General features: G+C 36.2%; 64 protein-coding genes and 2 pseudogenes (1 of these 66 cut by a window edge). 57 read left to right on the top strand and 9 right to left on the bottom strand.

The annotated features are described in order from the left end of the window. The 21 genes from KHA88_RS20870 to KHA88_RS05350 all read left to right on the top strand — a co-directional run. Positions 1-451: the 3' portion of an SMC family protein gene (locus KHA88_RS20870; protein ID WP_249312912.1), read on the top strand. It extends 1,637 nt beyond the left edge of the window; 451 of the gene's 2,088 nt are visible here — the last part of the coding sequence; its start codon lies off the left edge, out of view; it ends in the stop codon at positions 449-451. Between the two features lie 766 nt (positions 452-1,217). Next, positions 1,218-1,919, top strand: coding sequence for a helix-turn-helix transcriptional regulator (locus KHA88_RS05445; protein WP_213121518.1), 702 nt, complete (start codon positions 1,218-1,220; stop codon positions 1,917-1,919). 148 nt (positions 1,920-2,067) lie between these two features. Further along, positions 2,068-2,403 carry a hypothetical protein gene (locus KHA88_RS05440; protein ID WP_213121517.1) on the top strand — a complete coding sequence of 112 codons (336 nt, stop codon included), beginning with the start codon at positions 2,068-2,070 and terminating at the stop codon, positions 2,401-2,403. 148 nt (positions 2,404-2,551) lie between these two features. Then, positions 2,552-2,788: a hypothetical protein gene (locus KHA88_RS05435; protein WP_213121516.1), complete on the top strand. Its 237-nt coding sequence runs from the start codon at positions 2,552-2,554 to the stop codon at positions 2,786-2,788. A gap of 50 nt (positions 2,789-2,838) precedes the next feature. Beyond that, positions 2,839-3,099 carry a hypothetical protein gene (locus tag KHA88_RS05430; RefSeq protein ID WP_213121515.1) on the top strand — a complete coding sequence of 87 codons (261 nt, stop codon included), beginning with the start codon at positions 2,839-2,841 and terminating at the stop codon, positions 3,097-3,099. Positions 3,100-3,534: 435 nt separating this feature from the next. Continuing rightward, a complete protein-coding gene (locus KHA88_RS05425) occupies positions 3,535-5,532 on the top strand; it encodes an ATP-dependent nuclease (RefSeq protein WP_213121514.1) in 1,998 nt (665 codons plus the stop codon). 6 nt (positions 5,533-5,538) lie between these two features. After that, positions 5,539-7,488 (top strand): UvrD-helicase domain-containing protein, encoded by a 1,950-nt coding sequence (locus KHA88_RS05420; protein WP_213121513.1) that lies wholly within the window; start codon positions 5,539-5,541, stop codon positions 7,486-7,488. Between the two features lie 34 nt (positions 7,489-7,522). Beyond that, positions 7,523-8,404 carry a DUF2971 domain-containing protein gene (locus KHA88_RS05415; protein ID WP_213121512.1) on the top strand — a complete coding sequence of 294 codons (882 nt, stop codon included), beginning with the start codon at positions 7,523-7,525 and terminating at the stop codon, positions 8,402-8,404. Between the two features lie 493 nt (positions 8,405-8,897). Continuing rightward, the gene (locus KHA88_RS05410; protein ID WP_213121511.1) at positions 8,898-9,407 is read left to right on the top strand and encodes a YfiT family bacillithiol transferase; all 510 of its coding nucleotides are present in this window, start codon (positions 8,898-8,900) and stop codon (positions 9,405-9,407) included. 302 nt (positions 9,408-9,709) lie between these two features. Next, entirely contained in the window at positions 9,710-10,396 is a 687-nt protein-coding gene (locus KHA88_RS05405; RefSeq protein WP_213121510.1) for a hypothetical protein, read from the top strand. 165 nt (positions 10,397-10,561) lie between these two features. Further along, complete coding sequence (locus KHA88_RS05400; protein WP_213121509.1) at positions 10,562-10,954, top strand: hypothetical protein; 393 nt, start codon at positions 10,562-10,564, stop codon at positions 10,952-10,954. Positions 10,955-11,123: 169 nt separating this feature from the next. Beyond that, entirely contained in the window at positions 11,124-11,309 is a 186-nt protein-coding gene (locus KHA88_RS05395; RefSeq protein ID WP_346728952.1) for a hypothetical protein, read from the top strand. A gap of 176 nt (positions 11,310-11,485) precedes the next feature. After that, positions 11,486-12,013, top strand: a complete 528-nt coding sequence (gene lepB / locus KHA88_RS05390; protein WP_213121508.1) for a signal peptidase I — start codon at positions 11,486-11,488, stop codon at positions 12,011-12,013. Between the two features lie 196 nt (positions 12,014-12,209). Continuing rightward, the gene (locus KHA88_RS05385) at positions 12,210-12,578 is read left to right on the top strand and encodes a hypothetical protein (RefSeq protein WP_213107113.1); all 369 of its coding nucleotides are present in this window, start codon (positions 12,210-12,212) and stop codon (positions 12,576-12,578) included. 447 nt (positions 12,579-13,025) lie between these two features. Next, complete coding sequence (locus tag KHA88_RS05380; protein WP_213121507.1) at positions 13,026-13,298, top strand: hypothetical protein; 273 nt, start codon at positions 13,026-13,028, stop codon at positions 13,296-13,298. A gap of 172 nt (positions 13,299-13,470) precedes the next feature. Beyond that, entirely contained in the window at positions 13,471-13,938 is a 468-nt protein-coding gene (locus tag KHA88_RS05375) for an NUDIX hydrolase (protein ID WP_213121506.1), read from the top strand. A 170-nt stretch (positions 13,939-14,108) separates the two neighbouring features. Next, entirely contained in the window at positions 14,109-14,345 is a 237-nt protein-coding gene (locus KHA88_RS20865; RefSeq protein ID WP_249312911.1) for a hypothetical protein, read from the top strand. 398 nt (positions 14,346-14,743) lie between these two features. Further along, complete coding sequence (locus KHA88_RS05365) at positions 14,744-15,100, top strand: nuclear transport factor 2 family protein (protein WP_213121505.1); 357 nt, start codon at positions 14,744-14,746, stop codon at positions 15,098-15,100. 187 nt (positions 15,101-15,287) lie between these two features. Further along, positions 15,288-15,425 carry an SAM-dependent methyltransferase gene (locus tag KHA88_RS05360; protein ID WP_213121504.1) on the top strand — a complete coding sequence of 46 codons (138 nt, stop codon included), beginning with the start codon at positions 15,288-15,290 and terminating at the stop codon, positions 15,423-15,425. A 126-nt stretch (positions 15,426-15,551) separates the two neighbouring features. Continuing rightward, positions 15,552-15,902: a YciI family protein gene (locus tag KHA88_RS05355; RefSeq protein ID WP_213121503.1), complete on the top strand. Its 351-nt coding sequence runs from the start codon at positions 15,552-15,554 to the stop codon at positions 15,900-15,902. A gap of 119 nt (positions 15,903-16,021) precedes the next feature. Next, complete coding sequence (locus KHA88_RS05350; RefSeq protein ID WP_213121502.1) at positions 16,022-16,234, top strand: hypothetical protein; 213 nt, start codon at positions 16,022-16,024, stop codon at positions 16,232-16,234. A gap of 601 nt (positions 16,235-16,835) precedes the next feature. Here KHA88_RS05350 and KHA88_RS05345 read toward each other — a convergent pair. Further along, positions 16,836-16,997 (bottom strand): Spo0E family sporulation regulatory protein-aspartic acid phosphatase, encoded by a 162-nt coding sequence (locus KHA88_RS05345; RefSeq protein WP_213096812.1) that lies wholly within the window; start codon positions 16,995-16,997, stop codon positions 16,836-16,838. A 188-nt stretch (positions 16,998-17,185) separates the two neighbouring features. Here KHA88_RS05345 and KHA88_RS05340 point away from each other — a divergent pair, with 188 nt between their 5' ends. Continuing rightward, a complete protein-coding gene (locus tag KHA88_RS05340) occupies positions 17,186-17,896 on the top strand; it encodes a cytochrome c biogenesis CcdA family protein (protein ID WP_213107107.1) in 711 nt (236 codons plus the stop codon). 91 nt (positions 17,897-17,987) lie between these two features. Beyond that, a complete protein-coding gene (locus KHA88_RS05335) occupies positions 17,988-18,458 on the top strand; it encodes a CcdC family protein (protein ID WP_213107106.1) in 471 nt (156 codons plus the stop codon). A 57-nt stretch (positions 18,459-18,515) separates the two neighbouring features. Here KHA88_RS05335 and KHA88_RS05330 read toward each other — a convergent pair whose 3' ends face one another. From KHA88_RS05330 to KHA88_RS05320, 3 genes are read right to left on the bottom strand one after another with little or no spacing between them, the layout of a single operon-like run. Then, the gene (locus tag KHA88_RS05330) at positions 18,516-18,863 is read right to left on the bottom strand and encodes a fluoride efflux transporter FluC (RefSeq protein WP_213121501.1); all 348 of its coding nucleotides are present in this window, start codon (positions 18,861-18,863) and stop codon (positions 18,516-18,518) included. Next, positions 18,860-19,255, bottom strand: coding sequence for a fluoride efflux transporter CrcB (gene crcB / locus KHA88_RS05325; protein WP_213121500.1), 396 nt, complete (start codon positions 19,253-19,255; stop codon positions 18,860-18,862). The genes KHA88_RS05330 and crcB overlap by 4 nt, the downstream gene beginning before the upstream one ends. Before the next feature lie 59 nt (positions 19,256-19,314). Further along, complete coding sequence (locus KHA88_RS05320; RefSeq protein ID WP_213097833.1) at positions 19,315-19,740, bottom strand: DUF2621 domain-containing protein; 426 nt, start codon at positions 19,738-19,740, stop codon at positions 19,315-19,317. A gap of 160 nt (positions 19,741-19,900) precedes the next feature. On the opposite strand from KHA88_RS05320, the gene KHA88_RS05315 reads away from it, so the two are divergent. The 6 genes from KHA88_RS05315 (at position 19,901) to KHA88_RS05290 (ending at position 25,204) form a co-directional block, all read left to right on the top strand. Continuing rightward, complete coding sequence (locus KHA88_RS05315) at positions 19,901-20,119, top strand: DUF1659 domain-containing protein (RefSeq protein ID WP_213096818.1); 219 nt, start codon at positions 19,901-19,903, stop codon at positions 20,117-20,119. 34 nt (positions 20,120-20,153) lie between these two features. Continuing rightward, a complete protein-coding gene (locus KHA88_RS05310; RefSeq protein WP_213096819.1) occupies positions 20,154-20,372 on the top strand; it encodes a DUF2922 domain-containing protein in 219 nt (72 codons plus the stop codon). Between the two features lie 65 nt (positions 20,373-20,437). Then, positions 20,438-20,578, top strand: a complete 141-nt coding sequence (locus KHA88_RS05305; RefSeq protein WP_213096820.1) for a YvrJ family protein — start codon at positions 20,438-20,440, stop codon at positions 20,576-20,578. Between the two features lie 117 nt (positions 20,579-20,695). Continuing rightward, the gene (locus tag KHA88_RS05300; protein ID WP_213121499.1) at positions 20,696-21,841 is read left to right on the top strand and encodes an exonuclease SbcCD subunit D; all 1,146 of its coding nucleotides are present in this window, start codon (positions 20,696-20,698) and stop codon (positions 21,839-21,841) included. Beyond that, positions 21,838-24,972, top strand: coding sequence for an AAA family ATPase (locus KHA88_RS05295; protein ID WP_213121498.1), 3,135 nt, complete (start codon positions 21,838-21,840; stop codon positions 24,970-24,972). Before KHA88_RS05300 ends, KHA88_RS05295 begins: the two co-directional genes overlap by 4 nt. Before the next feature lie 46 nt (positions 24,973-25,018). Next, positions 25,019-25,204: a hypothetical protein gene (locus KHA88_RS05290; RefSeq protein WP_213121497.1), complete on the top strand. Its 186-nt coding sequence runs from the start codon at positions 25,019-25,021 to the stop codon at positions 25,202-25,204. A gap of 40 nt (positions 25,205-25,244) precedes the next feature. Here the strand turns inward: KHA88_RS05290 and KHA88_RS21120 are convergent, their stop codons facing one another. Continuing rightward, positions 25,245-25,370 (bottom strand): hypothetical protein, encoded by a 126-nt coding sequence (locus tag KHA88_RS21120; protein WP_283247399.1) that lies wholly within the window; start codon positions 25,368-25,370, stop codon positions 25,245-25,247. Between the two features lie 138 nt (positions 25,371-25,508). Continuing rightward, positions 25,509-25,715: a hypothetical protein gene (locus tag KHA88_RS05285; protein WP_213121496.1), complete on the bottom strand. Its 207-nt coding sequence runs from the start codon at positions 25,713-25,715 to the stop codon at positions 25,509-25,511. A 224-nt stretch (positions 25,716-25,939) separates the two neighbouring features. On the opposite strand from KHA88_RS05285, the gene KHA88_RS05280 reads away from it, so the two are divergent. From KHA88_RS05280 to KHA88_RS05260, 5 genes are all read left to right on the top strand, one after another. Then, positions 25,940-27,097: an MFS transporter gene (locus KHA88_RS05280; RefSeq protein ID WP_213121495.1), complete on the top strand. Its 1,158-nt coding sequence runs from the start codon at positions 25,940-25,942 to the stop codon at positions 27,095-27,097. Between the two features lie 116 nt (positions 27,098-27,213). Then, positions 27,214-27,963 carry a LysM peptidoglycan-binding and 3D domain-containing protein gene (locus KHA88_RS05275; RefSeq protein ID WP_213121494.1) on the top strand — a complete coding sequence of 250 codons (750 nt, stop codon included), beginning with the start codon at positions 27,214-27,216 and terminating at the stop codon, positions 27,961-27,963. Positions 27,964-29,036: 1,073 nt separating this feature from the next. Continuing rightward, positions 29,037-29,456: a general stress protein gene (locus KHA88_RS05270; protein WP_213121493.1), complete on the top strand. Its 420-nt coding sequence runs from the start codon at positions 29,037-29,039 to the stop codon at positions 29,454-29,456. A gap of 139 nt (positions 29,457-29,595) precedes the next feature. Next, positions 29,596-30,444 (top strand): STAS domain-containing protein, encoded by an 849-nt coding sequence (locus KHA88_RS05265; RefSeq protein WP_213121492.1) that lies wholly within the window; start codon positions 29,596-29,598, stop codon positions 30,442-30,444. A 30-nt stretch (positions 30,445-30,474) separates the two neighbouring features. Further along, complete coding sequence (locus KHA88_RS05260) at positions 30,475-31,134, top strand: lytic transglycosylase domain-containing protein (RefSeq protein WP_213107081.1); 660 nt, start codon at positions 30,475-30,477, stop codon at positions 31,132-31,134. A 31-nt stretch (positions 31,135-31,165) separates the two neighbouring features. On the opposite strand, the gene KHA88_RS05255 is transcribed toward KHA88_RS05260, so the two are convergent. Next, positions 31,166-31,429, bottom strand: coding sequence for a GlsB/YeaQ/YmgE family stress response membrane protein (locus KHA88_RS05255; RefSeq protein ID WP_213121491.1), 264 nt, complete (start codon positions 31,427-31,429; stop codon positions 31,166-31,168). A gap of 386 nt (positions 31,430-31,815) precedes the next feature. Here KHA88_RS05255 and acnA point away from each other — a divergent pair, with 386 nt between their 5' ends. The 7 genes from acnA to KHA88_RS05220 all read left to right on the top strand — a co-directional run bounded on the left by acnA (position 31,816) and on the right by KHA88_RS05220 (position 36,471). Next, positions 31,816-34,530 carry an aconitate hydratase AcnA gene (acnA, locus tag KHA88_RS05250; protein WP_213121490.1) on the top strand — a complete coding sequence of 905 codons (2,715 nt, stop codon included), beginning with the start codon at positions 31,816-31,818 and terminating at the stop codon, positions 34,528-34,530. Between the two features lie 159 nt (positions 34,531-34,689). Further along, positions 34,690-34,818, top strand: coding sequence for an FbpB family small basic protein (locus KHA88_RS05245; protein WP_213096834.1), 129 nt, complete (start codon positions 34,690-34,692; stop codon positions 34,816-34,818). Between the two features lie 57 nt (positions 34,819-34,875). Continuing rightward, entirely contained in the window at positions 34,876-35,019 is a 144-nt protein-coding gene (locus KHA88_RS05240; RefSeq protein ID WP_213107079.1) for an acid-soluble spore protein N, read from the top strand. Between the two features lie 40 nt (positions 35,020-35,059). Continuing rightward, positions 35,060-35,293: a small acid-soluble spore protein Tlp gene (gene tlp, locus KHA88_RS05235; RefSeq protein ID WP_213121489.1), complete on the top strand. Its 234-nt coding sequence runs from the start codon at positions 35,060-35,062 to the stop codon at positions 35,291-35,293. A 114-nt stretch (positions 35,294-35,407) separates the two neighbouring features. Continuing rightward, positions 35,408-35,845 (top strand): acyl-CoA thioesterase, encoded by a 438-nt coding sequence (locus KHA88_RS05230; protein ID WP_213121488.1) that lies wholly within the window; start codon positions 35,408-35,410, stop codon positions 35,843-35,845. Between the two features lie 5 nt (positions 35,846-35,850). After that, positions 35,851-36,162: a hypothetical protein gene (locus KHA88_RS05225; RefSeq protein ID WP_213121487.1), complete on the top strand. Its 312-nt coding sequence runs from the start codon at positions 35,851-35,853 to the stop codon at positions 36,160-36,162. An 18-nt stretch (positions 36,163-36,180) separates the two neighbouring features. Then, entirely contained in the window at positions 36,181-36,471 is a 291-nt protein-coding gene (locus KHA88_RS05220) for a HesB/YadR/YfhF family protein (RefSeq protein ID WP_213121486.1), read from the top strand. Positions 36,472-36,517: 46 nt separating this feature from the next. Here the strand turns inward: KHA88_RS05220 and KHA88_RS05215 are convergent, their stop codons facing one another. Both KHA88_RS05215 and plsY read right to left on the bottom strand, forming a co-directional pair. After that, the gene (locus tag KHA88_RS05215; RefSeq protein ID WP_213121485.1) at positions 36,518-37,654 is read right to left on the bottom strand and encodes a CapA family protein; all 1,137 of its coding nucleotides are present in this window, start codon (positions 37,652-37,654) and stop codon (positions 36,518-36,520) included. A gap of 225 nt (positions 37,655-37,879) precedes the next feature. Continuing rightward, positions 37,880-38,461 (bottom strand): glycerol-3-phosphate 1-O-acyltransferase PlsY, encoded by a 582-nt coding sequence (plsY, locus tag KHA88_RS05210; RefSeq protein WP_213121484.1) that lies wholly within the window; start codon positions 38,459-38,461, stop codon positions 37,880-37,882. Positions 38,462-38,630: 169 nt separating this feature from the next. Between plsY and KHA88_RS05205 the strand changes: the two genes are divergently transcribed. From KHA88_RS05205 to KHA88_RS05130, 16 genes and pseudogenes are all read left to right on the top strand, one after another. Then, positions 38,631-39,044, top strand: a complete 414-nt coding sequence (locus tag KHA88_RS05205; protein WP_213096841.1) for a CoA-binding protein — start codon at positions 38,631-38,633, stop codon at positions 39,042-39,044. 201 nt (positions 39,045-39,245) lie between these two features. Further along, entirely contained in the window at positions 39,246-41,225 is a 1,980-nt protein-coding gene (gene parE / locus KHA88_RS05200) for a DNA topoisomerase IV subunit B (protein WP_346729157.1), read from the top strand. After that, positions 41,222-43,666, top strand: a complete 2,445-nt coding sequence (gene parC / locus KHA88_RS05195; protein WP_213121483.1) for a DNA topoisomerase IV subunit A — start codon at positions 41,222-41,224, stop codon at positions 43,664-43,666. Before parE ends, parC begins: the two co-directional genes overlap by 4 nt. 200 nt (positions 43,667-43,866) lie before the next feature. Continuing rightward, on the top strand, positions 43,867-44,901 hold the full coding sequence (argC, locus tag KHA88_RS05190; protein WP_213121482.1) for an N-acetyl-gamma-glutamyl-phosphate reductase: 1,035 nt from the start codon (positions 43,867-43,869) through the stop codon (positions 44,899-44,901). Between the two features lie 22 nt (positions 44,902-44,923). Next, a complete protein-coding gene (gene argJ / locus KHA88_RS05185; RefSeq protein ID WP_213121481.1) occupies positions 44,924-46,153 on the top strand; it encodes a bifunctional glutamate N-acetyltransferase/amino-acid acetyltransferase ArgJ in 1,230 nt (409 codons plus the stop codon). A 14-nt stretch (positions 46,154-46,167) separates the two neighbouring features. Then, positions 46,168-46,947 (top strand): acetylglutamate kinase, encoded by a 780-nt coding sequence (argB, locus tag KHA88_RS05180; protein ID WP_213121480.1) that lies wholly within the window; start codon positions 46,168-46,170, stop codon positions 46,945-46,947. Then, positions 46,947-48,104: an acetylornithine transaminase gene (gene argD, locus KHA88_RS05175; RefSeq protein ID WP_249312908.1), complete on the top strand. Its 1,158-nt coding sequence runs from the start codon at positions 46,947-46,949 to the stop codon at positions 48,102-48,104. Before argB ends, argD begins: the two co-directional genes overlap by 1 nt. A 69-nt stretch (positions 48,105-48,173) precedes the next feature. Beyond that, positions 48,174-49,226: a carbamoyl phosphate synthase small subunit gene (locus KHA88_RS05170; protein ID WP_213107067.1), complete on the top strand. Its 1,053-nt coding sequence runs from the start codon at positions 48,174-48,176 to the stop codon at positions 49,224-49,226. Then, positions 49,219-52,329 carry a carbamoyl-phosphate synthase (glutamine-hydrolyzing) large subunit gene (carB, locus tag KHA88_RS05165; protein ID WP_213121479.1) on the top strand — a complete coding sequence of 1,037 codons (3,111 nt, stop codon included), beginning with the start codon at positions 49,219-49,221 and terminating at the stop codon, positions 52,327-52,329. The genes KHA88_RS05170 and carB overlap by 8 nt, the downstream gene beginning before the upstream one ends. Beyond that, entirely contained in the window at positions 52,329-53,273 is a 945-nt protein-coding gene (gene argF, locus KHA88_RS05160; protein ID WP_213121478.1) for an ornithine carbamoyltransferase, read from the top strand. Before carB ends, argF begins: the two co-directional genes overlap by 1 nt. A 63-nt stretch (positions 53,274-53,336) precedes the next feature. Beyond that, positions 53,337-53,789, top strand: coding sequence for a staygreen family protein (locus tag KHA88_RS05155; protein WP_213121477.1), 453 nt, complete (start codon positions 53,337-53,339; stop codon positions 53,787-53,789). Between the two features lie 301 nt (positions 53,790-54,090). Next, positions 54,091-54,848, top strand: a pseudogene (locus tag KHA88_RS05150) (NAD(P)H-quinone oxidoreductase); the annotation flags it as partial. Positions 54,849-55,147: 299 nt separating this feature from the next. Further along, on the top strand, positions 55,148-55,681 hold the full coding sequence (locus tag KHA88_RS05145; protein WP_213121476.1) for a dihydrofolate reductase family protein: 534 nt from the start codon (positions 55,148-55,150) through the stop codon (positions 55,679-55,681). Positions 55,682-55,849: 168 nt separating this feature from the next. Continuing rightward, positions 55,850-56,086, top strand: a pseudogene (locus KHA88_RS05140) (VOC family protein); the annotation flags it as partial. A 210-nt stretch (positions 56,087-56,296) separates the two neighbouring features. Next, complete coding sequence (locus tag KHA88_RS05135; RefSeq protein ID WP_213096868.1) at positions 56,297-56,653, top strand: VOC family protein; 357 nt, start codon at positions 56,297-56,299, stop codon at positions 56,651-56,653. A 488-nt stretch (positions 56,654-57,141) separates the two neighbouring features. Further along, positions 57,142-57,453, top strand: coding sequence for a hypothetical protein (locus KHA88_RS05130; protein ID WP_213121475.1), 312 nt, complete (start codon positions 57,142-57,144; stop codon positions 57,451-57,453). The last annotated feature ends 218 nt before the right edge of the window (positions 57,454-57,671 follow it).

Below are 57,671 nucleotides of genomic sequence, written 5' to 3'. Positions count from 1 at the left end.
GGATAAAGTCGATAATTTAGATAAGTCAATCAAGGATAAAGGAAAAAAGAACATTTCTGTCATCACTCGGATATACGAACAAATTAAAATCGATAGAGAAGATTATTATCCAAAAATAGAGGGGGTCAACCTATACAATATTACTTCAAGCAGCGGATTGATAAGAATTATTTTATCCTATTATTTAGCATTATTGAAGACATGTTTAATATTTGGGGATTCCACAAATCATCCATACTTTTTAGTATTGGATGAACCGAGACAGCAAAATTTGGACTTGGATACGTTCAATCAATTTTTAGATGAATTATATCAATTAAAAGAAGAATTTCCTAAACAATTACAAATAATTGTAGCTTCCTCAGAAGAAGGAAATATTAAAGATGAAGATATAAGATTATACTTAAACAAAATAAATAATAAATTAATCAAAGAGATTACTGATGCATAAATTAGTAAAAATAGCTAGATCTATGTCAATCCCTAGACACAAAAAAGTTAAGTACGCTTCAGAACGGTATCCATTCATGAGGGGGGCCTGTATCTAGCGTCCGCTTCCTGCAATTTCCTGTTTTTTGGTTCCAAAAACCAATTCATTGTCTGTAATTACTAATACAACTTCATAATGTCATAAACCACTTTTAAGCACTGGAATGGTAACAGTAAAGCGTTCTAAAGTAGTATAACCTACAATAGGCATATAAAAAAGGCGTATCTTCAAATAGAGGACTCCGCCTTTTAGCATTTAAGAGTAAATCATGGTCGCATAATTAAGTCCGACAGGTCTAACCAAGCGTGATTTCCTTGAATAAGGTGGTATCAAAAATTGTATTTGTGATTTGGCTATCTCTATTTTATAGAAAAGTGGACAAAAATGTAATATACTTAATATCGTATAGTACGCATGTTCCCTTTTTCCTGCTTTACATGGAAACGATAGAAAAGGATGATAATTAATGCTACCTTTCTTTACCAACCCATATCCAGACAAGCTGTTGTATTCAGCCATTGTAACCACTTTTATAGTGGCAGTCTTGATTGTAAAGCAAACGTTCTATGATACCGAGCGTGGAGATTGGTAGCCATTTTTCTATTTTGGTAGAAAAGTAAGGTTCTCATTATCCTATCGAAACCCTTTTCGATAATCATACGATTTATTCTTATTTGCAATGGTTAAGTGTTACAGATAAATCAGAGTGAAAAGAGAGAGGTGTACTATGAGTGATACCTTAGATAATAAAAATATAAAAAAGAATATCTTCCAATTAAAATTTCAAATGCAGGAAAACAATATTGTTCATAATTCCTATATGAGAGAAAAAAGAGTACTGGAATGTATATGCAATGGAGATCTGGAAGGAATTGAGAAATGCATAAATGAACCTATGGGCGGGCAGGTAGGAAAACTCTCCAGAGATCCGCTGCGTTCCAGAAAAAATGTTTTCATCTGTGCTATGGCAATTTATGCGAGAGCTGCAATAGATGGGGGGGTTATTTCGGATGATGCTTTTGCCGCAGGAGATTCCTGGGCCATGAAAATAGATGAAGCCAAAAGTATTGAAGAATTAGAACAAGATGCGATAGAAATGCCAATATTTTTTACACAAATGGTACACGAGCACCGGGAGGCGGTAAGGAAATCTGTGAATCAGGGAAATAAATTAATTGATCAGTGCAAAAAGTATATTTTTCAACATTTGCATGAAAAGTTAACAGTAAAGTTGATTGCAGAAAGTTTATTTGTTAATCCTGATTATCTGTCTCATTTATTTTCTCGCAGTGAAGGCATTACCATCAGTAATTATATTCAGAAAGAGAGGATACAGCAGGCAAAGAATCTCCTGATGTATACGCCGTATGATTGTAAATCGATTGCCAAAATGGATTCCGGTTTTTCTTGTGGATTAAGAACCTGTTAAGTAATAATAAAGTTGCTCCATTAAAGGAAAATTTTCCGGAATTTTACAAACGTGGCAGGTTAGTTGAAGAGTGTTGTTTAAGTTCAAAAAACTGGCCAGATTGTTGATCGACAATTTCGGTTTCTATTTTACAAGGGGGATTAAAAAGTTGACTGAACTTCGTGTTGAACCGATTAATACCCGAAAGAAAATGGGATTAGGTTCGAGCTCATTACTGCTAATTATAGTAGGGGTTTTGTTTTCTTCAACATTCAAAAAACACGGTTCTGTAGGGGATAATATATTACGATTTATAGGTGTGAATCCTTGGTCAAATGGTGATGAGGGTATACATTACACAGTATACTATGCGGCTGTTTTCTATATTTTAGCATTTATTGTTGGATATAAGTTTAAAAACGATTGGGGAGCAAAAACGGGAAAAATATTGTCTATCATTATGATAGCACTCGTTTTATTTTCTACACTTTTCATAATCGTTTAATACCGGTAACGGGTGGTGTTTTGTGAAAGATCATCGAATTGCTAATGCAGTTCTTTTTTTTGTTGTAATTTAGCTTAAAACAAGGCTTCCTCAGAAAAGTAACTTAGTCAACTTTGAGGAGACAGTACAAATGGAATGAGCGATAAATGTGAAAATAGTAGAACTGGATCAACAAAAATTAGGTCGCGTATTGATTCAAGCCTCAATTACTGCACTTTATCAAGATGAGGAAACTTTGAGGGATACAATGTTAAGTTTTGAGCCTGAATCAGAGAATAATATGGAATGGATCTTTGTGAAAGATTTATTCATCTTAACAACAGACGAAATAGCCGATAAATGGTTTGGGGGAAAAGACAATATTGGCTTTTATTTAAAAGAATAGTTCATTAGTGTCTATAAAAGACCAATAGGGCTAAAATTAACAAAAATTGAGTGGGAACTGTTCAACAATCAGGTGCGATTGTAATAAGCGTCTCTGTTCTTATTCAACTAACGGGTGCGTTAATCAAAGAAGGATTAGCTAAGCTCCCTCAGTTAGATTCAATTATCTTGCAGTATCATAGCTTCGCTTGTTATACGGGATTCTTGTCCCAACCAGCCTCAATCATGTTTCTACAAGTAGGGGGCGAACAGTTTAGCGGCCGGGATCTAGGTCCCACGGGTGCTTCCGTTTGGATTATTCGATATATGTGAAATAAGTTGAAAAACTTTATGGAATTGTTAAAGGGTGTTCGGAGATTAGTAGATAGAAAGGTGATTTTGAATTGTTTGAAGTATAGGACTTAGAGAAGATTATTAATCTATCTAGAGTTAGATAGAATGGGATTAAGAATCTTTATTTGCACACGTAGTCAAATAAAGATTGTTGGAATAAGTATCACAGTAGTGATTTAATAGAAAATTTTATTAGTAGTATAAGAATGAAAGTAAAAAAGTTATTTGTTTATACTTTTAGAATAACAGTTAAATGTAAGGTTTCTAAGAGTATTAGCAAATTTAAATGAATACATAAAGTTTTTTCAATATTTTTAATGTAATTTGGTAGAGTAATTCTCTGATTAGTAAGATTGAAGTAAAATCGAAGTAGGTATTTTATTATATAATAAGAAATAGAAGGGGGAAATTGGAATGATAATTACTGAGTTATATATAAATAATTTTAGGTCTTTTGGTAAAGATGAGCAGGTTGTTAAGATAGATGATTTAACTGCGTTAATAGGGGCAAATAGTTCAGGGAAAACAAGTCTGATTACAGCCCTATTAAGATTGTTTGGGCAGAAAAATATCGATAGAACGTTAGTGAAAACGGATTTCCATATTCCTAGTAATGCCGCTATTTCATTAATTAAAGAATTGAATCTTTCTATCGAAGCAAAAATAATATTCCCTGAATTAGAAAGTCAATCTCCAAGAGAAATAGAAACAATCCCTGAATTTATTAAACATTTAGTCATTGAGCAAACTGGTAAAGCTCCGTATTTAAGAATTCGTTTAAAAGGGAAATGGCTACAGGGTTCATCCCCTGAAGGTAATATTGAACAAGAATTATATTATATAAAAGTACCCTATGGGGATAATGAAGAAGATGAAGACTTAGTTAAAGTACCTATACATCATAAAAATTTAATTCAAATGATGTATGTACCAGCTATGCGAAATCCAACTAGTCAGCTCAAAAATGCTTCTGGAACACTATTGTGGAGAATTTTTGATGGGATTAAATGGCCAGAAAAACTGGATGAAGAAATTGAGGCTTTAACAGCCCCTATTGAAGATTTATTTATGGGTGTTGAAGGGATAAAGAACGTTCAAGAAATATTAAACGCTCAGTGGAATAAATATCACAAAGATCGTAGATATTCAAATAGCAATCTAAAATTTAACAGTAATACTTTAGATGATTTTTTGAAAAATGTGGAGATTTTATTTAATCCTAGCGTTGATGGTAACGCTATAAAAGTGGAAGAACTTGGTGATGGTTTAAAATCTTTATTCTATATAACCTTAGTTTCTGCTTTACTCGAAATTGAAAATAAACAAGATAAAAAAGATAAGCCGTTGTTAAACATATTAGCTATTGAAGAGCCAGAAAATCATATTTCACAACATTTATTAGGAAGGGTAGTTAGAAATTTAAAAGAAATAGCTCAAAAAGATAATGCACAAGTTATTTTATCATCACATAATTCATCAATAGTAGGCAAAATAGATCCGGATTATATAAGACATTTACAAATAGAAAATTCTGAGTCAATAGTGAATTCTATAACTCTTCCAGAAAAAAGTGAGGAAGCATACACTTATATTAAAGAAGCTGTTAAGGCGTATCCGGATTTATACTTCTCGAAATTAGTAGTATTAGGAGAAGGTGATAGTGAAGAAATAATATTACCTAAGTTACTAAATGCTTCGGATATATTTTTAGATGATTTTAATATTTCTATAGTACCTTTAGGCGGTAGACATGTTAATCACATGTGGAAACTATTAAATGATTTATCAATACCCTATGTTACACTGTTAGATTTAGATAGAGAGAGAAATGGTGGAGGGTGGGGAAGGATTAAGTATGTTTTAACCCAGCTTCATGCCAATGATAGAACTTCGGAAAATCTTCTGAAGGTTAAAAAGACTAGATCCGGTAAGAAAACCGATTATATTTATACTATGGATGAAATTGAACAGTTTCATAAAAGAGATGTTGAAAAAACAGCAAACATGGATATGTGGATAAACAAATTAGAAATAGAAGATGTGTTCTTTTCATATCCTTTAGATATTGATTTTTCTATGTTAAAAGAGTTCGAAGAAGAATATCATCAAACTATGAAACAAGGTCCTAGAGATATCGAGGATGAAAATTCTACACAATTTAATAAGAAGTTACAGAGTTCAATACATGCTACTTTAAAAAGTAGTACTGCCTTAGCAAAAACATATTCGGACGAAGAGAAAAAAATAATGATTTGGTATAATTCATTATTTTTAGGTAGAGGAAAACCTAGTACACATATTGCGGCACTTGCAGATATTGAGACTACAAAATTACTTGAAAAAGCTCCAGCAGAACTGATTAGACTTGCAAATAGAATTAGAGAAAAAATTGGACTATCAGAAGGAGGGTAATTTTAGATGAGTAATGAAGCAAATGAATGGATACCTTCTAAAGATATTGTATTAGAGGACGCGGCTTTATTAGCTATTAAATATCCTGAAAATATAGCGATAGCTGCTGGACCAGGAGCAGGAAAAACAGAATTATTAGCTCATAAAGCGGGGTATTTAATTGAAACAAATATATGTCCTTATCCTAAAAAGATTTTAGCAATTAGTTTCAAATCAGATGCAGCGAGAAATCTTCAAGAACGTGTTCAAAAAAGGTATGGAAAAGATGTGGTTAGAAGATTTGAGTCTAAAACATTTGATGCTTTTTCTAAGGGGTTGTTAGAACAGTTTTTAAATGCATTACCAAAGAAGTATAAACCGAATAAGGACTATGAAATAATCCTAAATGAAAGAAATATTGATGATATTGTAAAGGGATATATTAAAGAAACAAATGTTCATTATAATAATTGGCAATATGAATATAATTTTAATCAATTAATGAGAACATTAAAAAGTTCCAATTTACCATTAGTAAGTTTCGATAATGATTTGTATTCTTGGATTAATAATAGATTATGGAATGTTTTAATCAAAGGAAAAGGTAACCTTAAAAGTTCACTAACTTTCCCAATGATATCTATCTTAGTTGAATATCTATTAAGTCAAAATCCGTTAATAGTAAATGCGCTAAGAGCCACATACAGTCATGTATTTCTCGATGAGTTTCAAGATACTACGGATTTACAATATAACTTATTAAAAACGTTTTTTTTAGGATCAGATACGATATTGACAGCTGTTGGTGATAACAAACAACGAATAATGGGGTGGGCGGGGGCTTTACCTAATGCATTTGAAGTATTTACTTCAGAGTTTAATGCGCAGCAGTCTACACTTTTATGTAACTTTAGGTCAGCTCCTAAATTGGTGTATATACAAAATGTTTTTTCACAAACTTTAAATAATCAATCTGTAGAAGTACAAGCAGCGGGGAACTGGAATGAAGATGATGGAATATGTGAAGTGTGGAATTTTGAAAACCATGTTAGCGAAGCAAATATATTAGCTAGAAGTATCAGTGAATGGATTGAAGAAGAACAACTTACACCGAAGGATTTTTGTATTATTGTTAAACAACAAGAGGATATTTATGCATCAGCTATTATAACTGAATTATCCAAATTAAATATTCAGAGTCGAATTGAAAAGGATTATCAAGATCTATTATCAGAAGAAATAATTATACTTTTAATAAAAATTTTGGAGTTAACTTACAAAGAGAAATCTCCAGAATTATGGTTAAATGTAATTGAGGAAATTATCGAGATTAAGTACGGAGATTTGGATGTACAGAGTTTAAATTATATGTCTATTGAACAAGAATTAGTTAACTTGTTATCAATTATTAAAGTTTGTTTTGCTAATATAGATGAAAGTAACTTTAATGTTAATTTTGAAAGTATCTTAAGGAGAATAATAGATTATTTGGATGAAGATATTATCAAGTCTATTTATCCTAAATACAATCAAGGAAATTACTTAAATCTATTAATAGAAAAGATGATATCGAAATTAAATTATACAGATGGTATTTCCGTAAAAGAAATGGTTTGCGATTTTATCGGAGAATATAGTATTCCTATTATGACTATTCATAAAAGTAAAGGATTGGAGTATCATACTGTAATTTTTATTGGTGTAGAGGATAAGGCTTTTTGGAGTTTCTCTACTCAAAAAGAAGCTGATAAGAATGCGTTTTTTGTTGCATTATCGAGAGCTAAAGAACGAATAATATTCACAGTTAGCAATGAGAGAGAAATTTCAAGATATGGGAGAATAGAGAATACTAGACAAACTACTAGTAATATTTCAGAACTTTTACAGACACTTAACGATGCAGGAGTGCTAACAATAAATAAAAAAACGCAGTTAAAAGTCTATAAAATGTATGTTTTAGTATATATAGATTTTTAAGATGCAAATAATTTTTTTACAGGGGATAATATTAATGATTCTATATAAATTTCGTGAAGATAGTGAATTTACTGAGGCTATACTAAATGAAGATAAAGTATGGCTATCTAAACCTGAAAATTTAAATGATCCATTTGAATGCTCTATTGAAAAAATCTCTAAATATGCATTTAAAGAAAAAATAAATTTATTAAAAAAGCAGCAAATCGAAGCCTTTTGCTTTGGATTAGTTCTTCAATCTAGCAGTGGATTAATAAATAGAAAAGATGCAGATCGAATAACGAAGCGAATAGGGAAATGGAATTCAATTGAAAAAAAATATGAAGCTCTTATGAAATATTATGATTCTATAGGAGCTCAAAAGCCTACAAATCCAGAAGATATATATAACGATTTTTATGAGAAGATAAAAAATATCGGAATATTTAGTATGACTGAAAATGTGAATCAACAATTAATGTGGGCGCATTATGCAAATAGTCATAAAGGTTTAGCTATAGGTTTTGAGGTTTCGGAAAGCTCTAAATTAGCAGACCCTAGATTTTGTTTGAAAGTAAATTATATTGATGAGATAGCTAGTTTTATTGGACCACAATTAAAAACGGATCTTCTTATAGGTGCGCAATATAAATTACAAAAAGTTTCAATGGATGATCCAACATTTCAGGCGGTAGTTTCAACAAAAGTAACAGATTGGAATTATGAAGAGGAATGGAGGTATATTGAATTAACTTCTGGGAGCTATAAATGCCCATCAAAAATTAAAGAAATAGTATTTGGTTTAAGATGTACTGAAGATGTAAGGAAAAAATACATTCAATTAGGGAAAAAAAATAACGAAAATATTAATTTTTATGAGATGGTGAAAGTGGAAAACAAAAATGAATTAATGAAAAATTTAATTGAATTCGATTGAAAAATTCTACTATTTTAGTTGGAGAATTTTAATCGTAAACAGCTAACTTACCATTATAGATAATATTTATTTGTTATTACGAGAAGAGAATCGAATTAGACGTACATAATATTTAAAATACTATAATCTCAAGTCTATATTTATAACAGTCCTACGCATAATTAGTTAATAAGGTGATTCTACTACACTTCTAGATAATATTTTGCACCACCATCAGCACTCACCACACTGTGAAGGTGGAAGAACTGGAAAGAAAGGAAATAGTTATTAATAAGAGTGGCTAGAAAAGATATAGAAATAGACAAGGTTTTTAAACGTTAATACCGAAATACATAATAGTATGGAACAATATCTTTAGGATATGAATAAATGAAGAATTTTGCGGATCATGATTTACATCATTTTGAACAGATTAATGGAGTGATTCGTACACAATCATTATGTAATAATAAATAAGTAAAAGAAATAGCGAATAGGGAAAAGGGGATTGAAAATGGATGTAAGATACCCAATTGGGAAACTACAAGTTCCTGAAAAAGTAACATTAGAAAATATTCAAGAATGGCTAAAAGAAATCGAAACTTACACGATTCGATTAAGAGAAACTGTTGACTCATTAAGTGATGAGGAATTAAGCAGAACTTATCGTGAAGGTAGCTGGACAGTTCGTCAACTTGTTCATCACATTGCAGATTCTCAGTTGAACATGTATCAACGTTTGAAGCTAGCTTTAACAGATGAGAATCCAACAGTACCAGCTTTTGATGAAGAAAAGTGGGCTATTCAACCAGATACAAAGCTTCCTGTAGAAAGTTCTATTAAAATGTTAGAAGGTATAAATGAGCGCATTGTATCTTTAGGACATAGTTTATCTGAAGAGCAATTAGATCGAGCTTTTACTCACCAGATAAACGGTATAATAACAGTTGCAACAAAAGTTGCAAAATTAGCTTGGCACGAGAAGCATCACTTAGCCCATATAAAAATCGCATTATTAAAATAATACAATATGTATAAAAGTGGCTTATCGAACCTCGATAAGCCATTTTAAAAATTAAAATAAGGAATAATTACAGAAGTTTTATTCAACTAAAGGGCGTATTTCCAGAGTATGGATCAGCGCTTTTTTGCATGTAAGGTCGATTCTTGAATAACACTTTGTAGTTGATTTGGATATTTATATGAATAAGTAAAGATTGTGAAGGAATGTACTTAAAGTAACGGGGCAGGTTAGTTGAAAAGTGATGTTTAACTTGTGTTAAACAATCCATTGTAAAAACAAAAATAAAAAAATCGAGGTTAATTATGAGTATGTTTTTAAGATCTAATAGAATACGTACTAATATTAAAGTAGGCAAAAAGCAAATAGCATATTCGGTTTTATTTTCATTCATTTTTGGATTTGTATCAGGCCTTATTGCTAAAATACTTGATTCGACTTTAATTCCTAACGAACTTTCATTCTTAGGGTTAATCGGAAGTAAATTGGGGGTATGGATCTTTATTCTTGCTTTTGTAGCTGCCTATTCTTACACTCCCAAATTAGCCGCAACACGTGTTTTTGTATTCCTTGTTTCAATGCTATTTTCGTATTACATGTATACGATCCTAATTCTTAACCTTTTTCCATTAAAGTATATTGTTTTTTGGTCCTTGGCTGCATTACTATCAACAATCCCAGCCTACATAATGTGGTTTTCACGTACTGACCACTTAATTTCTAGTATTATTACAGCTTTACCAGTTTCTGCGATTGCATTTGAAGGATATAAATTCTATCTTTTCACGGTAGAGTATTATGAAAAATATGCGAATGTCGAAAATGTTCTTGTAAGTGATGGAGTATATTTTGAAATGCTTGGCATTGGAATATCTTACGCTTTAATGATAATTATCATTTTACTTTTTGTTCCAAAGAGAAAAAAACAAAGTTTGTATATTATTCCTTTTTCCGTAGTCATATTTTCTGCCTTAGTGGCAATAATGCTCTAATTGTTCTTATTCAACTAAAGGGTGCGTTAATTGAAGAAGGATTAACGCTTTTTTGTTGAAGTTATTAAGCTAACGGGCAGGTTAGTTAAATAATTGCAATAGGATTCTAAGTTCTATAAACTAATATTAGAATAGTTAAACAATTTTTATAATGGGGTGTGAATGTTGAAAAAGTATATGTGTGTAGGAATTTTAATTGGAGCTATCGTTTTAGCAGGATGTAGTGTAAATGAAGAATCAGAAAAAAAAGTAACGGAGGATATAACGAATGCACAAGAAGTAGAGGTTGGGGGTTTATCTGATACCAATAAAGAAAAAGTTGTTTCAGTAACTCCTTTAGAATTAACCCAAGAACAAAAAGAAGAGTATCACAAGCAATATGTTGAAATAGTAGAAAAAATAAATAGAGAGGAAGGTACAAATCAACTTGAAGTTGTACCTATTGACGAATTTAGAACAGAAGATTTGGTTGACCCAAAGAAATTTAGACAATTAGCAGTCGATAGGGCACATTGGGAATTTACCTCTACAGTCTTTGGTGGCGATCCTGTTGAATGATTGTAATAAGTTAAAAAGCCTTAATAAGATGAATTTACAATAACGAGTTTGTGAAACATTGTAAATAACCTAACGGATGCGATAATTCAAGAAGGATTATCGCTTATTTATGTTGAAGTTATTGTACTATCAGGGCAGGTTTATTTAATAAGGGGGAAATATTTTGGAAGTGAAAATTGAGTATTATGTTCTTGGTTTGTTAATAATTTCATTTATGTTTTTCTATATAGTTGTATCACTATTAGGGGGGACAAATGAGCCATATAGAGACCTGTTACTTACTATTACAGTGGGTCATTTTGTTATGTCAAAACTGATAACAATAAAAAAGAAAAAAGAGCAACAAGAAAAATAGATTATTGAAGTAACGGGGGAGAAGAGTTGAAGAAAAGCGTTTCTGAAGGGAGGTTATTTTATGTAAAAACGTTTATTTTTCATTCTACTTATTACCTTATTAGCAGGTTGTTCTTCCGCTTTAACGAACAAAATAATAACTGATGCAAATACGAAAAAAAATTAGAAACAGTAGTAATGAAAGACGGTATGATTACCACCATTTATGGAGTTGACAATATGGAATGGGAAGACAATCCCTACAAATATCAATTTAGAAACATTGTTATTGATCCATCTTATTATGAAAACGAAGAAATTCAAAGAGGGGATGTTGTATATCACAAACAGCCTGAAAAATATTATGAAGTTGTACCCGGAGAACCTTTTGAAGAGCCGGTCAACCGAGTAATTGCTTTACCGGGTAAATCCATCGAAATACGGCAAGGTCAGTTTTACGTTGATGGGAAAAAATTAGACACATTTTATGGTAATGGTCCTAATAATCCCCGAAGCGACGACTACGAAAGAGAATATAATTTTGAAAAAATAACTGTTCCTGAAGGTCATATTTTTGTTTCTGGCGATCTATGGTGGAGAAGTATTGATAGTAACCTATACGGACCATTACCAGTTAAACTTATCAAAGGTAAAGTGTTGGGGTATCGAGAAGAATATGATTGGGGTTATCATCAAAAAGCTAAGCCAATTAAATTTCTTCTGTAAAGGTGAACAGGACCTCACTAAAAAATAAAGCTGGAACTTATTCCATATATAAAGATAAAAGTTTAAGTTTTCATTAATAGAAAAAAGAATTTCTTAAGTATGTAAAAATGTACTTAAACTCTCGGAGTGTATTGATCCAAGAAGGATTAATGCACTTTTTTGTTGAACTGTGTATAAGGGGGCGATAATAATTGAAATGATTTCAAGAAAAATTTATGCAGCGTTTCTAACATCAGTTATTGGATTCTTTATTGTGCCATTCTTTTTCTATGAATTTTCAGGTGGATATGATTTAGCGGCTGGATTTGCAGTGAGTTTGTTTACGGTTCCAACACTTTTTATTGGCGGTGTTCTATCATCAATTGCTATAGAATATCACGATAAAAATCAGTCGATATGGTTCTCTTATTTAAAACATTTAGGGTGTTCATTTCTTTGTATATTGTTATTTTCAATTTTGTCATTGGATATTATATTAACGGGAATAATAGCTTTTTTATATGTAACAATTTTCTTTATTATAGACCTAATAACAAAGTATCGTGTAGTGAAAGGTGAGAACTAATTTGTTCTCAGAAATTCTTACTATATATAAAGAAAGAGGCTCCAAATTAAATGCATTGGCTAATAGAAGAGCTGATAAATTTTATAAATCAATTGGTTATAGAGATTCCGTCACATATTTTAAGAAACACTTAGTTTTTAAAAAGTTAGTTCTTCGCCTTTTTTAAAAAATAATAGTTATGTTTTATTAAACTAAGGGGTGCGTTAGTATAACAAGCAGAAAGCAGTAATCACTATCTTGATCTCCCGCAATCGGGCGCTTTTCTTGAGTAGGAAGGCGTCTTTTTTGTACTAGATTCTAGAAACTACTCATTTTAAGGATCGTCATTGTGAAGGTTTCTACCTAAACTATAGGGTGCGATAATTCAAGAAGGATTATCGCTAATTTTTGTTGAAGTTATTGTACTAACGGGACAGATTAGTTGAAGAAAAATGGAGGGGAAATAATTTGAAGTATATAACTAAGTATGGGTTTCTTTTGTTTACCATAGTCCTAATCTTATTTGGATATTCAAAACTAATACATAGTGCCGGAAATGGAAGAGACTTGGCAAGCCTGTATGTAAGTACATCAATGGGCGGAAGTATGGACTCAAATGATTTCCGAATTATTACAGAAGGATATATTTTATCCAACGTCATACTTGGTGCAATTATGTTTACAGTAGGTCTTGTATCACTTTGTTTTTGTATATATAAACTTTTTAAAGAATTCAACTAAAGGGTTCTTTACTTGAAGATCGTTGAGCTGCTTGACGGCTCTTTTTTCTTATTGAATTGAAGGGGCAGATGCGTTGAAGAACAATACGGGTATTGAGGGAGGAAATACATGCCTACCTAACGGGGCAGGTTAGTGAAACAACAAAAATATAAAAAGGAAGTGGGGGGAGAAAGTGGAAAAAAATTATCCAAAACATATTATTGCTGTATCTGCTTATATCACCAATGAAAATGGAGAAACATTATTAGTTAAGACACATTGGCGTTCTGATACATGGGAATCACCGGGAGGACATGTTGAGGAAGGCGAACCTTTAGATAAAGCCTTATATCGAGAGGTCTTAGAGGAAACAGGTATTGTTATTAAGCCAATCGGAATTACTGGAGTCTATTACAATTCTACAAGTCAACTTTTATCAGTTGTTTTTAAAGCGGAATGTGTAAGTGGTGAGTTAAACATACAACAAGAAGAAATAAAGGAAGCTAAATTTATAGCCTTGGATGAAAATAATATTGGAACGTACATTACTCGACCACATATGAAGTCACGAACTATTGATGCAATGAATTCTAAAAACTTCATTCCTTATGAAAGTTGGGAAGTAAACCCATATAATCTGTTGGGTAGATTAGACAATTAACGAAGTCAATTCTTGAAGTATCGGGAGCGTTTCTACAATAAGTAGAGACGCTTTTTTATTAACGTGGCAGGTTAGTAAAGTAGGAATAGGGTGCTGATATTGCATATTATCATTCAAAGGAAGATCTATATAATAAAGGTCTTCGAGATATTGAACACGCTATGGAAATTATGGAAAAAGCGCAAAACAATTATATATGGGATTATTTTAAAGATATTGAAGGTCTTAGAAAACATCGTTTGAGTACCTTGAAAAATGGTGTTAACGATATGAGGGAATCGAGTGAACGATACGTTCCCGTCACTTTGCCTTCCTTACCATTTAAGGATGGAGAATTTGATATTCTTCTTTCTGCACATTTTCTATTTATGTATGCTGACCGATTAGATTACCAATTTCATATATAAAAACACTAAATGAGTTATTGAGAGTTACTGAAGAGGACAATTCGTATTTTTCCTTTAGTTGATTTGGAAGGTAAACGATATGAACATTTAGATAAATTAATAAGTTAGCTTGCTGAAAATAGCTGCACAGTTGAAGAAGTAAAAGTGCCATATGAATTTCAGGCAAATGCTAACCCGATGTTAAAAATAAAAAAAGGGTAACAAAGAAAGGGGCAACGTTCAAAGTTGTCCCTTTCTTTTTAATAAACCTACTTCAAATAATGGGTGCGTTAATCAAAGCAGGATGATCACTCCCTTTTGTTGAACTTATTGTACTAACGGGCAGGTTAGTTTAACAAGGTAATGTATCCTTCTTGTAGATTAAGTCGTAAAAGACACTATTATGGGGAGAGAGTTTTATGGAACATCTATCACTTAAAGACCAAATTCTGTATCTTGAAAAACAATTAATGACATATGATTATAACGAATTAAACGAGCATCTCGCAGATGACTTTTTTGAATATGGAAGTTCTGGAAACATATTTGATAAGAATGCACAGCTTGATGCAGTTAGAGATGATAAAACTGTTACTAATTCTATAAAATATACAGTAACCGAATTTAATATAAAATTATTAGCTTCAGATGTTGTATTAGCAACGTATTGCTCATTAAGACATAATGACAGTAAATTGGTATTACGAAGTTCTGTTTGGAAAAATATTCAAGGAAAATGGCAAATGATATTCCACCAAGGAACACCTACCAAATAATTCTTTGCGTCGGTTAATCGTTTGTGAATAAATGTACTTAATGTAAACGGGTGCTTTAACAAAACAATGAGATCGTGCACTATGTCGGTCTTTTTTGACTTAAGGGCAGGTTAGCTCAAGAAGGATTTTGCCTTTAATCAACAGAATATATGTAATACTAACTTTAGGATGTTCAGTCAATGGAAAATTGAACCTACAACCAGGAATGCGGGTATTGGAAGTCGGAGCTGGCAATGGACAGATGGCTGTTACCCTAACAAAATATTGGGGCGTTTCCGTTGTAACTATAGAACCTTTGGAAGACCTAAACATCAATATCGACTGAGAAGAACAAAATTTTACTACGATCACATTTTTAGGTTTTTTTATTAATGGTCGATTTTGAAGATACCGGTTCGTTGTATTTATAAAGAGGTCAATTTTTGCTTCTAAAAAAGAAGGAGGAATCTTTATGCTGTTTATGTTGATTGTCAAAGCCTCGAAGAACTCGGAAGGCGGAAATCTCCCGAACCCGGAGCTCATGGAAGCCATGGATAAGTACAATGAGGAATTAGTTAAGGCAGGCGTCCGGGTTATGGCTAAAGGACTTCATCCAAGTTCAAATGGGATTCGTATTTCTTTTCCGAAACCAGGAGAAAAGCCGTTAGTTACAGAGGGCCCATTTATGGAAACGAAAGAATTGATTGCCGGGTTCATCCTGATTGATGTGAAGTCAAGGGAAGAAGCCATCGAGTGGGCAATGCGGATGCCGGACCCGCAAGGACATGGAGAAGGTCAGATTGAATTGCGTCAAGTATTTTAGGCACCGGAGCTGACCGAGGATCCACTTAAGCGAGAACTGAAGCTAATTTTTGGTTGCCGCTCTTGTTTCACACCCTACTTTATCAAGAGAATGGCTTTTTTGAACAAGTACACAATAAATTGGAAGAAAAGAATTATTTTTTTCATATGTTGCTTGCGGTTTATTCAAACGATGATATTCGGGTGAAGTATATCTTAGTAAACAAAGATGCTACAGAATCCGTACAAGAAGATGTAAAATCAATTTTCTATGAGGTAGTTGAAAAGAACAATTTAGATTCCAATTCATTTAATCTTAAAGTGGGTGAGAATAATGATGGACCAGATAGGTAATGAGGTTCTTATTTCACTAAAGGGTGCGTTAATCTAAGAAGAATAATCGCTCCTTTTTGCTGAACTTATTGTACTAACGGGAGTTTAGTGAAATATGAGTATGGTATCATAAATTCACAAATAATTTGGAAGGTAGGGATAAATTTGAAAAAATATATTGTATTTATAATTAGTTTTATATTGTTTTATACGGTATTTCAAATATTATCAGGTGTAATCTTAACTGCCTTTTATACTCCAGATTTTTCCGCAATAGAGGGACATCTTAGTCATGAGGTAGCGTTTGGTGAGATTCATTCAATACCATTACTTGTAACTTTGGTTGTTGCTACAATTTCCTATCTTCTCTCTCAAAAATTATATAAAAACCATAATGATTTGAATTAATTACAGGGGATTACTGGAGTAATTGATAATGCCCTTTTCTTATTCAAGTAATTTCTCGTAGGATGAATCCTGAAGATTGCTAGTCGATGTCAGCTAGACCAAGGAAGGCTAAATTTCAAAAGAAATCTTTAAAAAAATTTATACGTTCTTTATCTGTTAACAATAGAGCCATGTCTAAATTTCCTTAGGACCTGGCTCTATTTATTGATAAAATTCAAATTTTAATATCGCTTACACGCTGATATTGGTTAAGTAATAAGTCTAGCTCCATACTATATTGTAGAGAAATAGCGGATGTCAATCCGGTTTTGGCCGCAATTGCTATTAATTCTTGACGCTTTTTCTCGATCTCCGTAAGCAGGTTTTTGTTTGACACAGTCTAAAATCCCTTTCATAAAAAAATAGTAATATTTTTTGATATTAATGGAATTATACCAAACTTTTAGTGTTAATCAAAAATTAATCGACGTCAAAAACTGCCACAGAAGATTCACAAGCGTAATCGGCGTTTTAACCATGAATATTTGATAGAATGGAGGCAAATACATATAGGAGTTGTAATTAATGACAGGTGATATTAATTTATTTTTGGCTCTTGGTGCAGGATTTTTAAGCTTCATATCGCCATGTTGCCTACCTTTGTATCCAGCATTTTTATCATATATAACGGGTATGTCCGTCAGTGAGTTGAAAAATGATAAGGCTATGTTTAGACGGAGAAGCATGTTACACACTGCCTTTTTTCTGCTTGGTTTTTCGATAATTTTTATAGCACTTGGGTTCGGATCTTCCTTTGTAGGCAATTTTTTTGAAGAATATCAAAATTTAATTAGGCAGATTGGCTCAATCTTAATTGTTTTATTTGGATTGATGGTAGTAGGCATCATATCTCCAGACTTCTTAATGAAGGAACGAAGATTTGAATTTAAAAACCGTCCAGCTGGATTTATCGGTACATCTTTGGTTGGGATGGCATTTGCAGCAGGTTGGACCCCTTGTACAGGACCGATCCTGATGATGGTTTTAGCTCTTGCTGCAGCTAATCCGGGGTCTGGAGTAATCTATATGATTGCATATACACTTGGATTCGCTATTCCCTTTTTCATATTGTCATTCTTTATCGGGAGAATGGATTGGATTCGCAAACATAATATAAAAATAATGAAAATCGGTGGCGTCATCATGATTCTTATGGGAATCTTATTATTTTTTGATGGCATGACTTTAATTATTAGTATTTTTCAAACGTTCTTTGGCGATTTTACAGGTTTCTAGTGTTAAAAGCATAACTATATGCAATTTTAGGCTACAATTGTATATAATGTAGAGGGTGGATTCGCCACCCTTAATATATGAACGATAAAGGATGAATAAATTGACGATTTTATTTTCATCAATAGTTGCCTTTTGCATGAGTATTGCGGTCATTATTGTACGCATGAAAGCAGCAAAAAAGCCGGTTTCTGCTAGGAAAATCATCCTGCCTCCTATATTCATGAGTACTGGTGCGTTAATGTTTTTGCATCCTTATTTCAGAGTAACAGGAATGGAAATATTGGAAGCAACTGCAGTTGGCATGGTTTTTTCAATACTACTAATTAAAACTTCTAAATTTGAAGTGAGGGACAACGATATTTACTTAAAGAGATCTAAGGCATTTGCGTTTATATTAATTGGTTTATTGCTGATTAGAATTGTAGGAAAATCCATTCTAAGCCAGCAAATCGAAGTTGGCCAATTAAGTGGAATGTTTTGGCTATTAGCATTCGGAATGATTGTTCCATGGCGAGTTGCAATGTATGTACAATATAAAAAACTTGCCGGAAGACATAGCTAATATAAAAAGCAGCTCTCAAACATGAGGCTGCTTTTTTGTATGTTAGAAGGAGGAAATTCAGGTTCCAATCAAGAAACCGATAAAGGCAAAAAAAATACCAGCGAGATAACTTAAGCATGAATAAGTTAACATACTTTTCCATTTTCCTTCGATCATTAGTTGCACATTTTCAACCATGAATGTGGAATAAGTTGTAAACGATCCTAAGAACCCTATTCCAAAAAATGATGAGATGGCCGATGGGGTAGATGCCCCGATGATGACACCTAGTAGAAACGAGCCTATCAGATTAATAAAAAGCGTAGGAACCGGAAATGAATTCATCGTTAGTTTCAATTTTTTACTAAGGTAGTAACGAGCAGAAGCACCAAAAAAACCTCCAGCTGCCACTAAAAGAAACGTCATATGTTCACCACTTTCTTTCCTTTGCGACCAGCACCTTGGATGTAGCCAAAAGCAGCTAAAACGAGTCCGCCAAGAAAACTGATGATGATATATGAAAAGGCCATAAAATAATAGTGGTCTTGTAATAGTTTTACTACCTCAGTACTAAAGGTGGAAAAAGTTGTAAAAGACCCGATTAAACCCGTTCCAATGGCGGCAGAGATATAAGTGGGTATGTACGGTATACGTTTATTTAATCCTGTCAAAATACCTAAAAAATAAGAACCGATTAGGTTGACGAGGAGAGTATGGAAAGGAAACAGTTGATCAGCTGCCCCGAATGATAGTGTGCTAATAAAATATCTAAGTAAACTGCCAACAACCCCACCTAATCCCACGGCTAGTAGGTTCATTATCCTCACCAATTCCTTTTAAAAAATAAAAAGCAAACTCCTGATTTGTTCAGGAGTCGTTAAAATAAATGTTCATATGGCGAAACATCAATGTTTAATTGATCTAGCTTTTTCCGAAGAAACTTGTGATCACGTTTTGGTGTAGCCAAAATATAACCTCTTATTACTACATCCAAGTCTATTTTCCTCACTCTTTCTTTTAATGCAAGTTCACCAATTTTACCAGCTATTTTTTGCCGAGCAACATCGCGGAATAATTCGGGAACTGGACTGACAAGCTCATCAAGTAAAGATTCTTGATCTGGTGTCCATAGCCTTTGCGTTTTTTCTACATAATATTCTTCCCAATCCATATCTGATTTCCCATCTTGTTTCGGAAGCCTTTTTAAAAATTTACGAAACATAAAAAATCCGCCTATGGCAAATAAAGAGATGAGAACAATAACCCAAAAAAGAATAAACCATAAAAACCATCCGCCTAGCATTTCTTCACCTCTCTTACAAAACGTCACTATTCTTCTATTCATTATATCGAATTTAAAAAGTCGAAGACAAGGTTTTGCTTAATGAATAAACTTTTTGTTAATGAAGGGTGCCTTTATTCTCTCTGATTATCTATATAAGAGGTGAAAGGAGGTGAACAACATGGCTGAAGCATATTTAAAAGCTACGAAGTTAAAGCTCGTATTCGATTATGGAATGGATAAGCACAACAAGCCAGTATATAAAACGAAGACATTCAACAATATCCATCGAAATGCGAGCGCAGATCAGCTCTACCAGGCTTGCCAAGCAATCAGTACCCTAAAATCTGAGCCGCTTTGGGCAATCGAAAGAAACGATACGATCAATATTGATGAATGATCGGTAAATCTATTATCGAAAGTGAGGTGATTATATGAAATCTTTGGAACTTATTTTCCTAACCGGCGAAGGAAAGACAACAAGAATCGCGATCGATAACCCGACAGAACCGGTAGATGCAGAACAAGTAAAAACAGCGATGGAAGACATTATTGCCTCGGCAGCTTTCCTAGACAGTGATGGAAATCCATATGTAACGTCAAAAGGAGCAAGATTGCTAGAACGGAATATCACAGTATTTGAAATTAAGTAAATTAAACAAAGGCTCTGCTCATTATCCGAGCGAGCCTTTGTTTGCTAGAAAGGAGCTGGCTGTAAGTGGAGCAAATACTTCCGTTTATCAGCGATGTGGGGTTTCCAGTAATTGTAACCTTCTATTTATTATATAGAATTGAAACAAAGCTGGAAGCCGTCATTCAGTCGATACAAAGTTTGCCAGAGCGGATGCAGCGGCCATAACAATGATATTTGAAAGAGCCACCTGAATGAAAAAACAGGTGGCTCTTTTGACATACATGCAGATGGAAGTAAATCTGTTTGCTATAATAGTAGAAAAGTAATTAAGGGGTGTTTGGAGTGAAATTTATTCATACTGCTGACTGGCATCTTGGCAAACTGGTTCACGGTGTTTATATGACAAACGAGCAAAGGGCTGTTCTGAATCAGTTCGTTGATCTCGTGGCAGAAGAAAAGCCGGATGCAGTTATTATTGCTGGTGATTTATATGATCGCTCTGTACCACCTACAGAAGCTGTAGAACTTTTGGAAGATGTTTTATTTAAAATTAATGTCGAGTTAAAGACACCAATATTAGCCATATCTGGGAACCATGATAGTGCAGAACGTTTGTCATTCGGCTCTTCATGGTATCGGCACAGCCAACTATTCATCAATGGAAAAATTCAAGAGAGCTTTCGGCCCATCCATGTAAATGGCGTAAACTTTTATCTTGTGCCATTTGCGGAACCGGGTATTATTCGAGAGTGGTTTGACGATCACTCTATTCATTCACATGATGAGGCAATGAGGCGTGTTGTTTCTGAAATTGAGGAATCTCTTAATCCAAATGAACCGAATGTGTTAGTAGGCCATGCGTTTGTACTTGGAGGTATAACGAGCGATTCAGAACGAACACTTTCTGTAGGAGGAACTAGCTGTGTATCGGCTGATTGCTTCTCACCGTTTGCTTATACTGCACTTGGCCATTTACATAGTCCGGATGCCATTCGTCATGATACTGTCCGTTATGCAGGGTCTTTACTAAAATATTCATTTTCAGAGGCGCAACACCAGAAAAGCATATCTATCATTGAAATGAATGATAATGGAACATATAAAATGAGGAAACGCTCATTAACTCCAGTACTAGATATGAGGGAAATCAGCGGCTACATGGAAGAGCTGATGGATTCCGGGTTTTTTCAAAACCAGAAAGTAGATGATTATTTAAAAGTGACTTTGCTTGATGAAGGAGCCCTTATCGATCCAATCAACAAGTTGAGGAAAGTATATCCAAACATTTTACATTTGGAGAGAAAAATCGAACAAATTGATTTAAGAAAAAAGCAGTCATTTCGTTCTGATGGAATTGAAAGGAAGTCAGAACTTGATCTATTTAGTGATTTTTACCGTGAGATGACAACGAGTGAATTTTCCGAGGCAAAACGTCGTTTAATTGCACAAATGATTGACGATGTAAAAAAGGAGGAAATGCATGTATGAGGCCAATTAAATTAATGATGCAGGCATTCGGGCCTTATGCAGGTAAAGAAATGATTGATTTTTCACAGCTTGGCAATCGGACAATGTTTGTTATTTCAGGAAAAACAGGTTCAGGTAAAACGACTATTTTTGACGGAATCAGTTTTGCCATTTATGGCCGTGCCAGCGGCGATGATCGAATGGGAACAGATTTACGCAGCCAATTTGCAAGCGATGAATGGGTAACAGAAGTGTCACTTGAATTCACGCTGAGAGGAGAAAGATACTACATATGGAGATCACCGCAACAGGAAAAGAAAAAATCCCGTGGTGACGGATATACAACGATTAATGCTAAAGCAGAACTTTACATCGTGGATGAACAAGGGGAGCAAAGACTCCTCGCAGCCAATGTAAGAGAGACAGATGAAAAAATAAAAGAAATTATCCAGTTAGATGCCAATCAGTTTAGGCAAATCTTAATGATTCCTCAAGGGGATTTTCGAAAACTGCTAACATCAGACAGTAAAGAAAAAGAAGGCATATTGCAGAGGTTATTTCGTACTGAACAATATAAGCGAATCGAAGAAAAGTTAAAAGAGGATGCCAATGTATTGAAAAGGCAAGTGGAAGCGGGGACAGCTGAAAGAAGTCGTATATTAAGAAATATTGTGACATATGGAAATGAACAGATGATAGCTGCTTTAATGGAAGAGCCTTTGAATGATGCGCATATTTTATCATTAATAACTGATATCTTAAGAGAGATGTACAGTGATTTGGACGTTTTAGCCCAATCAATCGAGGAGCAAAAACAAAAAAGGGATGAAGCGAAGCGTCGAGTAGATGCCGCAGAAGATATATTAAAGCAAATGGTCGTACGCGACGAGCTTATGAACAGAAAAAAAGAATTGCAAGCAAAAGAAAATGATATCGAAACTTTGAAGACAAAAAGTGAAATGGCACAAAAGGCAAATAAACTCCAGCATCAAGAAAGTTTATGTCAAAGGTTAAAAAAAGAATTAGATCACGCTGAAATGCGATTAGATGCCGACTTAAAACAAAAGAAAATAATAGATGAGCAGCTTTTAAAAGCGAAAGATAAGCTTAGTTATGAAGAGAATCGTATGGACGTAAAGGAAAAGCTAAATAGCGAGCTTCTCCAGTTGAAAAACTTGCGGGAAGATGTTTATTCTTTTGCATCAAGGAAGTCAGGCCTTTTGAAAATTGAAAAAGAAGTTCTTTCGTATCGTGATAAAATAATAAATGAAAAAAAGGCTTTTGCCACAAAAAGCGAGCTGTCCAGAGAAAAAGAAAAGACGCTAAAGGAATTAAGGCAGCTTCAAATTAAGGTATATGAATTAGAAAAAACAATTACTACGATTGAAAATGCCTTATCTCACTTAACAATATTGGATCAAGCGACTAAAAAGTCAGCGGAGATTGAAAAACAGTTGCAGTTGAAAACGAATGAACTTGAAAAAGTAAAAAGAGTGTCAGAAGATGCTCGTGAAACTCTAAATACGATTGAGCAACATTGGCTGAAAGGACAAGCGGGCCACATAGCCGGTACACTTTCGGACGGGCATCCATGTCCCGTTTGCGGCTCTTCTAATCATCCTTTCCCTGCAGAACAATCAATAGACTATCCTACAGAAAATGATTTGAAATTAGCTAAATCCGCAGTCGATAAAGCGTATGTAGAGCTTTCCGAGATTGAAGGTGCTAGGCAGAAATTTAAGGCGGAAGCTGAATTCCTGCAAGGGAAAATTGACGAAACATTGGCAGGAACAGTTCATTATATTCCAGGCTTTAAAATGGAGATGAAAGAAGTTTATTTACAAAGTTATAAGAAGGATCTAGCGGAAAAAAAGCATTTATTAGAGGAATATGGTAAAGAAATCAAGCAAATTCCTGCATTGGAAATCGAAGTAAATGAAATGGAAAAAGAACTGGAGCGAGGGGAAAAAGAAATAGAAGATCTTGCTGAATTAGAAAGACAACGGTCAATTTCGTATTCCGAGGCAGCGGCTGAGGTGAATAATCTTAGTAGATTGATCCCAAATGATCTAAAGGATATAAAGAAATATGATGAAAAAGTCGCTGGCATTGATGCGGAAATAAAAAAGTTGAATAAAGATTTCGAAACTGCTAGAGAATTTTTCACAAAAACAAGCGAAGAACTTGCAGTAATAAATGGAAAGATTGATCATGTGAAAGCACAAGTTAATTCAGCTAATGAAGCTTTGACTATTGAGCGGGAGAAGTTTATTGAAATGCTGGAAGAAGAAGAATTTGCTTCTTATAAGCATTATCATGAATCAAAAAAAACGTCAGCAGAAATTAACATGATGGACGAGGCCATCAGAGCATACCGCGAAGAATATCGTTCTATTTCAGACAGATTGAAAGACTATGAGTCGCGCTTAAATATGATTGAAAAACCTAATATATCCAACTTGAAAGAACGATTGGATGAAACGGAAAAAATCTATGCTGCATTATTAGATCAGCATGCTAATATTTCCTTACACATAAAAAAGAATGAAGAAATAGTTACAATGGTAACGGAAATTAACAATCAAATTAAAAGGATGGAAGAGGATTATGAATTAATCGGGCACCTAGCGGATATTACAAGGGGGCAAAATACGTATCGTTTATCATTTGAGCGCTTTGTCCTTGCTTCATTTTTAGATGATATATTACACGCAGCAAATGTGCGTCTCATAAAAATGACGAGTGGACGATACCAGCTTTTAAGAAAAACTGACAGATCCAAAGGTAATGTTCAAAGTGGATTGGAATTACTTATTTTTGATCAGTATACTGGACAAGAACGGCACGTCAAAACATTGTCAGGTGGAGAAAGCTTTAAAGCAGCACTATCACTCGCACTTGGACTTGCAGATGTCGTACAGGAACATGCAGGTGGAGTTTCACTCGAAACGATGTTCATTGATGAAGGATTTGGCACACTCGATCCTGAGTCGATTGATCATGCTATTGAGGCGTTAATGGATATCCAAAGCAGTGGACGTCTTGTCGGTGTAATCTCCCACGTTCCCGAGCTTAAGGAAAGAATTGATGCAAGGCTTGAAGTAATCGCATATCAACATGGTAGTAAAACTGAATTTCGTTTTTTAGGTTAACATGATAAACAGTAATTGCGCAAAGTTCTAAAAGGCGGTGAATGAATTGGAGAAGACATATTATGTAGCCACACTTATTTTTGGTTGGTTTATTACAGTTAGTTTAGCGGTTTTCATGTATTTTGCCTTTAAGCTAGGCTACTCATTAATTGGAATCGTCATGACAATGATCGTTATTGCTTCCGCTGCCATGAATACATTATTTTTAAAAAAGTGGAAAAAAGCTGTTTAACAAAAAAAGCCTGTCCTCATTTTAAGGGACAGGCCTTTGCTTATTTTTGACCGTCTTTCTTTTTTTGATTTTTATGATGTACAAAGAAGGCGACTGCTGCTACTGTAAACATAAGGAACATAACGCCTGAAAGCATGACGGCAACCATTGTGATTCCTATTTCCATTACCTCATTTCACCAAAATGATAAAGTTGCTAATATATCATACCATAGCATTTATTTATGTGATTTACTGTGAACAAAAAGGAAAAAAAGAAAACGACCAGAAAAATTTGGCCGTTATATAAACTATGTTATTCATGATTATTTAATAAACTTACGAAGTAAACTTATTAACCCCTTCAAAATAATCGCTCCTGCAAACAACACAATCACAATAACAGCGATAATTTGTAGAACTGTAACGAGTACTCCGAGGATTGCGGCTGTGGCACCAATTAAGGTAAGGCGAAGCACTGCAAAGCCTGCTAAAATGCTAGCTAAATATAATAAAATTTTGTGGTCATTCATATTGACACCTCCTTGCCATTAATATATGTACAACCTAAAATGAAGGTGCGGGCTAGGAGTAATAGTCATTTGACAGAATGATATACTTGTTTTTATTCTTTTTTAACTATATGTTATGAAAAAAAGACTTTAAAAAATATGAATTATTTTATAGAGAGAATGGTGATAATTTGCAAAGCCTTAATGCTAAACCGCGTGAACGACTCTGGTCAAAATCATTCATCATGATTGTAATAGCAAATTTATTCGTCTTCATGAGTTTTCAAATGTTGATTCCTACTCTACCTCCGTATGTTAAGTCATTAGGAGCTTCGGGATTTGAAATTGGTCTCATTACTACTATGTTTTCTTTAGGTGCAGTCGTTATTAGGCCTTATATTGGATACCTGTTAGAATTTAGCGGACGTAGAAATCTAGTATTAATCGGTGCTGCAGCATTACTATTTATGACAATTCTTTATCCGCTTACGCAAGTAGTCTTCCTCCTCCTATTACTCCGCCTTTTCCATGGCATCATGTGGGGATGGTCGACAACCGTTAACGGGACTGCAGCAGTGGATGTAGTGCCCAATTCACGTATCGGAGAAGGTATGGGTTATTTTGGTCTTGCTATAACAATCGGAATGATTATTGCTCCAAGTCTCGGAATCTATATTTATCAACATTATAATTTTTCAATTATTATCGTCATCTCAGCTATATTGGGTGGAATTGCATTTTTACTATTGGCTCTCATTAAGTATGAAACACCTGAATCAGTAAAAAGTATTAGCCGTAGCGAATTGAAGTTTAACTTTCTAGGATCACTTATTGAAAAGTCTAGTTTATATCCTGCATTTGTTACTTTGATGGCAACTTTTGGTTACGGAACGATTGTAACATTCATAGTTATCTTTGCTGAAGAAAGACAAATAGAACAAATTTTTCTTTTTTATTTAATTAATGCCATCATGGCTACTTTAATCAGACCGATTACCGGAAAATGGTTTGATCGTAAAGGACCAAAAGGATTAGTTATTTTATGTGCATCCCTTACATTTATTGCAATGTGGATTTTATCGCTCTCTCTTTCGTGGGTTGGTATTGTTTTGGCAGGAATTTTATTCGGGGCTGGTTACGGATCATTAATTCCTGCACTTCAAGCTTGGGTACTAGCTAAAACTTCTAAAATGCGAAGAGGAGTAGCGAACGGAATGTTTTATTCGGCGATCGATCTTGGAATTGGACTAAGCGGCTTAGTTTTCGGGGTGCTCGCAAAATTTATTGATATTAGCCATTTATTTCAAATATCAAGCTTTTTCTTCCTCTTTGTTATTTATTTTACATTAACAGCAGATAAGGAAAACTTCATTGTTCTTAAAGAAAGTCAATCGCCTAACTAAAATAGCCTGAAATATGATTGTAAATGAATGAACATCGGTTTGTTATTGTGCTGACATCTTCCTCTGTTACGATAGAACTCGTTAGTTAATCTTAGCTAACGAAAAGGAGGATACGGATGAGAAAGACGATAACAACATTAGCAGCAGCAGTGACGCTTACGGGAATTTTTGCTGGTGGGGCATCGGCAGCTACATATGAAGTCCAAAAAGGCGATACATTATGGAGCATCTCCCAAAACCACGGTACAACAGTGGAGCAATTGAAAACGTGGAATGAATTATCTTCCGATCTTATTTTCCCCACAGAGCAATTGGAAATAGATGGTCAAAAAAATAAAGAACATTACACAGTAGCTCCTGGGGATACACTCTGGGATATTTCAAAAAAATATCGTGTTACTGTGAATGAATTAAAAGATTGGAACAATCTTAAATCAGATATTATTCACCCAGGTGATAGTCTCTATTTTCAAACGGTGGAACACAGCAAATCTGAGTCGATAAAAACCAATATAATTAATAAAAAAACAATTGCTGCTAAACCGGTACAGTCTAAAGCTAATGCAAAAACGTCAGATAATGAAATGACTGTAACTGCTACCGCCTATACCGCTTTTTGTAAAGGGTGCTCTGGAGTTACAGCTACAGGACAAGATCTTCGAGCGAACCCAGATCAGAAAGTAATAGCGGTGGACCCTAAAGTTATCCCACTTGGTTCCAAAGTCTATGTTGAAGGTTATGGGACAGCAGTGGCAGGCGATACTGGCGGAGCAATAAAAGGTAATAAAATAGATTTATTTATACCATCTACTTCTGATGCACTTGATTTTGGAGTGCAAACAGTAAAAATTAAAATTTTGAATTAATATAAAAAGCTATCCGAATAAAATTATTCGGATAGCTTAGACTGTAGGCAAACTCTGAAAAAACGAGTTGTTTACAGTCTTTTTTATTTTTATATTGGATAGAGCAGGTATTCCGAATCTTACCGCTCGCTTTCCGCGGGGCGAGCGCCAAGCCGCTTCGTCGCTACGCTCCTTTAGTGTCTAGCAGGTTCCGACGAAAAGGATCATGGAACTGAAACAACAGAAAAAAGAAACGATTGAACAAACGGTGGATCTCTCTAGGGATCGGATCGATTCCCAAGTGCAATCCTGAAAGCTTCAGTATCAAAATCGGATTAATAAACGCGGGATAGAAGGCTGAGGAAGATCCCTGATTCTCATGATAATGACGATCATCTCCCAGTGAAAAAGGTCACAGAATCGGATTGTGGATGATTATGATCAATTAAAAAAGTAACCTCAGTAAGCATTATAAGGTTGCCTTTATAGGATGCTGAATAAGTTCCTGAAAGTCGCATTTCACCTTATTTAACACGGCATCCTGAATAACTATGAATTGGCTAAAGCAAGTTAGTGCTCACTATAGCACAAAAGACTTTGCGGAAAAACAGAATTTCTTTAAGTCTATTTGGCATACGTATTTTTTTATTTATTGGCTTTTTTCCAGTAGATTGTTGCTTTTAAACAAAACCTGTTGAAGGTTGATTGGAGCGAAAGTGCGAGACTCCTGCGGGATCAGCGGGACAGGTGAGACCCCACAGGCGTTTACGCCGAGGAGGCTCACCGCCCGCCCCGCGGAAAGCGAGCAACTGTAGCGGAAATCAACCTTCCCCTTTACTTAGTTAAAAGCAACAAAGTTTGCGCAAACAGCCTGTTGATAATCATCTGTTTTTAAACTTCATTCCCCCAAAAAATAAATTGGGAAAAATACTTGACTACGGGTAAGAAAACGTCCGCCTGGAGCCGAAATTAACAGACCCATTTAACTAGCCGTTTTTCGACAATCTGAGCTATCCCAAAATATTATTTGGGATAGCTTCTTTGTTTTGAATAAATTGAAAAGGGGTAATCTGTTAAAAAGAGGAGGAATATATATGGACACGAGCGTTGTGGGTGTTTTTGAAAGTCAGCAAGAAGTCATCAATGAGATCAAAAAATATCAAGCTGAAGGAATCGATCCAAAAAAATTTTCCGTTTTAGCCAAAGATGATAGTAAGATTGAAATTCTCACTGAAGAAATGAATGTTGAAGAAAGAAATCCGGCAAACGAAGGTGCGTTTGGGATCTTGGGCGGATTTCTCGCAGGGATTGCCGGAGGCGTTGCCGTACCAGGGATGTCTACACCAATAGGCGGACCAATACTTGCCGCTGGTCCAATGGCTGGAGCTTTCCCGGGAGGAAGCAAAGATGAGTTGAAAATAATGTTTTCCTCCATTGGGATAGATGGACAAACAGCCGAAAATTATATTAATGAATTAGATGCAGGCAAAATCCTACTTTTTTTAGAAGGATAATTAAGCACCACAGCCATAAGCTGTGGTGCTTTTAAAATGTTTATCCTTTGTATTGCTTGCGAATTTGTTAGATCTTTTCCATAATGTATATAATTGTTTACCATGAAGTATTTAAAGTGTCTTAAAAAGGAGCAAAAACATGAAAATGATTGAGGAAAAGCTGCTACATTTTATGATGGAAAATATTACGAACATGACAGAGGAATGGTTCGATAAAGTATATACAAGTGGGATTGGTGTGTATGCACAGCCAAAAAACTCAGAAGCATTTGTGCAATTAAGAGCCATGAATGCAAAATTTAATAAGGCTGTGACTCAAAGTATGCTCGGAAGTGATATGGAGCTTGTGGAGTGGGCTGAGTCGATTGCTTCTAGCAGAACCCGATCCGCAACACCACTTTACGATGTAATTGTAAATTTTTCGACTTTTAGAAGTATTTATTACGCCAAAATTGAACAATTTATCGAGAGCCATGAAAATGAAGTGACTGGTAAAATGGTCATCGGGTGGGTTCGGATCATTAGCAGAAAATTTGATGAAGCTACTCAGCTTGTGACGCAAAAATACATTAATGATTACGAACATATATTTTCCTCTCAACAAGAAACAATTATCGCATTAGGAACTCCTGTTATCAAAGTGGACGAACAATTAGGTATAATTCCGCTTGTTGGGGAGATTGATACTTATAGGGCGTCTAAGCTGATTGAATCCAGCCTGAACAAGGCAAGTGAAATGGAACTGGAATACATTATCCTTGATTTGTCTGGTGTTCCAATCATCGATACGATGGTAGCCAATCAAATATTCCAGCTTGGTGAGTCTTTTAACCTTTTAGGGATTTCTATGATTATTACTGGAATGAGACCAGAAATAGCTCAGACAAGCATTAGTCTAGGATTAGACTTTTCTGAAATGAAGACATTTGCGCACCTATACCAAGCCATTAATTATATTCGAAATATGAAATTAGTTCGCAACATATAAAATGGCTTGCTGTTGGAAGGAGTAGACTAGGTGAAAAAAACAAGCAAAAAGAAGCATATTAAAACAAACAAGCAAACGACACGGAGCCGAATAGTTTTGCTTATGCTTTTTTTTCCTGTCTTGGTACTCATTTTCATTGGTATCTATTCGAATGAAAAACGAGATATACAAATGGATAATTCCAATAAAACACTCATACCAGAGGAATTCATCCCGATTTATAAAGCAGCTGAAAAGGAATATGGCGTCCCGTGGTATTTGTTAGCTGCCCATCATAGAGTTGAAACAATTTTTTCAACAATGGACCCCATGTTATCACCAGCAGGAGCTGAAGGACCTATGCAGTTCATGCCATGTACATTTGTTGGCTGGTCACACCCAACATGTGAAGGACTGGGAGAAGGGAAAATTCCTGATTCAGAAAAAATGGATCCCGCTGTCATAAAAAAATATAATGGCTATGGGGTTGATGCAAATGGTGACGGAATAGCTGATCCCTGGGATATTGAAGATGCCATATTTAGCGCAGCTAATTACTTAGCTAAAAATGGAGCTGCAGAAGGAGAAATAAGGAAGGCTGTATTTGCATACAACCATAGTGATCAATATGTAGAAGATGTTTTATATTTTGCTGATTTATATAAGCGGGAGTTTTACTCAAAGGCAAGTAATCTTTCAAGCAGTAAATAAAATAAACGGGAGCTTAGCTCCCGTTTATTTTTTAGCCATTTCTACGGCCTCTTGCCATAGAACCTAATATTAAACTTAAGACGAATACAAGAATTAATGAACCAATTAAGGCAGGAACAATGGCAAATCCGGCTATATGAGGGCCCCAGTCACCAAAGATTGCACCACCTAGCCATGCCCCAACGATACCAGCTATGATGTTACCAATAACACCGCCAGGGACATCTTTTCCTAAGATCAATCCTGCAAGCCATCCAATGACTCCACCCACGATAAGGTATAATAAAAAGCCCATGTCCTTCATCTCCTTTGAAGTATTTCTATTGTCTAGCTTGCTTATATTATTGCCTGATATGGGATAGGATAAACATTTTTTTCATATGAGGAAAAAATATAGAACATATATGGATGTTGAGGTTGGCCGTCTACTTTGCTTCAACATATTGGTATTCATCCAAGTCAACCTTTTTTGTTTTTCTTTAACTCATATATTTGGTATGATGATTGTTGGAGTTCCCGTGTTAACTTTACATAGGAGTTTATAAGTTTTTCTTATTGAAAACCATAACTTTCTAGTAATTTACTTATGAGACAAATTATTATAAGATAATATTGTCAGAAAGTCTGGTTAATTCAAATTACGTTTAAATTGAAAATTTACTTTAGAAGAGGGGGATTTGTATGGCACAATCAAAAAATGATATTTTTAGTGCTCGTTCTTCTTTTGATGCGAACGGCAAACGCTATCACTATTATCGTTTAGCAGCACTTGAAGAAGCTGGAGTAGCAAAAGTTTCACGCTTGCCATATTCAATCAAAGTATTACTGGAGTCTGTCCTTAGACAAATGGATGGAAGAGTAATAAAAAAAGAACATGTAGAAGATTTAGCAAAATGGGCTGAGGACGTAAATAACGGGGAAGTTCCTTTTAAGCCATCCCGCGTCATTCTTCAAGACTTTACTGGTGTTCCAGCAGTCGTTGACCTTGCTTCCCTAAGAAAAGCGATGGCCGATATTGGCGGAGATGCGGAAAAAATCAATCCGGAAATCCCTGTTGATTTAGTTATTGACCATTCTGTTCAGGTAGATACCTATGGTTCACCTGAAGCGCTACAAATAAATATGGATTTTGAATTTGAAAGAAATGCTGAGCGCTATCAATTTTTGAGCTGGGCGCAAAAGGCGTTTGATAACTATCGTGCAGTACCACCTGCAACTGGGATCGTTCACCAAGTAAACTTGGAGTATCTTGCAAATGTTGTACATTCCGTAGAAACTCCAACAGGTGATTATGAAGCTTACCCAGATACACTTGTCGGTACAGATTCCCATACAACCATGATTAATGGGATCGGTGTCCTAGGATGGGGAGTCGGAGGAATTGAAGCAGAAGCCGGAATGCTTGGTCAACCTTCATATTTTCCAATTCCAGAAGTTGTGGGAGTTAAATTAACAGGTGAATTGCCAAATGGTTCAACAGCAACGGATCTTGCACTTAAGGTAACTCAAGTTCTTCGTGCTCACGGCGTTGTTGGTAAATTTGTTGAATTTTATGGACCGGGAGTTGCGAGCCTGCCACTTGCTGACCGTGCGACTGTAGCTAATATGGCTCCGGAATATGGTGCTACTTGTGGGTTCTTCCCAGTAGATAATGAGACATTGAACTATTTACGTTTAACTGGGCGTCCAGAAGAACAAATTCACCTTGTTGAAACATATCTAAAAGAAAATGATATGTTCTTTACGGTTGATAAAGAAGATCCTGTTTATAAAGATATTATTGAAATTAATTTGTCAGAAATTGAAGCGAATCTTTCTGGACCGAAACGTCCACAAGATTTAATTCCACTTTCTCAAATGCAAAAAGCATTTAAAGAAGCATTGCAATCGCCAGTGGGGAACCAAGGATTTGGACTTGAGCCTGCAGAAATTACTAAAGAAGTAAAAGTGACTTTTGAAAATGGCGACGAAACAGTTATGAAAACAGGTGCTTTGGCTATTGCAGCTATTACGAGCTGTACGAATACTTCCAACCCTTATGTTATGCTTGGCGCTGGTTTACTAGCGAAGAAAGCGGTGGAAAAAGGTCTTCAAGTACCGAAATATGTAAAAACTTCTCTAGCGCCTGGATCTACAGTTGTTACGGGATATTTACGTGATGCAGGATTAATGCCATATTTATCACAATTAGGTTTCGATCTTGTTGGATATGGTTGTACAACTTGTATCGGTAACTCTGGACCGCTTAAAGATGAAATTGAAAAAGCGATTATGGAAAGCGATTTGCTTGTTACGTCTATCCTTTCAGGTAACCGAAACTTTGAAGGTCGTATCCATCCATTAGTAAGAGGAAACTATCTTGCATCTCCACCACTTGTAGTTGCTTATGCTCTTGCGGGTACAGTTGATGTGGATCTTAACAAAGAGCCGCTTGGAAAAGATAAAGATGGTAATGACGTGTTTATGAAAGATATTTGGCCTACACAAGAAGAAGTTGTTGAAGTAGTCCAAAAAACTGTTACTCCAGAATTATTCCGCAAAGAGTATGAACATGTTTTCGATGCGAATAAACGTTGGAACGAAATTAAAACGAGCAATGATCCATTGTATAAGTGGGACAATGATTCAACTTATATTCAAAATCCGCCGTTTTTCGAACAGCTTTCAAATGAAATTGATACAGTTAAGCCACTGACAGGATTACGTGTCGTAGGTAAATTCGGCGATTCTGTAACTACTGACCATATTTCACCAGCGGGTGCAATTGGTAAAGATACCCCTGCCGGCAAATATTTACTTGAAAAAGGCGTTCAACCACGTGAATTTAACTCATACGGTTCACGCCGTGGTAACCATGAGGTTATGATGCGTGGCACATTTGCGAATATTCGTATTCGAAATCAAGTGGCTCCTGGAACAGAAGGTGGTTTCTCCACTTACTGGCCAACTGGAGAAGTTAGCTCTATTTATGATACATGCATGCGTTATAAAGAAGATGGCACAGGCCTTGTTGTTCTTGCTGGAAAAGATTACGGAATGGGCTCATCACGTGACTGGGCAGCAAAAGGAACGAATCTTCTTGGCATCAAAACTGTCATCGCTGAAAGCTTTGAGCGTATTCACCGTTCTAACTTAGCCATGATGGGTGTTCTCCCGCTTCAATTCAAAAAAGGCGAGAATGCTGATGTGCTCGGTCTTACAGGCAAGGAAGTCATCAACGTTCATGTTGATGAAACAGTTAAACCTCGCGACATCATCAAAGTAACTGCTGTTGCTGAAGATGGAACTAAGAAAGAATTTGAAGTACTTGTTCGCTTCGATTCTGAGGTTGAAATTGACTACTACCGAAACGGTGGAATTCTACCGATGGTACTTCGCGGTAAATTAGCTGAATAAATAAAAGTATAAGCGCCTTGGCGCTGGATAATTATTGTACAAAACACTCTGTCACATTGTGGCAGGGTGTTTTTTGTTAATAAAAGTTAGAAAATTTGGTTTAATTACCGCTGATTAAGCCAATACTATAAGTAGGATGCTATATAAGGAGTGATAAAAATGCGCAGACCAGGGAAAAAGAATTTTTCTGATCTAATTCAGGAAAACAGGCAAGCATTGCTAAAAGACTTAAAAGCAATGGAAAGAATAGAAGATAAACTGGAAGAAAAGCATATGCGGAGAGCTTAATCATCATAATAAATCCTTTCATTCAGGAAACAATAAAAATGAAGGGAGGAGATATGATTGAGTAACCCAAAAAGACACCCAATTAACTTTACTCCGGACCATCTTGGAGAACAATCAGTTGTTAAAGATGCCAATAAAGGCAAGCAAATGGCTGATAAATCAGGACAGCATCCTCAAGTTATCCAAACCAAAGGAGAGTAAGAACACCAACGAATATCCAACATGAGAGAGGATGGTTATAGTGACCAAGCATACACCAAAACCCGATGATCGCAGTGATAATGTAGAGAAGCTCCAAGAAATGGTATATAATACAATCGAAAATATGGAAGAAGCAGAAGCTTCCATGCAGTTTTCCGATGGAGAACAAAAAGCTAAAATTGAACAGAAAAATGAGAGGCGACGTGAAAGCATCGAAGGTATGCGTGAAGAAATCAAAGACGAGGCAGCCTCCCAAGAAAATAAATATCAGTAATTGAAGAGCTGGCTGCTGCCGGCTCTTTTCCATAACATAAGTTGTTTTCTTTCTTCATCTTACTGGAAGATGTTAAGATTAACATATAAAGAAGTGTAAGGTGGAATATATAATATGTTAATTTCAGAAACGGATATTGAAGTTCGGTATGCGGAAACCGATCAGATGGGAATAGTATATCATGCTAATTATCTTGTCTGGATGGAAATTGGCAGAACTAAACTAATTGAAAAATTGGGATTCAAATATGCCGAGATGGAGAAAGACGGTATTTTAGCACCAGTTATTGACGTACATGCTAAATATCTTCAGCCTGTGAAATATGGAGAGAGTTCAAAAATAAAAACTTGGATAGAAGACTATGATGGTTTGCGTGTTACATATGGATATGAAATTTTAACTGGCACTGGCCAGTTAGCGGTTACTGGCTTTACAAAGCATGTTTGTGTTAAAGGTGATACCTTTCGACCTGTGTCTCTCCGGAAATTATACCCCGAATGGCATCAAGCATATGAAAATGCCAAAAAGCAGGTACTTGGGGAAAGGAATTAGTCAAAATGGCATTTGGAATTAAAAGAGCTGATTTAGTGCAATGGAAGCAATCGATTGATCATGGAGATATTGCTTTCATTACTCATTATTGGCTTGATAATCGCTTTCCGGGTATCAAAACGGTGACTAAAGTAGGGTGTAATGATATACAAAAACTTATCGACTGGGGAAAACAATACGGTCTCAAGAAAGAATGGATTCATCACAGAAAAGATGGCTACTCTCATTTTGATTTGTTAGGGGAGAAACAGCAAGAGATTTTAGAAAAAGAAGGTATGCTTAAGCAGCTGCAATCATTTTCTTCATTAAATCAGTAAAAAATAGGGGGAAACAATATGCAAATACAAATAACCGATAGGGCTGCGAAGTGGTTTCAAACGGAGATGCTGTTACAAGAAGGCGATTATATTCGTTTTTATGTACGATACGGTGGAGCCAGTCCAATACAAGCAGGGTTTTCTCTCGGAGTGTACAAAGAAGAGCCATTCGATATTGGCGTATTACACAAGCAAAATGGCATTAATTATTTTATCGAGGAAAGGGATTTATGGTATTTTAATGGGCATAACTTATTCGTTGATTATGATGATCAAAGTGATGGTCCCCTTTATGATTATAAAAAATAATTTAACAAAGAGCTGCACCAATTTCACGTCGGTGCAGCTCTGTTTGTTATCGTTTTGATTCAAAGAATTCTTGAATTTCTTTACTGCTATGTGTAGTTAATCCTTTTTCTTTTGCTTCATCAAGAGGATAAACCCGATATGTTCGAAACTGCTTGCTAGCAGTAAACGTAGGATGCAAGCTGGCTTTTTGAATGAAAGTGTTAGATTCTTCGTCTTTATATTCTTTTTTTACAGTTACTTCAACCATTCCACCGATATCTTTATAATCCCATAATTGGCCCGACAAAAAATTGCCAAGAGAGTAAACGACTAACCCCTTTTGTCCATCTGATTTTTCTATCCATTCCATCGGCTGAAGCACATGGGGGTGATGACCTAAAATGAGGTCCGCTCCCGCCTTAATAAATTCATGGGCTAGCTGCTTTTGCGTTTCATTTGGCTTGCGCTGATATTCATCCCCCCAATGTAAAGCCAAGATAATGAAATCGGCTTTCGTTTTCGCTTGTTGAATATCCGCTAGCACTTTATCCTTATCAAGCATATTTACAAGATAATCTTTTCCTTCTGGAATCGGAATTCCGTTTGTATGCGTTGCGTAAGGCAGCACCGCCATCCTAATCCCATTTATAGAAATGATGCGCATATTTTCTTTATCTTGCGGGCTTTTATATGTCCCCGCATAAGGTAAATGTTTCTTTTCATAGTATGAAATCGCACTCAAAATAGCTTTTTCACCTCTGTCAAGTGCATGGTTGTTTGCTGTCGTTACCATATCTACTCCAGCTTCCATTAATGCATCGACAATTTCATGAGGGCTATTAAACGAAGGGTAATTGGAAATTCCAATTTCGGTTCCACCAGGAACAGATTCTTGGTTTGCGATCAAAAAATCCGGTTTTTGAAGCATGGAACGGACTGGCTCAAACATCGGATTAAAATCATAGCCATTCTTTGTTTTAGCATCTTCGTATACCCAATCATGAATTAAAATATCGCCGATCCCTCCAATGACTACCTCCGACTCGTAATGTTTTGGCTCAATTAAAAGTTTTTTTTGATGGTACATAATAGGGGATACATTGGGAGTTGTCGATATTTTCTTTTGATGTGTGATTAATACTCCAATGCCAGCTAATAAAAGTAAAATAGCGATGATTGCAAAGCTTGGTTTGTTTGGTTTCATATGCTCTTCATTCTTTCCGTTTTTTGTTTTTAAAATCGTTACTATAAAATTTTACTACCTTTCCACCGACTTTCGACATGATTCCTTTGTCTTTACTTTGAGTATATATATTGTATATAGATTGTCAAGAAAATTCAGAATGGACAAATAAAGAAAATAAAAAGAAGCTCTTAGAAATCTAATAAGCTCCTTGTCAGCGTTTAAAAAGATTTTTATTCCAACTGCTTAAATCCACTTTACCTTTGGTTCAGTTTTATTCCGGATACGACTCAAGTTAGCTTTATGTCGAATAATAACGAACAAAACAAGAGAAGTAACAACAATAATTAGTGGTAGATCTTTTAAAAATAGACTATAGATTACTGCAAAAACTCCGGCTATCATTGACGATAAAGATACATACTTTGATATTTTCAAGCTTAAAAAGAACACAAGGACGACTAATAAAAATAGAAGAGGGGCGTAGCCTAAAAGAATGCCGCCCGATGTAGCTACAGCTTTTCCACCTCTAAATCCAGCAAATATCGGAAACATATGTCCTATAACCGCAATAATTCCAGGAAGCAGTTGATGCATTTCTAAACCGAAAATAACGGGAAGATATACCGCCAAAGTACCTTTTAAAATGTCTGCAAGTGTAACAGCAATACCAGCTTTTATCCCTAAAGTCCGAAAGGTATTCGTCCCACCTAAATTCCCACTTCCATGTTGTCTTATATCTTTTCCATAAAATAATTTTCCTACAATTAATCCAGAAGGGATGGATCCTAATAAATAAGCTGCTATGAGTATGAGTGCGTATTGCATATGCATTGCTCCTTTGTCTAATCTTGCCTTATTGTACCATGAAGAATCTGTAATTGAAAAAACAAATTCTCGATCAATTTAACGATTCGTAAACTCCATTGCTTGCAACATTTCAATTCCTGCATTACGATTATATTAATACTTTAAGGTTTTTGGGGAGGAATCTATTGTGCCAATTGAGAATCCAAGTCGTGAAGAAATAGGACAAATTTTGAAAAAAGCGAAGAGAATTGCAGTTGTAGGCTTAAGTGCTAATCCAGATCGAACTTCATACATGGTGTCGGAGGCTATGAAAAATGCAGGATATGAAATTATTCCGGTAAATCCGCTCGTTGACGAAGTATTTGGAATAAAGGCTGTAGCTTCATTAAAAGACATTAAAGGGCATGTTGATATTGTGAACGTATTCAGACGTTCGGAATTCTTGCCAGAAATCGCCAAAGAATTCTCAGAAATCGATTCAGATGTATTTTGGGCTCAGTTAGGGGTAGAAAACGAGGAAGCATATGACTTTTTAAAAGAAAAGGGCTATACAGTCATTATGGACCGTTGCATTAAGGTAGAGCATGCATTAACAAAATAAACGAGTCTGCAAGCGCAATGCTGCGCTTGCTTTTTTTGGCCCCAAAAAAATATAAAAGTGAATGGAATAATTAATGGCAATTTGCCAAATCTGGCATAACGGATATAAAATAAGACATACGTGCAATGTTTTGCTATGATAAAGTTACGAACAGTTGTTTGTTTGAAGGGCGAATCGGCCTTTAGTGAAAGGGGAATATGAGTGGCCAAAACTATAAATAACTTTGAATATAATGATGAATCAATCCAGGTGCTCGAAGGCCTTGAGGCAGTTAGAAAGCGGCCTGGTATGTATATCGGATCTACGGATTCACGGGGCTTGCATCATCTTGTCTACGAAATCGTCGACAATTCAGTAGATGAAGCTTTGGCAGGGCATGGCAATGAAATCATTGTGAAGCTCCATAAAGATAATAGTGTCAGCGTTGAAGATAAAGGTAGAGGAATGCCAACTGGAATGCACCAGACAGGTAGACCTACAGCGGAAGTAATCCTGACTGTTTTGCATGCAGGCGGTAAATTTGGCCAAGGGGGCTATAAAACGAGTGGTGGGCTACACGGAGTTGGCGCATCAGTCGTTAACGCGCTCTCCGAATGGTTAGTTGTGACAATTAAACGAGGTGGATTCGTCTATGAACAGAAGTTTCATCATGGCGGAAAACCAAAGACAACGCTAGAAAAAATTGGAACGACTAAACAAACGGGGACAACGATCCATTTTAAACCGGATCCGGCCATTTTTAGTGCTCTTGTTTACAATTATGAATCTCTAAGTGAAAGACTGCGTGAATCTGCATTTCTAATGAAGGGATTAAAAATTGAAATTATTGACTTGCGCCATGATGAGCGCGAAGTTTTTCATTATGAAAATGGAATAGAAGCTTTTGTGGAATATTTAAACGGTGAAAAGGATGTTCTCCATCCAGTTGCATCATTTGAAGGAGAGGCAAATGAAATTGAAGTAGAATTTGCCTTTCAATTTAATGATGGTTATTCAGAAAACATGTTGTCCTTTGTCAATAATGTGCGGACAAAGGATGGCGGAACACATGAAGTTGGTACTAGAACGGCAATGACGCGCATTTTCAATGAATACGCGCGTAAAACAGGGTTATTGAAGGAAAAAGATAAAAATCTTGAAGGATCTGATATTAGAGAGGGTCTTGCTGCGATTGTGTCGGTTAGGATACCCGAAAATTTACTCCAATTCGAAGGCCAAACAAAAGGCAAGCTTGGTACAGCTGAGGCAAGGTCCGCAGTTGATACAGTAATTTCAGAGCATTTAGCTTATTTTCTAGCGGAAAATCACGATGTCAGCTCCTTACTAGCCAAAAAAGCAGTAAAAGCTGCACAGGCTAGAGAAGCAGCACGGAAAGCACGAGAAGAGGCGAGAAGTGGGAAAAAACGGCGGAAAACGGATGCGCTTTTATCAGGAAAACTTACGCCAGCCCAATCTAGAAACCCTTTAAAAAATGAATTGTATCTAGTGGAAGGTGATTCTGCCGGTGGATCTGCTAAACAAGGACGCGATCGACGGTTCCAAGCCGTGCTTCCTCTTCGCGGAAAAGTTATAAATACCGAAAAGGCAAAACTTCAGGATATTTTCAAAAACGAAGAAATCAACACGATTATTCATACGATTGGTGCCGGCGTTGGAGCCGATTTCAATTTAGATGATGTAAACTATGAAAAAATTGTGATTATGACAGATGCTGATACAGACGGTGCCCATATCCAAGTCTTGCTTCTAACCTTCTTCTACCGTTATATGAAACCATTGCTTGAAGCAGGGAAAATTTATATTGCACTGCCCCCGCTTTATAAGGTGAGTAAAGGAAGCGGGAAAAAAGAAGTGATTGAATACGCTTGGACAGATGAAGAACTGGACGGAGTAACTAAAAAAGTCGGAAAAGGCTATATGCTTCAGCGCTATAAAGGTCTGGGTGAAATGAATGCCGACCAGCTCTGGGAAACAACAATGAATCCGGAAACGCGCACGTTAATTCGTGTACTCCTTGATGATGCGGCAAGAGCCGAAAAAAGAGTAACAACTTTAATGGGAGATAAAGTAGAGCCCCGCAGAAAATGGATTGAAAATAATGTTCAGTTTGGTATGGAAGAAGATCGCAATATATTAGAAAATGAAAACTTGACAACGCAAGGGGGAGATCAGTTCTCATGAGCATCGAAGAAAAATTTCAAGATCTGCCTTTAGAAGATGTAATTGGGGACCGTTTCGGCCGCTATAGTAAATATATTATTCAAGAACGGGCTTTACCTGATGCCAGAGATGGATTAAAGCCAGTTCAGCGACGAATCTTGTATGCTATGCATATGGAAGGCAATACAGCGGAAAAAGGTTTTAGAAAATCAGCAAAAACGGTTGGTAATGTAATTGGTAATTACCATCCTCACGGAGATACATCCGTATATGATGCGATGGTAAGAATGAGCCAACCTTGGAAAGTTCGGCAAATGCTCATTGAAATGCATGGAAACAATGGAAGCGTGGATGGAGATCCGGCTGCTGCGATGCGTTATACGGAAGCGCGTCTCTCACAAGTGGCTTCCGAGCTATTAAGGGACATTGATAAAAGAACGGTTGACTTTGTGCCAAACTTTGATGACACATCTTCTGAACCAATCGTACTTCCAGCTAGATTTCCTAACTTACTTGTGAATGGTTCTACCGGGATTTCTGCTGGATACGCTACCGATATCCCTCCGCACCACCTCGGCGAAGTGATTGATGCTGTAATTATGCGTATAGAAAAACCCCATTGCACAGTAGAAAATGCGATGACCGTATTAAAAGGACCAGACTTTCCTACAGGCGGTATTATTCAAGGCGTTGATGGAATAAGAAAAGCCTATGAAACTGGCAAAGGCAGAATTATCGTCAGGGGAAAAACGGAGATTGAAACAATGCGCGGCGGACGCCAGCAAATCGTCATTACTGAAATTCCTTATGATGTTAATAAAGCCAATCTCGTAAAAAAAATGGACGAATTCCGGCTTGATCGAAAACTAGAAGGTATGGCAGAAGTACGAGATGAAACTGACAGAACCGGTATGCGGATTGTTGTTGAATTAAAGAAAGAGGCCGACGCGGAAGGCGTTCTTAACTATTTATTTAAAAATAGTGATCTTCAGGTTACTTATAACTTTAATATGGTTGCAATTGAAAATCGCCGACCAAAACTTATGGGTCTGCTAAGCCTCCTTGACGCTTACATTGAGCATCAAAAAGAAGTTGTCACGAATCGTTCTAAATATGACCTTCACAGAGCAGAGGAAAGACACCATATCGTAGAAGGGTTAATGAAAGCTCTCTCCATCTTAGATGAAGTAATTGCAATCATTAGAGCTTCCAAAGATAAGCGGGATGCCAAAGACAACCTCATTACCACATATAGCTTTACTGAAAAACAAGCAGAAGCAATCGTATCTCTCCAGCTTTATAGGCTGACAAATACCGATATCACTGCATTGCAAACAGAAGCCGATGAGCTTTTAGATGAAATTAAAAAATTGACATCCATTCTTGAAAGTGAGAAAAATCTTCTCGGGGTAATCAAGAAAGAACTGAAAGAAATCAAGAAAAAATATGCAGATGCTCGGCGTACTGTGATTGAGGAAAAAATATCGGAAATAAAGATCAACCTGGAAGTTATGATTCCAAGCGAAGATGTAATTGCAACGGTAACAAAAGAAGGATACTTTAAACGAACAAGCATACGTTCCTACTCTGCTTCAAATGGGCAAGATTTGGCGATGAAAGAATCAGACCGACTTTTACTTTTGGCAGAAATAAATACAACCGATACTTTATTGTTATTTACAAGTAAAGGCAATTATTTATTCTTCCCTGTGCATGAACTACCCGATATTCGTTGGAAGGATCTTGGCCAACATGTTGCGTCTGTCATGCCGATTGCGCGGGATGAGGAAATTATTAAAGCTATACCAATAAAAGAATTTGTGCCCGATGTATTTTTGCTGTTTTTCACTAAAAATGGCATGGTGAAAAAAAGTGTATTGAATTTATATAAAGCACAGCGTTATTCTCGACCATTAGTAGGGATTAATTTGAAAAATGATGATGAAGTTGTAGATGTTCACCTCACGGACGGCAATAAAGATATATTTATTGCAACCCATTCTGGCTACGGTCTTTGGTATTCGGAGGATGAGATTGGTCCTGTAGGTATAAGAGCAGCAGGCGTTAAAGCCATAAATTTAAAAGAAGATGATTATGTAGTTAACGGTGAAGTCTTTTCTTCGGATGCTGAGGTTAGTGTATTCATTGCTACCCAGCGAGGTGCTGTCAAGAAGATGAAGCTTTCTGAGTTCGAAAAAGGAAGCAGAACAAATCGTGGAATCGTCATGTTGAGGGAACTAAAAAATAATGCTCATCGAATAATTGGAATGAAAATCGTTGATAAACGAACAGAATTGTCCTTAATTAGCGAAAAAGGACAAGAGGAACAGATTAACACTTCGGAATTGAGGTTCAATGATCGATATTCTAATGGTTCATTTGTAATGGACGAAGCTGTTAGCGGTAAGGCTAAAGAATTAGTTAGAAACTTGAAAATAAATGAAGACAACGAAGAAAAGTAATTGCTTTAATGGAAAGCCTTCAAGATTAGAAGGCTTTCTTTTTTTATTTCAAAAAAGTATAAATATACTATTGTATTTATTTTTATTCAACGTATAATAGGAAACATCAAAAAATATTCTGTTTGTTATGCAAATTCGTAGTATTTTTTATTCTCGGTAAAAAATCTACACTTAGATTATGCAATATAGGAGTGAAAAAAATGAAAGCAGGTATTGTTGGAGCGACTGGCTACGGAGGCGCAGAGTTGCTGCGAATTTTACATTCGCATCCGGAATTTCAAATTGGCGCCTTGTATACCTCGTCACAACAAGGGGAGGCCATACAGAATCATTATCCGCATTTGACAGAAAACTTTCCGCAAGTTTTGGAGGAAATCAATCCTGTTCAAATGGCCAAAGAAATGGATGTTATTTTTTTAGCTGTTCCTTCAGGTATTGCTTCAAAGCTGGCGCCGCAAATATTGGATGAAGGATGTGCGGTGGTTGATTTATCAGGTGACTTCCGGTTAAAGAATAGCGCTGACTATGAAGATTGGTATCATAAAAAGGCAGGGCCAGAGGAATGGATTGAAAAAGCGGTATACTCCCTCCCCGAACTTAATCGAGCGAGTATAAAAGGAGCAAGGTTTATCTCGAATCCAGGATGTTATCCAACTGCTACATTGCTTGGTTTAGCCCCCCTGATTAAAGAGGAACTCCTTGTGGAAGGTTCCATCATCGTAGATGCAAAGTCGGGTGTGTCCGGTGCTGGCCAGTCACCTAGTCTAAGCACCATTTATAGTGAACTCAATGAAAATTTAAAAATATATAAAGTAAACGAGCACCAACATATACCAGAAATTGAACAAATGCTTAAGATCATGGGCTATTCCTCACCAATCACATTCCAAACTCATCTTGTACCGATGACTAGAGGAATCATGGCAACCATTTACGGATCGATTAAAACAAACATAACGGAAAATGATTTATGGAACTTATATGCAGAATACTATCGTGATGAACCGTTTGTCAGGGTAAGGGGTAAAGGAAATTTTCCAGCAACTAAAGAGGTCGCCGCTTCCAACTACTGCGATATCGGAGTCGCGTTTGATGAACGGACAAAGAGAGCAACGATTGTATCTGTTATTGATAATTTAATGAAAGGTGCTGCGGGTCAAGCGATTCAAAATGCCAATATTATGTTTGGTTTTGATGAAACCACAGGGTTAAATTTTAGCCCTGTTTATCCATAGCAACATAAGAGGAGTGAAAAAAATGCAAACAAAAAGTAAACAGCAAATATTAAAAGTAGAAGAAGGAAGCATTGTAACACCGCTCGGCTTTTCAACAGCCGGTCTTCATACGAAGGTAAAGCGGAAACGCAATGATTTAGGAGTGGTTTATTGCGATGTGCCTGCTGATTCTGCAGCTGTCTATACATTGAATCAAATCATTGCAGCTCCTCTAAAGGTTACGAAGCAAAGTCTGGCAGAGGAAGGAAAGCTCCAAGCAGTTGTCATCAATAGTGGAAATGCAAATGCGTGCACAGGCGACCAAGGACTAATCGATGCTTATTTAATGAGAGATGCCGTTGCGGATTTATTTTCAATAAAAAACAACTATGTAGGAGTAGCTTCTACAGGAGTGATCGGTGAAAAAATGCCGATGGATAAAATTCTCCCTGGGATCGGCAAGCTTGTCCCACAGAAAAGCAGTCAAGCCGCCAATCAATTTAATGAAGCCATTTTAACGACGGATACATGTATGAAAACGACTTGCTTTGAAACGACTATTGATAGTAAAAAAATAACCATGGCAGGATCAGCCAAAGGTTCTGGCATGATTGCCCCGAATATGGCAACCATGCTTGGGTTTATTACAACAGACGCTCATATTCCTCACGAATATTTACAAGTGGCACTAAAAGAAGTGACGAATGAAACTTTTAATCGTATTACAGTTGATGGAGATACATCAACGAACGACATGGTGATTGTGATGGCAAGTGGATTAGCTTCCAATAATGCTCTATCTCCAGCACATGAGGACTGGGAAGCATTCATCCAGTTGTTGAAACAAGTTTGCCAAGACCTTGCAATGATGATTGCTCGCGATGGTGAAGGTGCTACTAAACTTATAGAAGTTAATGTGCAGGGGGCCGCCACAGATGAAGAAGCCGGGAAAGTGGCTAAAACAGTAGTAGGTTCTGATCTTGTGAAAACAATGGTGTTTGGTTCTGATCCGAACTGGGGGAGGGTCATGATGGCTATAGGAAGGAGTGGGATGACACTCGACCCTGAGACAATAGATATTACGATTGGCCCACATCCGCTTTTAGTGGGCAGTCAGCCTACAAATTACGTGGAAGAAAACCTTAGTTCTTATTTAAACAATGAGAAGGTAGAAATAAACATCCATTTAAATATCGGGGATGGATCTGGAAAAGCTTGGGGCTGCGATTTAACGTATGACTATGTCCGTATTAATGCCAGCTACAGAACATAAGGAGGGTTAAACACATGGATGGAATTGTTGTCATTAAATGTGGCGGCAGTATGATTGACTCCCTATCAAAGGATTTTTACGAAGGGATAAGGGAGATGCAAAACAATGGATATAAACCAATTATCGTCCATGGAGGCGGACCTGCAATTAATCAGCTCCTTGAGGACTTGAGTATTGAGTCAGAATTTGTGAACGGATTAAGAAAAACTACAGATGACGTAATGAATGTAGTAGAAATGGTCCTTTCTGGGACGATGACTAACAAACTAGTTAGACAGTTGCAGAAACACGGAATTACTTCTATTGGCATTACAGGTTCGGATGGCGGATTAATGTATGCAAAGGCAAAAGACTTAGAAAACTTAGGTTTAGTAGGTGAAATCACCCACGTGAATCAAGACTTGCTATTTAACTTAATTTCTATTGGATTAGTCCCAGTTATTTCGCCAATAGCCATGAGTTCCGATAGCGAAGATTATTATAATATTAATGCAGACACAGCTGCGGCTGCCGTAGCAGTTGCCGTAAAAGCAGAAAAGCTTTTATTCGTAACGGATGTACCGGGTGTTTTTAAAGACAGCAAAATTATTGAACAGGCAACGACGATTGAAATCATGTCTTTAATAGACGATGGAACCATTTCAGGTGGGATGATTCCAAAAGTAATGGCTGCCATCCATAGTTTAGAAGGTGGAATGAATGAGGTAATGATCGTCAGCGGTCAAACACATTTGCTTGATGGTTCAAAAATTAATGGGACAACGATCCAAAGAGAAATGGAGGCAGTGAAATAATGACCTGTTTATTTGAAAACTATGCAAGATGGGATATAGAGATTGAATCCGGAAGCGGTACCCATGTTATTGATTCTACCGGAAAAGCTTATCTTGATTTTACTTCTGGAATTGGCGTATGTAATCTAGGTCATTGCCACCCATCTGTCATTGAATCAGTTTCAAACCAGATGCAGAAATTATGGCATACATCAAATTTATTTAAAAGCTCCTTACAAGAACAAGTAGCCGAAAAACTAACAGAATTTTCAAATGGAAGCTCGGTTTTTTTCTGTAATAGCGGAGCAGAAGCGAATGAAGCGGCTATTAAACTAGCACGTAAATATACTGGGAAATCAAAAATTATTACTTTCCATCAATCATTTCACGGGCGCACACTTGGAACGATGGCTGCCACGGGTCAGGATAAAGTCAAACAAGGTTTCGGACCGATGCTTGAAACGTTTATCCATCTCCCATTCAATGATATTGAAGCTTTAACAAACGAAATAGACGATGAGACTGCAGCGGTGATGCTTGAAATTATTCAAGGTGAGGGCGGCGTTTTTCCAGCCGAAGAGTCCTTTTTATTAGAACTTGAAAATCTGTGCCAAAAACACGGGGCTTTATTAATTGTAGATGAAGTGCAAACTGGAATTGGCAGAACTGGCAAACCATTCGCCTATCAGCATTATGAAATTTCTCCTGATATTATTACATCTGCCAAAGGACTGGGAAATGGTTTCCCGACAGGCGCTATGATTGGCAAAGAACAACTAAAAACTGCGTTTAACCCTGGCAGCCATGGTTCCACATTTGGCGGAAATCCACTGGCAATGTCAGCGGCAAAGGCAACATTGGATACCGTCTTTGAGAAAGAATTTTTGAGTGAAGTGAATAATAAAGGAAATTATTTGTTTGAAAAGCTATCTGAACAGCTTTCTAGTTTAAAGAGCTTAGTAAGCATTCGTTACAAAGGTCTCATGTTTGGCCTAGAATTTTCCGAAGAAGTAGGACCCTTGCTTAGTTTATTAAGAGAAAATGGGTTGATCGTTCTTTCTGCCGGGCCCAATGTTATGAGACTACTTCCACCGTTAACAGTTACATATGAGGAAATGGATGTTGCAATTGAAAAAATCAGTACAACATTGCTTGAAAGTAAAAAGGCCACATGTTAATATTTTTTTAACTTCAATGTATAAAAATTCATAAATAAAAATAAAAATGCGGAATTGGAGAGGTGCATAATGGAAGGTACCTTAAAACTTGCTAATGGCTCAGTATATACCGGCCATTGGCACGGTCATATAAATGAATGTTCAGGTGAATTAATATTTTATACAGGAATGAGTAATTTCTTAGAATTTCTGACGGACCCAGTCGTTAAAGACAAAATCATTTTAGCGACATACCCTGGAGTTTTAAACTGTCAGATTGATGAGAATAAATTTGAAAGTAAGGATTTTCAACTGGCCGGGCTTATAACACAACAAGAATGGATTAATCCAGCAAATGCCGAATCAAAACTAATGACTACTTTCCAAAAAAATAATATTCCAGTTTTGACAGGAATGGATACGAGAACGATCATTAAGCAGCTGTTAAAAACAGGCGAAATGCCAGCATGTATGTCTACAAATCAATTAAACTATGTAAATATTTCAGATAAAAAAAATAAGAGCGAACATTTACAAAAACAAATCATTAATCCAACCGGAAAAAAGCATCTAGTTGTCATTGATTTTGGAGTAAAAAATTCATTAATACGCTGGCTTGTGCAATTTAATTACAAACTTACAATTGTTCCCGGAGAAACTACTGCCGCTACTATTAGAAAAATCAACCCTGATGGTCTTGTGTTTTCTGGTGGATCAGGTAATCCTTTGCACTGGAAAAGCTATTTCAACGAGTATAGCGAAGTAGCAAAAGCATATCCGACATTGGGATTTGGATTAGGTCATCAAATTCTTGCATCGGCTTTTGGGGCTAACATAGCGAAGATGAAATGGGGACATAGATGTTTTAAACATCCGGTCATTCATCATGCAACGAAGTTAGTATATATGACTAATCAAAATCATGGATATGCCATTGCCAAATATGGCCTTAAAGATAGTGGGTTTAAACCATCATTTACGGCTGTACAGGATGGGTCTATTGAAGGGCTAATTCATGAAAACTATCCGATTACTACGTACCAGTTTCATCCTGATGGAAAGAATACCAAACTTGAACTTTTAATTAATGACTCTTTTTCACATCAGTTGCAGCAATACAAAGGAGAAAATATTTATGCCTAAGAGAAATGACATAAAGAAAGTCTTGGTTATTGGATCGGGGCCGATTATTATCGGCCAGGCGGCGGAATTCGATTATGCGGGCACTCAAGGTTGCTTAGCTTTGAAAGAAGAAGGCATTGAAGTTGTCCTTGTTAACAATAATCCTGCAACGATTATGACAGATGAACAATTTGCCGATATTGTTTATTTTGAGCCTTTGACAACGGATAGTCTTACAGAAATTATCAAGAAAGAGCGACCAGATGGAATATTGGGGACGCTAGGCGGTCAAACTGGCCTCAATTTAACTGTGCAATTGTATGAGTTAGGTGTACTTGACCAGTATGGCGTACAAGTGCTTGGAACAACTGTTAACTCGATTATCCAAGGTGAAGATCGTGAAGCATTTAGGGCTTTAATGCATGAAATCAATGAGCCTGTGCCTGATAGCGAGATTATTCATTCAGTCGGTGAAGCTGTAGAATTTGCTAATAAAACAGGATACCCGGTTATTATCAGACCTGCCTACACACTCGGTGGTGGAGGTGGAGGAATCGTATCAACAGAAGAAGCGCTCGTATCTGTTGTAAAGAAAGGGTTGGAGGCAAGTCCGATCACCCAGTGCTTGATAGAAAAGAGTATAGCGGGCTTTAAAGAATTAGAATTTGAAATGATCCGCGATGATAACGATACTTGTATCGCCATTTGCAGTATGGAGAACTTTGATCCCGTCGGCGTCCATACTGGCGATTCAATCGTTGTTGCACCCCAACAAACGTTAACGGACAAAGAATATGAAACTCTTTATACATCTGCTGTTAAAATTATTCGCTCATTAAAAATTGTTGGCGGATGTAACATCCAATATGCTCAAGACCCGGATAGTAATCAATATTATTTAATTGAGGTAAATCCAAGATTAAGCCGTTCTTCTGCACTTGCCTCTAAAGCAACAGGCTACCCGATTGCGAGAATGGCCGCAAAATTAAGCCTTGGCTATCAGTTGCATGAATTAATCAATCCAGTAACTGGAATAACTGTTGCAAGTATAGAACCAGTTGTTGATTATACAGTAGTCAAGATGCCCCGTTGGCCATTTGATAAATTTCCAGATGCAGATCGTAAACTTGGCACACAAATGAAGGCAACGGGCGAAATAATGGCCATTGAACGCCATTTGCCTGCAGCTCTTCAAAAAGCTATTAGATCACTAGAGATTAATACATGCGGCCTAGAGTTACCGCAAATAGCCTCATACAGTGACGAGCAACTATGGCAGTCTGTTACATTACCTGATGATTTGCGTTTCTTTGCTATCCTTGAGTTGATTAGAAGAGGAATATCTATTCAAGACATTCATGAAGCTACAAAAATCCAATTGTTTTTCCTCGAAACTCTTGTTTTACTCATTGATTTAGAAGAACAAGCAAGGAAAGAAAAAATCGATAATGTTAGCCGAGATTTTTTACTAAAGCTTAAAACAAATGGTTTTTCTGATCAATGGTTAGCGAAAATATGGAAAACAGATTTGAAGAAAATAAGAGAAATATTAAAGGAAGAACAAATTAGTCCTGTTTATAATATGGTTGATTCATGTGCAGGAGAATTTCCGGCAACGGCTCCGTATTTTTACTCGACATGGAAAGGGCAAGGAGACTTTTTCCCTAAAAGTAAGAAGAAAAAAATGGCGATTATCGGTTCTGGTCCAGTAAGAATTGGTCAGGGAATTGAGTTTGATTATTGTACAGTTCATAGTGTTCTTGCTTTAAAAAAAGCGGGGTATGAAACGATTTTAATTAACAATAACCCCGGGACAGTCAGCACTGATTTTCAAGTTGCAGACCGCTTGTATTTTGAACCACTTCGAGCAGAAGATGTATTAAATGTATTGGAATATGAAAAACCAGAGGGTGTCATCGTTCAATTTGGCGGACAGACAGCCATTAACTTAGCAAAAGAGTTAGAGGAAAATGGGATTCCTTTACTCTCAATTAGTCAAGATCATATCGATGTGTTTGAAGATCGGGACCGTTTTTACTCGCTATTAAAAGAGTTAAATATCCCGCATATTCCTGGTATAACAGCTTCCTGTGAATCGGAGTTGAAAGAAAAAATCGCAGAAATCGGTTTTCCACTCTTATTAAGACCCTCATATGTAATTGGCGGTCAAGGAATGCTCATTATCGAAGATATAAAGGCTTTAGATAAAAGTTTGGATAAAATTACTTATCCAGTTCTAATTGACGCCTATTTTAAAGGAACTGAGATGGAAATAGATGTTCTTTCAGATGGAAAGAATATTTTCGTACCCGGGTTTTTTGAGCATATTGAGAAAGCGGGTGTACATTCAGGAGATAGCATGGCGGTTACCCCGCCGGTAACAGTTTCCCTGCACCATCAAAAAACTGCCTTTAATTACTCGGAAAAAATAACTCAAAACCTTGGTTTTAAAGGTATATTTAATGTCCAATTTGTGATTTATAACGATATTGTTTATGTATTGGAAGTAAATCCACGTGCATCAAGAACTGTTCCAATTATTAGTAAAATTACTGGAAACAATTTAATTGAAATGTGCGTAAACATCTTAACAGGAGTTTATGTTGACCTGAAGCCGAACACAAAACAATCGTATTACGCGATTAAGAATCCAATCTTTTCAACCGGGAAATTAGAAGGGATAGATCCTCTCTTAACACCTGATATGAAATCAACTGGGGAACTCATCGCGTTTGGCAGCAACTTTGATGAAGCATTAGCTAAAGCGGTGAAATGGAATGACAGAATTAACTTCAAACAAGATTTGGAAATATATGTTGACGTGTCTGAAAAAGATCTTCCAGCTTTAAAGAGTATTTTTGTGAGTAAAGGAATTTCAATTGCAAACGATCAATGGACATTTGCGGAATGGCTAAAGAATGGAAGTAGTTCCATCCTGTTTAGTAATGGTGATACCGAAGAATCAAAGCAAAAAAGAATGGCTGCATCAGCAGCACAATTTATAGTTATTACAGAAATGGAAACACTTGAAACATATATAGCTGCCCACAAACATGAAGTTGTTAAACCGTTATCGATGCAGGAGTGGCTAAAAGGTTCGACGGGAAAGGAAAAGGTGATTTGATGAATACAGTCATGAACAATCTTAAGGGAAGAAATTTGCTAACTTTATCAGAGTATACTACTGACGAAATCATGTACCTTCTTGATAAAGCGATTGAGTTAAAAAAAATGCAAAAAGAAGGAACGGTCCATCATTATTTACAAGGGAAAACGTTGGCGATGATTTTTGAGAAATCTTCTACAAGAACACGCGTTTCCTTTGAGGTAGGCATGCAGCAACTTGGTGGTCATGCTTTATTTCTAAGTAGAGCGGATATTCAACTTGGCAGAGGAGAAACTGTCCCAGATACGGCCAAAGTATTGTCACGTTATGTAGATGGAATTATGATTCGTGCACACGAGCATGAATCGGTTAAAGAGTTAGCAAATAATTCTGATGTACCGGTTATTAATGCTCTAACAGATGATTATCATCCATGTCAAGCACTGGCAGATTTACTAACCTTATATGAAGTGAAGGGAAGCCTTAAAGGCAAAAAGTTAGCCTATGTAGGGGATGGCAATAATGTAGCTCATTCATTAATGATTGGTTGTGCTAAAACAGGCGTGGATTGTACCGTTGCCGTTCCAATAGGCTATGAACCTAAACAGGAGATATTTGATCAGGCGAAGGAGTTTGCTAAGATGACTGGTGCAACAATTGAAGTAACACATGACCCACAAGCGGCAGTAGCAGAAGCTGATGCGGTTTATACAGATGTTTGGACAAGTATGGGCTGGGAAGACGAAACGGAAGTTAGACTAAAAGCTTTTGCACCATATCAAGTGAATGCCGAGCTCATGGCTTATGCTGACAAAGACGCTATATTCCTTCATTGTCTCCCGGCAAAACGCGGTGAAGAGGTAACGGCTGAGGTCATTGATGGACCACGGTCCCTTGTATTTGAAGAAGCTGAAAACCGCTTGCATGTGCAAAAAGCTTTATTGGTTGCATTGATGGCATAATCTTTCACCACTACTAGGCATGTGTCATACTATAAAGTAAACAATAAAAAGGGGAGCTGCTTGATGATAAAGCTGCAATCCAATCACTTTACTGTAATGGTCATTCCGCCTGCAACCTCCTATGGACCTGTCGATAGTCGAAAATATACATTATCAAATTCGAACTCACATTCAACACCAGTTTTAACCATTAGTACCGCTGATCATAAAGTAGCCAATAATGAAGATATGCTTACGGCTGAATGGATGCCAAAGCTTGGTGAATATGTGCTTTCCGTAAAAATTAATGTAGGCGGAGAAGAAATAACCGAGGATATTGCTGAACAGCGCTTTCAGACGATTCATTCCATGCTTCCAGAAATGCTTTCTCTCATTATAAAAAGTGATTATGCACTTTTTAAACATGTTCCGTGGCTTCTTGATGCATCTATTTATGTTCAAAATGATTCATGTTATCCTCGTTTATGTACACTGGAAAAACTGGGAACACCACGCAAATACTTGAATGGTTATTAATGATCATTTCATGATAGTGTACCGTTGAGAAGGATGTGTTCGACCCCGACCACCGGTATCTTTAAAATAAATTTAGAAGTTAGAAAGAATAGTTAAGCTCGCAAACCTTGGTACGAAAAGGTTTGCGAGCTTTTTTTGGTGAGAGTTTATTGAAATATCACCAATGATCTCATAACAAACAACACTATGTACTAAATACACATTACTATCTGATTTATCCTCGCACGAAATTGGTCCTGGTATACGTGAAGCTGTCACCACCCGTAATAAGGTAAGGTTAGGAAAAAAAGTAGGCACAGGTTCAGAAAGCGAGGTTGGTACGCGCGTTATGGGGCTTGTGAATGGTGGCGGTTATGCCGAATACGTTGTAATGCCGGCTGACAGAGCGATGGTGATTCCCGAACAGCTCTCATTTGAGGAAGCTGCTGCTATACCTGAAGTGTTTTTAACCGCCTATCAAACATTATTTTGGATAGGGCAATTACGTACAGATGAAACCGTACTGATCCATGCTGGTGGAAGTGGGGTCGGAACTGCAGGATTCAACTTGCGAAGCAAATCGGTCAAGCGAATGTCATAACGACAGCCGGATCGGAAGAGAAGCTTGATATTTGCCGGTCATTAGGGGCGGATGTTTGTATAAACTATAAGAAACAGAACTTTGATGAGAAAATATTAAATATCACCAAAAATCAAGCGGTTGATTTGATTCTTGATTTTATTGGTGCATCCTATTGGAGTAAGAATCTTTCGAGCATCAAAGTAGATGGACGTTGGGTGTTAATTGGTATTTTAGGAGGAGCAAATATAGAAAACGTTAATTTAATGGATTTAATGTCAAAACGTATTCAGCTGACTGGCACATTGCTTACACCAATAAGCGATGAATACAAGGCAGCACTGACAACTGAATTTTCCGCCAAAGCCCTAGATCTTTTTGACAATAACAAGCTTCGTCCGACTGTTGATCAAGTTTTTCCTTTTAATCAAATCCAACAAGCACATGAACATATGGAGAACAACAAAAACATCGGAAAAATTATTTTAAAGGTAGATTAATACGAATGAACACGGGTACAATGTCCGGTTTTTCAGTCTTTCTAGGAGTGGATTTGAACTAAAATTAACTAAGTGAGCTTTAGTGGAATCATAAACCTAGGCTGTTCCATAATCGGCACGATTGATGAATAAGCGTTAATCCTTCTTCATTAAGCGGGTGCATTAATCAAAGAAGGATTAACGCTTTTTTTGTTGAAGTTATTAAGCTAAAGGGGCAGTTTAGTTCAATAAAAGTGTAATTTAATGTTAGATTAAAAAGAATAGTATATCTTGTAAGTACAGTAAATAGGAGGCGTGTTATGAAGGATCAACGGAATATTGTATTGTTTATTGCTCAAAGTCTGGATGGGTATATTGCAACAAAAGGAGATTCATTAGATTGGTTATTTAAGATTGAGGGCGAAGGGGATAATGGATATACGGAATTTTTTGAAACGATTGACACAATCTTAATTGGCAAAAGAACATATGATTGGATAATGAAACAGGAAAAAGGTCAATTCCCATATAAAAATAAAGATTGTTACGTATTTTCTCGATCTCAATTAGAAGATACCAATGATGTTAAATTTGTAAATGAAGACATTGTTACCTTTACTAATAACTTAAAAAAAGAAGAAGGAAAAAATATTTGGATAGTTGGTGGTGGAGACTTATTACATACGTTTTTAAAAGAAAAGTTAGTGGATGAACTGGTTTTGACAATTGCTCCATCTATTATTGGAGATGGAATTCCTTTATTTAAAGTTGGCGATTATCAGCTAGACCTATATCTAAAAGGAACTAGAACATTTAATCAATTTGTTGAAATACATTACATTGTAAAAAAATGAACATAAATACTTTAAAACTATAAGGGGCGATGCTTAATATAGTTACCCAAATTTTGTTTGGATAACTATGTAGATTGTGAAGAATCGAACTTAAACTAACGGACAGTTTAGTTGAAGAGGAACTAATCCGAAAATTTAAAAAACAAAGACAGGCAGGAGTTAGATACGATGATAAAAGGTTTCGGAGGAATATTTTGGAGAACTAAGAATCTTGAAGTTATAAAAAAATGGTACAGTGAAGTGTTGAAGATTGAAATGAAAAATTGGAATGGGACACTGATTAAACCCCAATTAGGAAATGAGACTATCTTTTCTTTCTTTACCGAGAATGACAGTTATTTTCCAACAGAACAACAAGTGATGTTAAATTTCCAAGTACATAATATAAACGAGACGATTAAGCATTATTTGGATTAAAGATTCCTGAAGGTCGACTGGTCGAGCTATGGGAGGAATAACGGGTTGTAAATTATTCATATTTTGTTGAATAAACGGGTGCTTGAGCGAAACAAGATGTCGTAGTTGCGGCTCCTTTTTCTTGCTCCACTACCGGGCAAGTTAACTTATTAAAACTACAATGTTAAAATATAAAAATACATAATAGAGGTGCAAGTTATGGAATTAATAAATCTACGTCCATTTATTCCCTCAGGTGAAGATTATCACCTGGCACAAAGTTTTTTTGAAGATCTAGGTTTTGAAAAATTGTATTCCGACGAGGGATTAAGTATCTTTCGAATGGCGAAGCAAGAATTTTTCCTTCAAAACTTTCACAACGAAGAATTTCAGGGGAATTATATGGTTGAATTGCTTGTAGCAGATCTAGATGGTTGGTGGACGCATATTCAAAAAAGTCTTCTTGCCAAATATCCTATTAAGGTAAAGGAACCCACACTATATCCTTGGGGAAAACGTGAGATTCATTTAATTGATCCATCTGGTGTGTGTTGGCATATCTCAGAAACAAAATGAAACTGTATTAAAGGGGATTGGATAATAAATAAGAGGTTACAAACTGTTTCCCTATAGACAGCTTTTTCTTATATAACTGTCGAGGGCTATCTTTAGTTGAGTTGTTGTAATAACTCCTTTTTTGAAGATGGATTGTGAAGTAATGTACTGAAACTATAGGGTGCGTTTCTACAATAGTGGAGACGCTTTTTCTTATTAAGCTATCGGTAGGCTAGTGGAAAGAGGAATTACCTGGGTGTTGTTGAATATTAAATAACGAAAGATATTTACTGAAATAAGGAGGGTATTTTTTATAAAAAAACCTTACAAAAGATTTAGGAATATATATTTGAATTAGAGAGTAAAACGTTGAGATATATTTGTTTTTTTTATAAGGGAGTGAGGGGTTAAGTGTAAATAGTACAAAGGGAATAAATATTGCTTTTGCATTAATACTTATAATTTTTTTGTTGGGTTGTTCAAGAGAAATTTTGCTGGAGGATCAAATCGTGAAAATTCTTGAGAACAGCGAAAATAGGGATTATGAAAGTGTTATTGACTATGACATAAAAGGTAATTATATTGTGGTTGTTTATAAGAGTAAAGAAAATGAACATTTAAACATCGGATTTATAAAGATGAAAAATGGTGAATTAGATTGGGAGATAGGTATAGGTGGTCCGGAATTATCAGGTGGCGATAGTTTTATTTCTGACCCAATATTTGTAAATATTATTATTCCCAAGGAACCTGGTGTAAATAACGTGAAAGTATTTGGGGAATATGCAAAACAAGTAAGGTATTCAAATGAAATTAATTAATGGATTGCGTATACCGATAAATCAGCTTAGATGTTGATTATATAAAATAGTTAAAATCCTTATTCAACTAAAGGGGCAGGTTAGTTGAAGAAGAAAATGGGAGTTTTTATGTCGCATTAGACTCATTATGTGTAATAGAAAGAAAAGCGCAAAAAAATTACGCCTGTAACTTAAATAGTAAAAAAAAATTACTGTTCTGGGTGAAGGATATTGCAGGC

The sequence above is a fragment of the Lederbergia citrea genome (genome assembly GCF_018343525.1).
Lineage (GTDB): Bacteria > Bacillota > Bacilli > Bacillales > Bacillaceae_C > Lederbergia > Lederbergia citrea.
The sequence above is the reverse complement of the archived record's forward strand: the minus strand, read 5'-3'. Positions and strand labels throughout refer to the sequence as shown.

Bases quoted from the DNA above. Each gene is read 5' to 3' on its own strand.
- KHA88_RS05445 (WP_213121518.1), top strand. From the start codon at position 1,218: ATGAGTGATACCTTAGATAATAAAAATATAAAAAAGAATATCTTCCAA.
- KHA88_RS05425 (WP_213121514.1), top strand. From the start codon at position 3,535: ATGATAATTACTGAGTTATATATAAATAATTTTAGGTCTTTTGGTAAA.
- KHA88_RS05420 (WP_213121513.1), top strand. From the start codon at position 5,539: ATGAGTAATGAAGCAAATGAATGGATACCTTCTAAAGATATTGTATTA.
- KHA88_RS05415 (WP_213121512.1), top strand. From the start codon at position 7,523: ATGATTCTATATAAATTTCGTGAAGATAGTGAATTTACTGAGGCTATA.
- KHA88_RS05410 (WP_213121511.1), top strand. From the start codon at position 8,898: ATGGATGTAAGATACCCAATTGGGAAACTACAAGTTCCTGAAAAAGTA.
- KHA88_RS05405 (WP_213121510.1), top strand. From the start codon at position 9,710: ATGAGTATGTTTTTAAGATCTAATAGAATACGTACTAATATTAAAGTA.
- lepB (WP_213121508.1), top strand. From the start codon at position 11,486: ATGAAAGACGGTATGATTACCACCATTTATGGAGTTGACAATATGGAA.
- KHA88_RS05385 (WP_213107113.1), top strand. From the start codon at position 12,210: ATGATTTCAAGAAAAATTTATGCAGCGTTTCTAACATCAGTTATTGGA.
- KHA88_RS20865 (WP_249312911.1), top strand. From the start codon at position 14,109: ATGGAAAAAGCGCAAAACAATTATATATGGGATTATTTTAAAGATATT.
- KHA88_RS05365 (WP_213121505.1), top strand. From the start codon at position 14,744: ATGGAACATCTATCACTTAAAGACCAAATTCTGTATCTTGAAAAACAA.
- KHA88_RS05355 (WP_213121503.1), top strand. From the start codon at position 15,552: ATGCTGTTTATGTTGATTGTCAAAGCCTCGAAGAACTCGGAAGGCGGA.
- KHA88_RS05340 (WP_213107107.1), top strand. From the start codon at position 17,186: ATGACAGGTGATATTAATTTATTTTTGGCTCTTGGTGCAGGATTTTTA.
- KHA88_RS05335 (WP_213107106.1), top strand. From the start codon at position 17,988: ATGAATAAATTGACGATTTTATTTTCATCAATAGTTGCCTTTTGCATG.
- KHA88_RS05330 (WP_213121501.1), bottom strand. From the start codon at position 18,863: ATGACGTTTCTTTTAGTGGCAGCTGGAGGTTTTTTTGGTGCTTCTGCT.
- crcB (WP_213121500.1), bottom strand. From the start codon at position 19,255: ATGAACCTACTAGCCGTGGGATTAGGTGGGGTTGTTGGCAGTTTACTT.
- KHA88_RS05320 (WP_213097833.1), bottom strand. From the start codon at position 19,740: ATGCTAGGCGGATGGTTTTTATGGTTTATTCTTTTTTGGGTTATTGTT.
- KHA88_RS05315 (WP_213096818.1), top strand. From the start codon at position 19,901: ATGGCTGAAGCATATTTAAAAGCTACGAAGTTAAAGCTCGTATTCGAT.
- KHA88_RS05310 (WP_213096819.1), top strand. From the start codon at position 20,154: ATGAAATCTTTGGAACTTATTTTCCTAACCGGCGAAGGAAAGACAACA.
- KHA88_RS05295 (WP_213121498.1), top strand. From the start codon at position 21,838: ATGAGGCCAATTAAATTAATGATGCAGGCATTCGGGCCTTATGCAGGT.
- KHA88_RS21120 (WP_283247399.1), bottom strand. From the start codon at position 25,370: ATGGAAATAGGAATCACAATGGTTGCCGTCATGCTTTCAGGCGTTATG.
- KHA88_RS05285 (WP_213121496.1), bottom strand. From the start codon at position 25,715: ATGAATGACCACAAAATTTTATTATATTTAGCTAGCATTTTAGCAGGC.
- KHA88_RS05280 (WP_213121495.1), top strand. From the start codon at position 25,940: ATGATTGTAATAGCAAATTTATTCGTCTTCATGAGTTTTCAAATGTTG.
- KHA88_RS05275 (WP_213121494.1), top strand. From the start codon at position 27,214: ATGAGAAAGACGATAACAACATTAGCAGCAGCAGTGACGCTTACGGGA.
- KHA88_RS05270 (WP_213121493.1), top strand. From the start codon at position 29,037: ATGGACACGAGCGTTGTGGGTGTTTTTGAAAGTCAGCAAGAAGTCATC.
- KHA88_RS05265 (WP_213121492.1), top strand. From the start codon at position 29,596: ATGAAAATGATTGAGGAAAAGCTGCTACATTTTATGATGGAAAATATT.
- KHA88_RS05255 (WP_213121491.1), bottom strand. From the start codon at position 31,429: ATGGGCTTTTTATTATACCTTATCGTGGGTGGAGTCATTGGATGGCTT.
- acnA (WP_213121490.1), top strand. From the start codon at position 31,816: ATGGCACAATCAAAAAATGATATTTTTAGTGCTCGTTCTTCTTTTGAT.
- KHA88_RS05245 (WP_213096834.1), top strand. From the start codon at position 34,690: ATGCGCAGACCAGGGAAAAAGAATTTTTCTGATCTAATTCAGGAAAAC.
- KHA88_RS05230 (WP_213121488.1), top strand. From the start codon at position 35,408: ATGTTAATTTCAGAAACGGATATTGAAGTTCGGTATGCGGAAACCGAT.
- KHA88_RS05225 (WP_213121487.1), top strand. From the start codon at position 35,851: ATGGCATTTGGAATTAAAAGAGCTGATTTAGTGCAATGGAAGCAATCG.
- KHA88_RS05220 (WP_213121486.1), top strand. From the start codon at position 36,181: ATGCAAATACAAATAACCGATAGGGCTGCGAAGTGGTTTCAAACGGAG.
- KHA88_RS05215 (WP_213121485.1), bottom strand. From the start codon at position 37,654: ATGAAACCAAACAAACCAAGCTTTGCAATCATCGCTATTTTACTTTTA.
- plsY (WP_213121484.1), bottom strand. From the start codon at position 38,461: ATGCAATACGCACTCATACTCATAGCAGCTTATTTATTAGGATCCATC.
- parC (WP_213121483.1), top strand. From the start codon at position 41,222: ATGAGCATCGAAGAAAAATTTCAAGATCTGCCTTTAGAAGATGTAATT.
- argC (WP_213121482.1), top strand. From the start codon at position 43,867: ATGAAAGCAGGTATTGTTGGAGCGACTGGCTACGGAGGCGCAGAGTTG.
- argJ (WP_213121481.1), top strand. From the start codon at position 44,924: ATGCAAACAAAAAGTAAACAGCAAATATTAAAAGTAGAAGAAGGAAGC.
- argB (WP_213121480.1), top strand. From the start codon at position 46,168: ATGGATGGAATTGTTGTCATTAAATGTGGCGGCAGTATGATTGACTCC.
- argD (WP_249312908.1), top strand. From the start codon at position 46,947: ATGACCTGTTTATTTGAAAACTATGCAAGATGGGATATAGAGATTGAA.
- KHA88_RS05170 (WP_213107067.1), top strand. From the start codon at position 48,174: ATGGAAGGTACCTTAAAACTTGCTAATGGCTCAGTATATACCGGCCAT.
- carB (WP_213121479.1), top strand. From the start codon at position 49,219: ATGCCTAAGAGAAATGACATAAAGAAAGTCTTGGTTATTGGATCGGGG.
- argF (WP_213121478.1), top strand. From the start codon at position 52,329: ATGAATACAGTCATGAACAATCTTAAGGGAAGAAATTTGCTAACTTTA.
- KHA88_RS05155 (WP_213121477.1), top strand. From the start codon at position 53,337: ATGATAAAGCTGCAATCCAATCACTTTACTGTAATGGTCATTCCGCCT.
- KHA88_RS05145 (WP_213121476.1), top strand. From the start codon at position 55,148: ATGAAGGATCAACGGAATATTGTATTGTTTATTGCTCAAAGTCTGGAT.
- KHA88_RS05135 (WP_213096868.1), top strand. From the start codon at position 56,297: ATGGAATTAATAAATCTACGTCCATTTATTCCCTCAGGTGAAGATTAT.